Genomic DNA, 57,671 nt, shown 5'->3' with positions numbered 1-57,671 from the left:
TATGTTTTCAAAACGGGATCGGGCATACGGATATTTTGGCTCAATGCATACCTGAGAATCGGTTATGGCTGGCTGTAACAACAGAAGGGGCGCTCCGGCATCATTCCGTATGCGTAGAGCATACGGGGAGCGGGGAAACCTGGATCGGGCCGCTCATTAATGACGCAAGCCAGGACAGACATTTGGAAAAAAATCTGCAAAAGATGTTCCAGGATGCAGGATTCAGTGTATCTTTGTCGAACAAAATCACTAGTAAAGTTTGGAATAAACTGTTGATGAATTCCGTTATTAACCCGTTGACGGCTATTCTGCAGGTACCCAATGGGATGCTGTTACAGTTGCCTGCCGCCCAAGGACTGATGCGTGCTTTATATGAAGAGGGCCTTGAGCTGGCGGCCCGGCTCGAGATTGAGCTGGCGGAAGATTTGTGGGAGCAGCTGTTGAAGGTGTGTGAGCGTACAGCAGCCAATCAATCCTCGATGCTTCAGGATATTCGGGCCCGCAGGCTCACGGAGCTGGACTCCATTACAGGAGGCCTGCTTGCCCAAGCGAAGCAAGCAGGTCTCACGCTGCCAACCCATCATACGGTATACCAATTGGTGAGGTCGATAGAACAGCAATGGGGAAAAAATATAGGCAAAGCAGGTGATCCGCTATGAACGGATTCTTGGATTGGTTGCAGACTGTGTATACTTTTTTGGCATTGGTTCCGTTTGTTTCCTTTATAGCTTCATGGGGGATTGTTTATGCAATATCCCGCGATAAGAAGAAAGCGACCTATGCAGCTATCGATGTTACGACCTTATTTTTGATTGGTTCCGTGTCGGTAATGACGCGGAGCTTATTCCAGTCTGGGCTCGGCCTCTGGCTGGTTGTTTTGTTGTTCTTAATTGCCGGGGGTCTGCTTGGCAATATGCAAAATCGGCTGAAAGGCAAAATCAATCCTGTCAAAATTGCGCGTACCTTGTTAAGGCTTGGATTTGTTGTATTGTCGGCATGCTACGTACTGCTTTTATTTATTGGCATAGGCAAGTATATAGCGGCAAGCTAAGGCCTTGCGAGACTACGGGGTTTTGGCTGTCAGCAAACGCGATGGAAGCTTATAACCTGATAATGAAGGGGGTGTCCTGGGTAACTTATATTTATTTTTTCGCAGTTTCTTCCATTTCCCGCAAAACCCTGATAAAAGCAATGACATGCTTAATTTCCACAGAAGAAAGCGATTTCCCGTCAACGGTTAAAGTGACCTGATTCAGCTCCATCAACTCGATTGGTTCCTTCCTCTGCTTCTGGGGCTTGTCATTAGGGTCATCAACCCTGCCTAATAAATAATCCACTGAAGTTCCATAAAGATCTGCCAGCATCTTTGTAGCCTCGAGGGACGGTTCGCGATAACCGGACTCATAGCCTGCGTAGGTGCTCTTTGCAATTCCAAGCCGATCTGCAATATATTGCAACGACCACCGTTTACTTTTTCTCAGTTCGGTTAATCTATCTAAGAACATTGCCTTTATCCCCCTTATTCCAAATCCCATTATAACATCAGAAACTGGATACTCAAGACATAAGTTCGCGAATCGCGTAAATATCGCTTGATTTATCGTTTTTTGACGAATATAATAAGCAAGGAAAGTCGCAAAAAGCGTACGATTTGACTATCTGAGGTGCAACGATGAAAAAATTGCTTTTATTGGCAACCGGGGGAACTATTACCGCCGTCCAAGGCGAGGAAGGATTGGCCCCTGGGATGGATGCTGAAGAGCTGGTCAGCTTTTTACAGGCGAAGGACCAGAGTGTTCAGTTGGAAAGCAAGCTGTTAATGAATATTGACAGTACGAATATGCAGCCTGAATCTTGGGTGGAAATTGCCAAGGCTGTGTATGAAAACTATCCGCACTACGACGGTTTTGTAATCACGCATGGGACCGACACGATGGCATATACTTCTGCGGCTCTGTCTTATATGCTGCAAAATCTTAGCAAACCGGTAGTTATTACAGGCTCTCAGATCCCTATCAATTACAAGAAAACGGATGCGAAAAAAAACGTAATGGACGCTATTCGATTCGCTTGTGAGGACACGGGCGGAGTGTTTCTTGTATTTGACGGCCGGGTAATCCGGGGAACTCGGGCTGTGAAGATCAGAACGAAAAGCTACGATGCCTTTGAGAGCATCAACCATCCGTACGTGGCATACATTAACGAGTCCGAAATCAAGTACGTCAACGCCAAGCCGGCAAAGAGCAGCAGGAAGCTGAAGCTTGACGCATCGTTATGCCCGGATGTGTTTTTGTTAAAGCTTCTGCCGGGTACTAAGCCGGAATTGTTCAGTCAGTTGAAACCCCTTTATAAAGGCGTCATTATTGAGAGCTTTGGCAATGGGGGGATTCCTTTCCAAGGCAGGGACTTGCTGCCGAAGGTAAGAGAGTTAATCTCTTCGGGGATTGCCGTGGTTATATCCACTCAATGCTTGGAAGAGGGAGAAGACCTGAACTTGTATGAGGTCGGCCGTAAGGTCGCTCAAGATAAAATTATTTTATCCGGCGATATGAACACGGAAGCTATCGTTCCAAAATTGATGTGGGCATTAGGGAAAACCGACGATCTGGATGAGGTAAAGAACATTATGGAGAAGCCCATCAATCACGATACCTCGCTGTAGCGTTCGCGGATTGCGAATCCAATGGAGGATACCTATGGTATAAACGCAGCATTGGAGGAAATAATAATCGCGATGTTAACCCGATAGTAGACCCATCTATCAGGAACCTAGTACAAGGCTCCTGATCAGCGCATTTAACAAATAATACCAGTATTGGACATTACCAGTATATTCTGCTAGAGAAAATTGACCTTTGGTCGTATAATTTTATATTGGTAACGGTTTCATGAAGAGATTATTTTACTATTTAAACTATTTACTTTTCTCAATAATTCATTTATCATTCTTGTGTGTAAACTTAAGGTTAGGTTATCTGACATAACTTTGAGTTACCATATAATTACATATTAAACAAGGGAGGAACGATTATGAAGTTGAACAAACTTCTCGTGTTGGCGACGGTTACTGCCATGCTGGGTACAGCAGTAGGATGCTCGACGGACAATACGAAAAACCAAGCCGGGGGAACAGATACAAAAGCTCCGGCGCAAGAATTCAGAATTAACTTGTCTGCGGAACCGCCAGCATTGGATAGCTCTATTGCTACAACGAATCCGACATTTACGATTTTGAATGCCATTAACGAAGGATTGTATCGTCTGGACAAGGATGGAAAGCCTCAACCGGCTCTAGCTAAAGACATGCCGAACATTTCTCCTGATGGCTTGGTATACACAATTACTTTGCGTGATGGTTTGACTTGGGCGGATGGAACGCCTTTGAAAGCAAGCGACTTTGAGTATGCTTACAAACGTACGTTGGACCCTACAACTAAAGCGAAATATGCTTCTATGCTTTCATGGATCAAAGGCGGAGCGGCCTTGACAAAAGCTAAGCCTGAAGAGATTGAAGCGAAAAAGGCGGAAGTAGGCGTTCAAGCTAAAGATGATAAGACGCTGGTCATTACTTTGGAAAAACCGGTCGCTTTCTTTACAGACCAACTCTCGATGCCGTTATTCTTCCCTCAAAAGCCTGATTTTGTTAAAGCGCAAGGAGATAAGTACGGTGCAGATGCCGATAAAGTTATCGGTGCCGGACCGTTCAAGCTGGAAAAATGGGATCATGAACAGCAATTGACGCTGGTTAAGAACGACAAATATTGGGATGCAGCAAACGTGAAATTGAACAAGGTCACAGTTAACGTTGTAAAAGACGCCAATACGTCCCTGAACATGTTTGAAACAAACCAAGTTGACTTGACTGAATTAAAAGGCGATCAATTCAAAATGTACGAAGGTAAGCCGGAATTGACGCTCAAAAAAGAATTCGTTTCGTCCTATGTGATGTTCCAGGTGAAAAAAGTACCGGCATTTGCTAACGCAAAGGTGCGTCAAGCGCTTGGTATGGCTATTGACCGTAAAGCGCTGAACGAAACCGTTCTGGGCGGAGCATCCATTCCTTCCACTGGCCTGGTACCAGGAACCGTTAGTGACGGTAACAAGCAAGAGTTCCGTAAAGTAGCGGGCGATACGCAGCCGGCCTTTGACCCTGCAAAAGCTAAAGCCTTGCTGGCTGAAGGCTTGAAAGAACTGAATATGACCTCGCTGCCACCATTCAAGCTGACATCTGACGATACAGATAGCTCCAAGAAAACCATCGAGTTCATTCAAGCTCAATGGAAGCAAAATCTGGGAGTAGATGTTACTGGTGAGCCGTTGCCGTTCGCGCTTCGCGTGAAAAATATGCAGGAAGGCAACTTTGATACTTTGATCGGTCTGTGGGGCGCGGATTATAACGATCCAATGACGTTCCTCGACATGTGGGTATCAGATAACAAATCTTTCAACTATATGGGATATAGCAATCCGGTGTATGATGAATTAGTAAAAGGTGCAGATAAAGAAGTTGATTTGGCTAAACGTTCCAAAATGCTTATTGATGCAGAGAAAACCTTGATGAACGACATGCCGTTGAGCCCTCTTTATTTCCGTACAAGACCTTATGCTAAAAAGGTGAATGTCGACGGACTGATCCTTCCGGCTATGTCGAAAGAATGGGAATTGAAATGGGTATCCATTAAGTAAGAACGCGAGCAACCAAGTTATACGTTCGTCATAGGGCCGTTCTGCAGCCGTTTGGAACGGCCCTTTCTTATTGGCGAGCTGCCCGATTGAGCTGTCTAAAGTGGAAAGATGCGGAACTGTTTCGCAAACATAGTCTTGGCTTTACTACGTCTATGCTTGCGAAGCAGTTCGGCTCCATAGAAATACGGCCCAACTGTTTGGTGGACTACCATTAACCGCATCCTGCGGTTGCAAGTCTTTTATGGGGTGCGTGACCAGCGCATTTCTTTAACAAAGTACAGGAGGTGTAATATGCTTCGCTACACGTTACGTCGTTTAGTCTATATGGTGGTTACCCTGTGGCTGATCATTACGTTCACCTTTGTGCTGATGAAAAATTTGCCGGGTGATCCGTTCGGTGAAGACTCATTAAAACTTACTGCTGAGCAGAAGCAACTTTTATATGCACAATATGGGTTGGACAAACCGTTGTGGGAGCAGTATTTGAAGTATCTTAATAATGTTATTCATGGAGATTTGGGGGTTTCTTACGCCTTTCCAACCCGTAAAGTAACAGAAATCATCGCACAAGGCTTTCCTGCATCCCTCGAATTGGGTCTGTGGGCGTTATGTATCGCTATCGTAGTTGGACTTATCCTGGGTATTATTGCTTCCCTTAATCACAATAAAGGCTGGGACATCGGCGCGATGTTTACAGCTGTCGTAGGGATTTCGATTCCGTCCTTTGTTCTTGCACCGTTGCTTTCTTATTTTATCGGGGTTAAGCTGGGCTGGCTTCCTGCAGGGATGTGGACCGGAGCTTCCAGTCGCATACTGCCCGCCATCTCCTTGTCGTTCGGGACCATCGCCATTCTGGCTCGTTTGATGCGGACGTCCATGCTGGACGTATTAAGTCTCGATTATGTGAAAACGGCGAAGGCGAAAGGCTTGTCCCAAAGAGCCATTGTGGTTCGGCATACACTTCGAAATGCAATTTTGCCGGTTGTCACCGTACTGGGTCCGGTATTCGTTAACTTGATCACAGGTACGCTGGTTGTTGAGCAAATCTTCGTTGTACCTGGACTTGGTAAGCACTTTGTTCAGTCGATTTATTCTAATGACTATACGATGATTACCGGATTGACGATTTTTTATTCATTCCTCTTAGTGGTTGTTTTATTCCTGACCGATATTTTGTACGGTTTGGTTGACCCGCGTATTCGTCTGACCAAGGGAGGTTCCAAATGATGCAGCAAATTTCGAAAGACATGTTTGAGCCGGCACCTAAAGGAACAGCCCATGGCGATGTAATCGTACGGCCGTCCATGAGTTACTGGCAGGATGCCTGGAGAAGACTGAAGAAGAACAAGCTGGCCATGTTCGGCCTTATTACCCTTATAGTATTAGCCATTTTATCGATTTTTGGTCCTATTTTTTCGCACCACGATTATGCAACGCAAAACTATGATATCAAGAACCTGAAGCCATCCGCCGAGCACTGGTTCGGCACCGACGATTTCGGACGGGATCTATGGGTCCGCGTATGGTGGGGCACTAGAATTTCCTTGGCTATCGGACTTTGTGCCGCTTTGCTGGATTTGGTGTTCGGGGTGCTGTACGGCGGGATTTCCGCTTATTACGGCGGACGCGTCGATGATATTATGCAGCGTATCATTGAAATTGTATACTCCATTCCGTTTCTGTTGATCTCGATCCTGCTGATCGTTGTCATTGGTCCGGGATTTAAAACGATTATTATTGCTTACGCGATTACAGGCTGGGTTCCTATGGCCCGTCTGGTACGCGGACAGATCCTTACGCTTAAGGAGCAGGAATACGTTCTTGCGGCAAGAACATTGGGCGCCGGCGGCGCACGGATTATTTTGAAGCACTTGGTGCCTAACGCATTAGGCTTGATTATCGTACAAATTACGTTTATCGTTCCGTCGGCTATTTTTACCGAGGCATTCTTGAGCTTCATCGGTTTGGGTATCCGAGTTCCTCTGGCGTCGTTAGGAGCATTGCTGTCTGACGGTGCAGGCGCGATTCGTTTGTACCCGCATCGTATTGTTTTCCCGACTATCGTTTTTAGCTTGATCTTGATGAGCTTTAACCTGCTCGGCGACGGCTTGCGTGATGCGCTTGATCCGAAGATGAGAAAATAACGCCGATAAATGGGGAACAGGCTGTTCCCCAAAAAGCTTTATGCTTATATTAACGCAAGCAGGAGGTGCCAATAATGAGTCAAAATATATTAGAGGTCAAGGATCTCAAGGTATCCTTTCGCACTTACGCCGGGGAAGTTCAGGCGGTACGCGGTGTTTCATTCGAATTGAAAAAGGGCGAGGTGCTGGCGATCGTCGGAGAGTCCGGCTGCGGAAAATCCGTTACGGCGCAAACGATCATGAGACTGATTCCGTCGCCTCCAAGCGTCATTAAGGGCGGATCGATTTTGTTTGACGGCAAAACGGAAGTTACCCTATGTACAGATAAAGAAATGGAAAAAATTCGCGGTTCGGAGATGGGCATGATTTTCCAGGACCCTATGACTTCCTTGAACCCTACCATGACCATAGGCAAGCAGATTACGGAAGGCTTGATTAAGCATCATAATATATCGAAAGACGAAGCTAACAAAAAAGCGGTTGAAATATTAAAAATGGTAGGAATTTCCAATCCAGAAGGCCGCATTTATCAGTACCCGCATGAATTTTCCGGCGGTATGCGTCAGCGGGTTATGATTGCCATCGCTCTGGCATGCAGTCCGAAGCTGCTGATTGCGGATGAACCGACAACTGCATTGGACGTAACCATTCAAGCGCAAATCATCGATTTGATGAAAACCTTGTCTGAAAAGACAGAAGCTTCTATTATAGTAATAACACATGACTTGGGTGTTGTTGCGGAAATGGCTCAGCGCGTTATCGTAATGTACGCCGGCAAGGTCGTCGAGCAGGGAACGGTAGACGAGCTGTTCTACAATCCTCAGCATCCGTATACGTGGGGACTTCTGCGTTCGGTGCCTCGTCTGGATCAGGATGCCGACAGCGAGCTTATTCCTATTCCGGGAACGCCTCCCGATTTGTTCGCTCCACCCAAAGGATGTGCCTTTGCAGCTCGTTGTCCTTATGCTATGAAAGCTTGTCTGGAAATCGATCCGGAGCATACAAAGCTGACTGACACCCATTCGGCTGCCTGTTGGCTGCTTCACCCCGATGCTCCGAAGGTAGAGCGTCCTGTAGAAGTGGGAGGTGGAATGCGATGAGCAAGGATACTATATTGGAAGTGCGCAATCTGCAGAAGCATTTTCAAGTCGGCGGCGGCAAAATATTGAAGGCAGTCGACAATCTGAACTTTTCTGTGAAGCGCGGGGAAACGTTCGGTCTGGTAGGGGAGTCCGGCTGCGGGAAATCGACCGCGGGCCGTACGATCATTAATTTGTATGATGCTACCGGAGGAGAAGTTATTTTTAATGGCGAGAACGTTCATAAAATGCGCGGACGCAAGCTGAATGAATTTCGCCGCCAGATGCAAATGGTGTTCCAGGATCCTTATGCTTCCCTGAATCCGCGTATGACGGTCGGAAACATCATTGCTGAGGGCGTAGATATTCATGGGTTGTATTCCGGCGCCAAACGGAAAGAACGGGTGTTCGAGCTGCTTGACGCCGTAGGTTTGAACTCGGAGCATGCCAGCCGGTTCCCTCACGAATTTTCCGGCGGACAGCGCCAGCGTATCGGTATCGCGAGAGCCTTGGCAATCGAGCCTCAATTTATTATTGCGGACGAGCCGATCTCCGCGTTGGACGTATCGGTGCAGGCGCAGGTGGTCAACCTGTTCAAGAAGCTGCAAAAGGAGCACGGCCTTACCTATTTATTCATTGCCCACGATCTGGCGATGGTAAAGCATATATCCGACCGAATCGGCGTGATGTATCTGGGTAAGCTGGTCGAGGTCACTACCTCCGATGAGCTGTACGCCAAGCCGCTGCACCCTTATACGGAATCACTGCTTTCCGCCATCCCGATTCCGGATCCGGAAGTAGAGCGCACTCGGGAACGCATTATTCTCGAGGGAGAGATTCCAAGCCCATTGAACCCGCCGAGCGGATGCCCGTTCCGGACCCGCTGTCCGAAGGCGATGCCGGAATGCGCGGCTTCGATGCCGGAATTCAAGCAAGTAGAGCCTAATCATTACGTAGCCTGCCATTTGTATTAATGGAATATCATGAGAGCCGGGTTGTTCGGGACGTCGTCCTTGAACTGCCTGGCTTTCTGTTTGGCTGCTGTTTTTCTCTTTTGACGATTGTGCCAATCATGTGTACAATCAAAGAGGTACATATAAATCATTGTAAAGTGAGGCGGCTGCCTTGTTGAAAGTAGAATCAATTCATTGGAAATCCAGCCAGCCTATCACGGAGGATTATGTTCACCAATTTGACAAGGTAAGCACCTTGTTCGATTATAATCCATGGGATGGCTCATCATGGGCTGCAAGAGCGGAATGGCTGGATCACGGACGTCAATCCGCAGCTGATCGCGGACAAATCGCCGATGTGCTATCCGCCTTCAATGCCCGGCTGCATAACGCTCCTGAGGCAATGCATGCCATAGAGCAGCTTCGCGATGAACGAACGCTTTGCATCGCAGGAGGCCAACAGGCCGGCTTATTCACTGGCCCGGCGCTGGTGATCTACAAGGCGGTAACCTTGATTCGCTCCGCGCGGCTTGCTTCCGAACGGCTGGGACGCCCTGTAGTGCCCGTCTTCTGGATCGCAGGGGAAGATCACGATTTCGACGAGGTCAATCATATCTATGCTTTGTCGCAAGATCTGCAATTGAACAAAATCAAGGTTAGTTCTGCGAGCGAGAAGCGCAGCTCGGTCAGCCGGCTAGATATTTCCGCCGGGCAATGGGAGGAGGCACTGCAGCAGCTCGATGCGTCCTTGATCCCTACTGAATTTAAGGCTTCCTGGATGGACGCTCTTCAGACCATAGCGGCCAGCTCATCGACGCTGGTTGATTTCTTCGGTCAGCTGATGGCTAAGCTGTTCGGTTCCTACGGTCTTGTGCTGCTGGATTCAGACGATCCTGCGCTGCGCCGGGTCGAAGCGCCTATGTTCCGCCGGCTGCTGGAGCAGCAGGCGCCTTTGCATGCGGCGTACCTTCAAGGAAAGCAGCGTGTGAATGAGCTTGGCTACGCCTCTCAGGTGGAGATGCATGAGCGGGGGGCGAATTTGTTCATTTTCGATGAAGATGAACGCATTCTGCTGTATGCTTCGGAGGAAGATCCGCAGCTGTTTACAGACCGTAAACAGGAAAGACGGTATTCTCTGAGTCAGCTGCTGGACTGGACAGAGACGGCGCCGGAGCGGTTCAGTAACAACGTCCTGACCAGGCCTCTGATGCAGGACTATGTCCTGCCGGTGCTGGGGACGGTGCTCGGGCCGGGCGAAATTGCTTATTGGGGATTGACGCGCGATGCATTCCATTACGCGGGGATGAAGATGCCGATTGTCATTCCGCGCGTAGAAGTGACATTAATGGAAGGAATTGTCCAGAAAAACATGACGAAATACGGCTTGTCCCTGGATGATGTGCTGTACCGGCTTGAGGAGAAGCAGCAGCAATGGCTGAAGGAGCAGGACAGCCTGAAGCTCGAGGAGCGATTCGAGCAAGTGAGGGTTCAGTTCAAAGAAAGCTATCAGCCGCTAGTTGAGCTCATTTCCGGAGTGAATCCGGGCCTTGGGAAGCTGGGGGAGACGAATATGGCCAAGATTTTGGAGCAAATCGGATTTCTGGAGCATAAGGCTGCCGACGCGGTTCGTTCCCAATTCGACGCTTCGCTCCGTCAGTTTCAGCGGATCGGGCTATCCGTGCTTCCTCTGGGGAAACCACAGGAGAGGGTCTATAATATAATGTCTTATCTCAATAAATACGGAACCGAGTGGCTGTATGAGCTTGTAGACGGCGAGTTGGAGCTCGACGGACTGCATAAGGTATGCTATCTATAAAGCGAAGCGGGTCTGCACCGGCCTTAGCTTTGATTTATATAAAGACATCATGAGGGGCAATCGATCTATACCAATGGCTGAAGCCTATAAACAAGATTTGGAGGATGATATATGAATACGAAAGAACGCAGCATTATTAAGGACATTGCATTGGCCCCGGAAGGCCACTTGAAAATCGACTGGGTGAATGCCCACATGCCGGTATTGAACCGGATCCGCGAGCAATTTGAGAAAGAGCAGCCTTTTAAAGGCTTGAAGGTTGCGATCTCTTTGCACCTTGAAGCCAAAACCGCTTATCTGGCTAAAGTGGTTCAAGCCGGAGGCGCTGACGTTACCATTTGCGGAAGCAACCCGCTCTCGACACAGGATGACGTATGTGCGGCTCTTGTGGAAGACGGCATCACTGTATTCGCCAAGTACAATCCTGAGCCTCAGGAGTACAAGGAATTGTTGATCAAAACCCTGGAAACCGAACCGGACCTGATCATTGACGACGGCGGCGACCTTGTATCCATTCTGCACTCCGAGCGTAAGGATCTGCTCAAGAACGTTCGCGGCGGCGCCGAAGAAACGACGACGGGCATTCTGCGTTTGAAAGCTATGGAAAAAGACGGCCAATTGCAGTTCCCGATGGTTGCAGTTAATGATGCCTATTGCAAATATTTGTTCGACAACCGCTACGGAACCGGTCAATCCGTCTGGGATGGCATTAACCGTACAACTAACCTGGTTGTTGCAGGCAAGACGGTCGTCGTTGTAGGCTACGGCTGGTGCGGTAAAGGGGTGGCTATGCGGGCTAAAGGTCTTGGCGCCAATGTAGTCGTAACCGAAATCGATGCCATTAAAGCGGTTGAAGCCTATATGGACGGATTTGCTGTTATGTCCATGAAGGAAGCGGCCAAGATTGGTGATTTCTTCGTTACGGTTACGGGTAACCGCGATGTCATCCGCGGAGAGCACTACGAAGTGATGAAGGATGGAGCGATTCTATCGAACGCCGGCCACTTTGATGTAGAAGTGAACAAACCTGAGCTGGATGCGCTGTCTGTATCCAAGCGTACGGTTCGCCGCAACATTGAAGAGTATACGCTGAAGGATGGACGCAAGTTCTACCTGATCGCCGAAGGCCGTCTGGTGAACTTGGCTGCAGGAGACGGTCATCCGGCGGAAATTATGGATATGACCTTCGCGCTGCAAGCCATGTCTCTGAAATATGTGAATGACAATTACAAGCAAATCGGTCAAAAGGTCGTTAACGTGCCTTACGAGCTTGATGAGCAAGTAGCCCGTTTCAAACTGGAATCCATGGGCGTTTCCATCGATACGTTGTCTGAAGAGCAAAAATCTTATTTGGACAGCTGGACCGAGCATTAATGAAAGGTGAAGCCTTCCCTTATGGGAAGGCTTTTTTCACTCCCAAATTTATGCAACAAACTCACGATTCTCCTCGTTTATAAAGTATCGCCGGTTGCGGCGTATATAGGAAGATTCCATAGGGGGGATCGTGTATGGGGGTCAAAGGGGATAGAGTGCGGGTATTATCGAAGCACGGTTGGAAAAAATGGGCAATAGCCGCTTTGCTGGCTGTCGTCCTAACAGGCTGCGGAGCCGCAGATCAGAGCAAAAGCTCGGAATATTCTGCGGGGGCAAGTGATAGTGCCAAATCCATCAAAACGGATTCGAATCAAAGCTCAGCCTTAGCTGTGTCGGGCGCCGAGGGTAACAGGGCGGAACCACAGGCTGCCTCCGTGCCTGCCCAGGCACCTAACAGCTACAACGGAACCAGCCTCACGTCGGTTGATGCGCCGGACCGCAAAATCATTTACAGAGCCAGCATGACCATGCAGGTAGACAAGTACGAGGATGCCCAGCAATTAATCGAAGATGCCGTGAGGCAATCGGGAGGCTACGTGCTCCAGTTCAACCAGAGCGAGACGGCTTATGAGAAAAGCGGGAATTTCGTCATCAAGGTCCCAGTGAATGGCTTCAGCTCCTTGCTGAATCAACTGGAGAAGATTCACTCCACATCCCAAAAAAGCGTGCAGGGTCAGGACGTGTCGGAGGAATATGTGGATTTGACGGCCCGGTTAAATGCGAAGCAGGTTGTGGAGAAGCGTTTGGTCGCTTTTATGGAGAAAGCTTCGAAAACCGACGAGCTGCTTGCTTTCTCCAATGAGCTTGGTAAGGTGCAGGAGGAGATTGAGCGCATCAAAGGGAGAATGAGATACTTGGAGCAAAATGTTTCTTATTCCACTATTGAGCTTCGATTGGTTCAAAAGATGGGCTCTGCGGCGGTCATCAAAGGCCAGGAAGGCGGGCCGCTGGTTCAAAGGGCTGCCTCGGCATGGAGCGGCAGCACCGCCGTACTGTCCGTCATTCTTCAGTGGATCGTCATTGTGGCCGCGGCCGTATTGCCTGTAGCCATCGTGCTGGCTGTCATCCTGATCCCCACCCTGCTCGTTCGTAGGTCGAGAAAGAAGAAACAGCTCGAATTAAGAAAAAAACTGACGGAAGAAAACCGGGAATCCATTCAAATTTCGTCGAACGATGAAGAACGGCCGGAAGCCTAAGATGAAAATATTTTGTGAAATCCTGCTCTGTAGCAGGATTTTTTGTTTTTGTGGAGAAAACTAACTATACAAGTGGTGGAAAGTGGGGTAAAGTGGTGGAAAGGGGTGAGGGTTGACATGTTCATGGGCGAATACCAGCACAGCATCGATGATAAAGGACGGATGATCGTGCCGGCTAAATTTCGCGAAGCCCTTGGACCCTCATTCATCGTAACCCGCGGCTTGGACCAATGCTTGTTCGTTTACCCCAGGGAAGAGTGGAGTGTACTGGAGCAGAAGTTGAAGGCTCTGCCCTTAATGAAATCGGACGCGCGCGCATTTACGCGGTTTTTCTTTTCCGGAGCTACGGAATGTGAGCTCGATAAGCAGGGAAGGATGAATTTGCCTAACAATCTTATTGAGCACGCCAAATTGGAAAAGGACTGCGTCGTCATCGGTGTTTCTAATCGGGTCGAGATTTGGAGCAAGCAAATGTGGGAATCCTATGCCCAACAATCGGAAGAATCGTTCAACGAAATTGCCGAGAAGCTTGTGGATTTTAACTTTGATTTATAAATACCGAATGACCTATACAGGAGGATTATGCATCATGTTTCATCACATCACCGTTTTGAAGGAAGAAGCCGTTGAAGGTTTGGAAATAAGGCCGGACGGCGTATATGTTGACTGTACTTTGGGAGGAGCAGGGCACAGCTCAGCAATTGCTTCTCAATTGAATGATCAGGGTCTGCTCATTGCATTTGACCAGGACGATGCGGCGCTGGAGAATGCGAAGACCAAGCTGGCTCCCTATATGGATAAAGTTAAGCTGGTTAGAAGCAATTTTCGCGAGATCGAGAATCAGCTTCGTCATATTCCAAGGGCTGTGAAAGACGGGATTCCACAAGTGGACGGAATCTTGTTCGATCTGGGAGTGTCGTCGCCGCAGCTGGACGAAGCCGATAGAGGCTTCAGCTATAACCATGATGCGGAGCTTGATATGAGAATGGACCGGACGACGGACCTTACGGCCAAGGAAATCGTCAATGAATGGCCGGAGCAGGAAATTGCCCGTATTTTATTCGAATATGGGGAAGAGAAGTTTGCACGGCGCATAGCCGCTGTGATTGCAGCAGCAAGAAGCAAGGGTGTTATCGAAACGACGGGACAGCTGGTGGAGCTGATCAAGGAAGGCATTCCCGCCGCAGCCCGCCGCAGCGGACCGCATCCGGCCAAACGAAGCTTCCAGGCATTGCGCATTGCCGTTAATGATGAGCTGGGGGCATTCGAGGAGGCGCTGGAGCAATCCATTCGCTGTCTGGCACCGGGTGGACGCGTAGCGGTTATTACGTTCCACTCGCTGGAGGATCGGATTTGTAAGCAAACCTTTGCCAAGTATGTTGAACGCTGCACATGCCCGCCGGATTTTCCGCTATGTGTTTGCGGCAGCAAAGGAATCGTCAAGCTGGTTAACCGTAAGCCTATTGAAGCCGGCAAGGTAGAGCTGGAAGCCAATCCAAGAGCCCGTTCGGCTAAGCTGCGGATCGCTGAGAAACTATAAATTAGTTCAAGTCTATTATTTTGCAAGCGGCGAAGGAGGAGAACCTATATGCCTGCATACATTCATGGGAATTTGGCTGTCGAGCAGAAGTCGGGTCAAAAGGTGAATGTCAAGGAAACGAAAAAAATCGTTTACCGGAGTAAATCGCTTCCAGTCCAAGAGAAGCTGTTGTATCTTTTTACCGTTCTTGTATGCGTAGCCGTCGCCAGCCTAATTATTTGGCGTTATGCGCAAATTTATGAGATGAACACAAGAATCATGAAGCTCGAGAGCGATATTCAAATGCTGCAGGCGGAAAATAACGTGCTCAAGCGTACGATAGACAAGCTTTCCAGTCCGGACCGTTTAAGAGAAGAAGCGAAAAAATGGGGGATGGTGCCGACGGATGAAAAGCAAATCAGTAAGGTAGCTCGGCAAAACACCGAAAGCACCTCTGGCGCAACGGCTGCCAACCAGAAAAAAACGGAAACCCCGTAATCATCTGACTGGGAGAGATGAATGATGAACAAAAAAACGAAGCTGAGATCATTGTTAATCGGGGGGGTATTTACCCTCCTTTTTGTTGCTATTGTAGGCCGATTATATTGGGTCCAAATCGTTGACGGCAAGGTGCTGCTTGCTGAAGCGCAGAAAAAGTGGGCGGCGGAGGAAGACATCCGTCCGGTTCGCGGCATGATCTTTGACCGCAACGGCAATGTACTGGCGGAGGATGCCCCTGCCTATACCGTTGCCTTGAATCCGAAGATCATACAAACCAAAGGCATTCAAACGGCAGTAACCAAAGGGCTGGCAGCCATATTGAAAACATCGGATGATCCCGCGGCTGTGGCTGAATTAGAAGACAAGATAAGGAAGATCGTGACCAAAGAATATCCGACTGCACAATATCCCCAAGTGGAGCTTCGCAATGAAGGCTGGAAGATAGACGCAGAGGTCGCTGAACAAATCAAACAATTGTCGGAGGAGCTGAAGAAGCAGGGGGGAAAGCCTTACTCAAGCGGTATTACGCTCATAGAAGAACAGAAACGCTTCTATCCTGGAGGGAAGCTGGCCGCTCACCTGCTGGGCTACGACAATAAAGAAGGAAAGCCTGTTATGGGTCTGGAGCTCTCGTTAGATAAGGAATTGAAGGGGATTCCGGGACACCGTTCCTATGAAAAGGACCTGCACGGGGTCGAGCTGCCGGACGCGAAAGTCAATTATGTGCCTGCGGTCGACGGCAATAACGTAAAGCTGACTATAGACAAAAATATTCAGTATTATGTAGAAAGTGCATTGGAGAAGGTGTATAACCAATACCATCCAAATAGCATAACGGCCATCGCGGCCGATCCGAAAACGATGGAAATACTTGGAATGGCAAGTTTTCCGAACTTTAACCCGAACAAATATTGGGAATCCAAGCAGCAGGATTTCTTCAACAATGCGGTAGCTTCACAATATGAGCCGGGTTCTACCTTTAAGATCGTTACATTAGCTGCATCGGTTGAGGAAGGGAAGTTCAACCCGAACGATACGTTTCAGTCCGGCTCCATTGCGGTTCCGGGAAATAGGCTTCATGACCATAATATCGTCGGTTGGGGTCCGATTACCTATTTAGAGGGCTTGAAACGATCCAGTAACGTTGCTTTTGTTAAACTGGGGTATGAGAAGCTTGGAACAGATCTTCTGAGACAGTACATATTAAAGTTCGGTTTTGGGGCTAAAACGGGTATCGACATAGCCGGTGAGGTCAAAGGTGTCGTGAATATGAAAAACCCGGTAGAGTTCGCTACGGCTACTTACGGTCAGGGTCCCATCACCACCACGTCTATCCAGCAAACTGCTGCCTACGGGGCAATCGCCAATGGTGGCAAGCTGATGTGGCCTCATGTTGTTAAAGAGATCTATAATCCTCGTACCAAAGAGGTCGTTCAATCGTTTGAGCCGAAATTCGTGAGGCAGGTAGTTTCCGAATCGACGGCCAAGCAGGTAAGTGAGCTGCTGGAGCAGGTCGTAAGCGACCAAAAAATCGGAACGGGGAAAAAAGCGGCAATCGAAGGATATCGTGTCGCAGGCAAGACGGGAACGGCCAACGTGGTTGAGCCGGGCGGCAAAGGGTATTCTCCTAATAAATGGGTTATTTCTTTTATCGGCTTTGCTCCGGTGGAGGACCCGAAAATTTTGGTCAGCATTATTGCAGACCAGCCTGATTTGGGCGGTAACTACCATCTGGGTAGTGATGTAGCTCCTCCGGCCTTTAAGGAGATTGTAGCGCAAACGCTGCGTTACATGGGTGTTCCTTCTTCTTCGCAGCAGCAAAAAGCCGCGGAAAAAGAAGTGAAGACAACGACGCTGCCGGACTTGGTCGGCATGACGCTGGAGCAGGCCAGAACCGCACTCAATAAATATGACGTTGTTGTGGAGGCTATCGGCAAAGGAGCTAAAATTACGTCCCAATCTCCGGCGCCTGGTACAGAAATCGGCTCCACCCAACGAATTTATGTAACGATGCAGGAGAATGGCGATTCTGCCGTACCTGATTTAACGGGCAAATCGTTGAGGGATGCGCTCGAAGTGTGTACGTTTATCAAGGCCAAATGTCAATCCTCTGGCGAAGGGTATGTCGCTTCGCAAACCGTGTCGACGGAAGGGGATACCAAAGTCGTTACTTTGCAGCTCAAGCCATATAACGAATTGCTGCAAACGCCGATTAACGACTCCGGCGGGACCAAGTCCGATAAGAAGGATACAGGCAAAGCAGCCGATCCTTCGAAAGGAAACGAAGCCTCAGGCAAAAAAGTTGCCCAGTCGGGCCGGTAAGCTTGTTCTATCCTCAGGTTGTCCCGAATAGTCTGGATATGAAACAATCTAGACAACCTTTCGGGAGGGGATAGATCGGTCATGAGGGCATCGAACGTAACGGTACGTCGTCGGCTGTTTGCCGCTTTAATTGTAGGAACTATACTGTTTGCCGCATTGATTGTAAGGCTGGGATACGTCCAGTTATGGATGGGGCCGGAATTATCCGAGATGGCTGAGAAGCTGTGGCGCCGGGAAATCCCGTTCGAAGCCAAACGGGGGGAGATATGGGATCGCAATGGAGTACAGCTGGCTTATAATATCAGCTCTCCTACGATTTATGCCATCCCTGCCCAAATCAAAGACGCGAAGGCTGCGGCTGCGCAGCTGGCGTCCCAGCTGCAGGTAACCGAGGATTCCATCTATAAACTGATTACGAAGAAGCAATCCAGTGTCCGGATACAGCCTGCCGGCCGTAAAATTACGCTGGAAAAGGCCAACGAGATTAGCCAACTGCAAATCCCGGGCATTGTGGTCGCCGAGGACAATAAACGGTATTATCCGTTCGGCGGCCTTGCGGCCCATATTCTTGGGTTCACGGATATTTATAATAAAGGATTGACGGGCATAGAATTAAAGTATGACAAATTGCTCACAGGTCTTAAAGGGAGCATTGCTTATTTATCGGACGCAGCAGGACGTCTCATGCCCAATTCCTCCGAGGAATATGTAAAGCCGCGGGACGGCTTGAATTTGCAGCTCACTATCGACAATCATTTGCAGTCCGTTCTTGAACGCGAGCTGGATCAGGCGATGGTGAGGTATCAGGCTAACGACGCAATCGCTATCATGATGGATCCGAATAACGGCGAAATTTTGGCTATGGGAGCGAGGCCGGGCTTTAATCCGGGAAGCTTCAGAGATTTCCCGAAGGAAAGCTATGATCGCAATCTTCCGATCTGGATGACGTATGAGCCCGGCTCCACCTTCAAAATCATTACTTTGGCTGCCGCCCTGGAAGAGAAGAAGGTCAATTTGAGCGAACCTTTCTTCGATCCAGGCTCCATTAAAGTGGCGGGTGCAAATCTGCGCTGCTGGAAGCGGGGAGGACACGGAAGCGAGACGTTTCTGCAGGTGGTCGAGAACTCCTGCAACCCCGGCTTTGTCACCATGGGGCAGCGCTTGGGCAAGGAGACGCTGTTTAACTATATTACGAATTTCGGCTTCGGAAAAAAAACAGGAATCGATCTGAACGGGGAAGAGAACGGAATCTTGTTCAAACCCTCGAAGGTGGGACCGGTTGAGCTTGCAACGACCTCGTTCGGTCAAGGGGTGTCGGTTACGCCGATTCAGCAGATTACGGCCGTGTCGGCAGCCATTAACGGAGGGAAGCTTTTTAAGCCCCACGTAGCGAAGGCTTGGTACAGTCCGGAGACCGGAGAATTGGTAGCGAAGGAGCAGCCGGAGCTTGTTCGTCAGGTGATCTCGGAAGCAACCTCCAAGCAGGTTAGGGAAACGTTAGAGAGCGTCGTAGCGAATGGTACAGGTCGTAACGCCTTCATAGAAGGGTATCGTGTCGGCGGCAAGACAGGTACGGCCCAGAAGGTAGTGAACGGCAGGTATTCCGCTACAGAGCATATTGTCTCCTTTATCGGCTTTGCTCCTGCGGATGATCCGAAGGTTGTCGTCTATGCAGCCGTCGATAACCCGCAGGGTGTGCAATTCGGCGGACTTATAGCCGCGCCGCTTGTTAAAAACATCATGGAGGACGCGCTCCATTATATGAATGTGTCTCCGCGCAAGGATCAGCTTAACCGCAAATATGTTTATGGGGATACGAAGACAGTGGAGGTTCCCAGTTTGATAGGGATGAGTATTACGGATATTTACGAGGATATGAACTCGGATTTCCTGCTGGCCAAATCCGGCACAGGAAGCTATGTTGTCAATCAGGTTCCCAAAGCGGGGGCCAAGGTGGAGCAAGGCTCAACCATTCGCATCTATTTGTCGGACACCGCGCCCAGCCCGGATTCTCCAAAATAACATTTTCTATGAAAATGAAAATTTGGGCTTTTCATCGGAGCGTTTTTTGTCCATAATAGATACCATGTGTAAAAAACGGAGGGGGACTCATGCAGCTAAAGGAACTGGCTTCTCAGTTAGCAGTAAGCCATATTTTGGGTGACGGCGAGACGGTGTTTACCGGGATTCAGACCGATTCTCGCAAGGTGCAGCCCGGTGATTTGTTCCTGTGCATTTCCGGCTTGGTAACAGACGGTCATGAATATGCAGCAAAAGCCGTAGAAATGGGAGCTGCGGCTCTGGTTGTAGAGCATGATGTCGATGTGGATGTACCGAAGCTTGTTGTTAAGGACAGCCGGTTTGCAATGGCAGTCATAGCCAATCATTTCTATCAATATCCCAGCCGTCAGATGAAAGTGATTGGAGTCACCGGCACTAACGGTAAGACGACCAGCACGTATCTGATCGAAGCGATACTTAGCGATCAGGGGTTCCGCACCGGACTGATGGGAACGATCAAGATGAAAATCGGTTCTACGGTGACCGGGATGGAGCGTACGACGCTGGAAGCCGTTGATCTGCAAAAAAACCTGCGGCTTATGGCCGACGCCGGCACCGATTACTGCATTATGGAAGTATCCAGCCATGCGCTTGACTTGGGCCGGGTCAAAGGCTGCAGCTTTCGCACCGGCATTTTTACGAACCTGACCCAGGATCATTTGGACTATCACGAAACAATGGAGCAGTATAAAGCGGCCAAAGGACTCCTGTTCTCCCGGCTCGGCAACGACTTTTCGGATGATCCCGACGAGCACCGCTTCGCCGTCCTGAACGTGGATGACGCCGCTTCGGAGTATTATTCCAAGCTGACCTCCGCACAGGTCATAACGTATGGGATCGATCATGACGCCGACGTGCGCGCCGAGCAAATCGAGATCACGTCCAAAGGCACACGCTTCCGCTGCGTAACCTTCCGCGGCACGGCGGATATCCAAATGAAGCTGGTCGGTAAATTCAATGTGTATAATGCGCTGGCTGCCATAACAGCCGCTTTATTGGAAGGAATTCCTCTTGAGGCCGTGAAAAAAAGCCTGGAGGCGATCGAATCCGTGGATGGGCGTATGGAAATCGTCAACGCAGGACAGCCATTTCTTGTGCTGGTCGATTATGCGCATACACCAGATGGTCTGGAGAATGCACTCTCCACGATCAAGCAGTTTGCCAAAGGCCAGGTTTACTGCGTGTTTGGCTGCGGCGGGGACCGGGACCGGACAAAACGCCCGTTAATGGGCAAAGTAACGGCGGCGTACAGCGATTATGTGTATGTAACCTCCGATAACCCGCGTACCGAGGATCCGGAACGAATACTGCAGGATATCGTACCGGGTATTGTAGAGGCGGGTCTGCATGAGGATCGATACGAATTGGTCACCGATCGGCGGGAAGCTATTCAAAAAGCCGTTGCTCGGGCAACCCCTGACGATGTAGTATTGATTGCGGGGAAAGGGCATGAAACCTATCAGGAAATCATGGGAGTCAAGCATGATTTTGATGACCGTGAGGTCGCCAAAGAAGCAATAAGGGGACGATACCATGATTAAACGTACATTAAAGCAGATAGCCGACATGGCGGGAGGCACTCTCGCATATGGTGACGATAATCTGGTGATAAAGGGCGTGTCCAAGGATACGCGCACGCTGCAGGAAGGCAACTTGTATGTGCCTTTAATCGGAGAATCGTTCGACGGGCATGAATTCGCTCTTGATGCTGTGTCCAAAGGAGCGGCGGCAACGCTGTGGCAGAACGATCACGATAATCGTCCGGAAGGTGTTCCGTTAATCCTGGTGGATGATACGCTAAAGGCACTTCAGCAGCTCGCAAAAGCGTACCGCTTGCAGCTGCCTGTCCGCATAGTAGGGATCACCGGCAGCAACGGGAAAACAACGACGAAGGACATGACCGCTTCCGTATTGTCCGCTTCTTATAAGGTGCATAAGACATTGGGCAACTACAATAACCATATCGGTCTTCCTTTGACGCTGCTGCAGCTTGAAGAGGACACGGAGGTCGCCGTTCTCGAAATGGGAATGAGCGGCCGGGGGGAAATCCGTTTCTTGTCGGAAATGGCCGAACCGGAGATTGTAGTGATTACAAATATCGGCGAGGCGCATCTGCTCCAGCTCGGAAGCCGGGAAGAGATCGCAAGGGCGAAGACGGAAATTTTGGCCGGTTTGCAGCAGGACGGGACGCTCGTCTACAATGGCGACGAGCCATTGATAGAGAAGGTGCTTCCTGAGCTGAAAGCGGAAGGTGGAATGAAAGCGACAAGGGTTCATCACGTTCGTTTTGGCGCCAACAAGGACAATGACTTGTATCCTTCCGATACCCGGATGGATGCAGCCGGAACGCATTTTCGCATTGAACGGTTCGATGGCGTGTCCTTCTATATACCACTCCTGGGCTTCCATAACGTAGTAAACGCTCTGGCAGCTATCGCCGTGGGGATTCATTTTGCCATACCTGCCGCCAAGATCGCGGAAGGCCTGAGAGCCTCCGTTATGACCGGCATGCGAATTGAAATGCTTAAGGCACCTTCGGGGCTTACCATCTTAAACGATGCTTATAATGCAAGTCCTACTTCTATGAAAGCGGCGCTCTCCCTTCTGGAGGAGCTTCAGGGCTATCGGCGGAAGATTGTAGTTCTTGGCGATATGCTGGAGCTCGGGGAACGGGAAGAGGAATTTCACAGAGAGATCGGCCGCCTATTGAATCCGGTAACCATCGATAGAGTATACGTATTCGGCAAGCTGGCACAATTGATATCGGAAGAGGCCGCCACACGATATTCGGCAGGACGCGTTCATACATTCGAGGATAAGAGTCAGATGGCGCAAGCTGTCGCTGCATACGCGGCACCGGAAGACGTCGTATTGGTCAAGGGCTCACGCGGCATGAAGCTGGAGCAGGTCGTAACGCTGCTTCAACAAGTCAAGTAGAATCATAGGCAACAACAGGGCATTTTTCCGTCATATAGGTTTGATGATGCTTACGATGTAACTTTCCTACGGAAAGTTTTAGGGGGACTTAATTGTGGATTTTAACGTGGTCATGATCACTTTGGGGGCAGCGTTCCTGCTTGCCGTCATTATGGGACCATTGGGCATACCTCTGCTCAGGAGGTTGAAATTTGGACAGCAAATCCGTACGGACGGACCGCAGGGTCATTTGAAAAAAGCGGGAACGCCCACCATGGGAGGCACGATCATCCTGTTCGCTCTGGCGCTGGCGGTGCTGCGTTTTGCCGATAAGAGCATGGAAATGATCATTCTGCTGGTCGCTTCCCTCGGTTACGGATTAGTTGGATTTATGGATGATTATATTAAAATCTTGCTGAAGCGTTCACTAGGCTTAACAGCCAAACAAAAGCTGCTCGGTCAGCTGATCGTATCGGTGATCGTCTGTATCCTGCTTGCCAAAATCGGTCACAGCACAGATGTTCGCATTCCCTTTATCGATTATACGATCCCGATGGGCTGGCTTTATTACCCATTTGTCGTCGTTATGATGCTGGGGACGTCCAATGCGGTGAATTTTACCGATGGATTGGACGGCTTGCTGGCGGGGACAAGTGCAGTAGCATTTGGGGCGTATGCTATTATTGCATTAAATAATACGATGCCTGATGTAGCGGTGTTCTCTGCTGCCATGGTAGGAGCTGTGCTGGGCTTTCTCGTTTTCAATGCCCATCCGGCCAAGGTGTTCATGGGGGATACGGGGTCGCTTGGTATCGGCGGAGGTCTTGCCGTAGTAGCCATATTGACCAAAGCGGAAATTCTTCTTGTACTGATTGGCGGGGTTTTCGTAGTCGAAGTGCTTTCGGTCATCATTCAGGTCGTCTCCTTCAAAACAAGGGGCAAACGCGTATTTAAAATGAGCCCGATTCATCATCATTTTGAGCTGGTTGGCTGGTCCGAATGGCGTGTTGTCATCACCTTCTGGGCAACAGGCATCGTTTTGGCGGGAATCGGACTATTCGTAAACGAGGTGTTGTAGCATATGAAGCATCCACAAGCATATCAGAACGAACAAGTGGTCATTATAGGTTTGGCTCGCAGCGGCGTCGCTGTAGCCAAGCTGTTCCATGAGCTGGGAGCCGACGTCACGGTTAACGATAAAAAGGAACGCGACTTATGCCCTGAGGCCGATGAACTTACGGCTCTGGGTATTTCTGTTATTTGCGGGGGCCATCCGTCCGGGCTGATTCACGAAGGCGTGAAGCTTGTCGTGAAAAACCCGGGGATCCCCTATACGATCGAGCCGATTCAAAAAGCGCTGGAGCTGGGCATAGAAATCGTTACCGAGGTCGAGGTTGCCTACCATGTATGCAAAGCGCCGATGGTTTGTATAACCGGCTCCAACGGAAAGACGACAACCACCACATGGATTGGGCTCATGCTGGATAAAGCAGGGTTAAAGCCTATTGTGGCAGGCAATATAGGTCGTGCCTTAACCGAAGCGGCTTTGGAGGCCGGCCCCGACAACCATATGGTAGTCGAGCTGAGCAGCTTTCAGCTGAAGGGCACTACGGACTTCAGGCCTCAAGTGGCTTGCCTGTTAAATGTGTATGAAACCCATCTGGACTACCATGGAACAATGGAGGACTACATAGCTTCAAAAGTCAAGCTGTTCGCTAACCAGACCGCTGAAGATACAGCTGTGCTGAACTGGGACAATCCTGTATGCCGTCGAGTGGCCCAGGAAGTCAAAGCTTCCGTCTTTCCTTTTTCGACCAAGGAGGAGCTGTCCTATGGCGTTTTCGTTCTGCCGTCCTTCTCAGATGACGTGCCTGATGCTGAGCGCAGTATTGTCTACCGTGACGCTCAAGGAAAGACCCATCGTATCGTAGGGGTGAAAGAGCTGGGGATTTTCGGGAGCTTTAACGTAGAGAACGCGGCTGCAGCGGCTTGTGCCGCATTGACGTTCGGCGTGTCTATCGAAATCATCGCTGAGGTTTTGAAGGAGTTCAAGGGAGTGGAGCATCGGTTAGAGCACGTAGCAACGCTCAACGGGGTTCTGTATTTTAACAATTCCAAAGCTACGAATCCTACGGCAACGATAAAAACGATAGAATCCTTCGAGCAGGACGTTATCCTTATCGCCGGAGGTCTGGAGCGGGGCATGGATTATATGGACCTGCTGCCTGTATTCCAAACCAGGGTCAAGGGATTGGTCGCCATTGGTCAAACCAAAGAGAAAATAAGTCATGTCGCCAAGCTTGCAGGCATGAGTCAAATCAAATTGGTCGATACTGCTAACAGTGTGCAGGACACGGTGACCGAAGCGGTTCGACAGGCTGCGGCGATGGCTAAGGCGGGAGATGTGGTCCTATTATCTCCGGCGTGCGCCAGCTGGGACATGTTTCCTTCCTACGAGGAAAGGGGAAGAATGTTTAGGCAGTCCGTGCATACCCTTTAAAGAGGGGGGTATACAAGCCTACCCTACCATTTTATAAGGTAAGAGGTGGCATGCATGGCAAAAGCGCGGTCTGCACCGGATGTAACAATGTTGGTATGTACGATGATGCTCTTGGCTATCGGCGTGGTAATGGTGTACAGCGCCAGCGCCGTACTGGCGTTTCATGAGTTTGGAGACTGGTACTATTATTTGAAAAGACAGCTACTATTTGCCGTTCTCGGGATAGCAGCCATGATATTTACAATGAATGTAGATTATCTGGTTTGGAAAAAGTATGCCAAAATCGGCCTTATCATCTGCTTTGCCCTTCTGGTGATTGTGCTAATTCCAGGCATAGGCGTTATTCGCGGGGGAGCCCGCAGCTGGCTCGGGATCGGATCTTTCGGTATTCAGCCGTCCGAATTTATGAAAATGGGCATGATCTTATTTCTATCGAAAATGCTGTCCGAGCAGCAGAGTAAAATTACGCTGTTTACGAAGGGACTTATGCCTCCTCTGGGGTTGGTAGGCTTGGCCTTCGGCCTCATCATGCTTCAGCCCGATCTGGGGACGGGTGCGGTGCTCGTAGGGGCATCTCTTCTCATTATTTATGCGGCAGGCGCTAGATTGCTCCATTTATCGTATTTAGGCATGGTAGGTGTCGCCGGGTTTGTCGGGCTTGTCATCGCCGCTCCGTACCGCTTAAAGCGGATAACGGCATTCCTCGATCCCTGGCAGGACCCGCTGGGCGCCGGATACCAAGCCATACAATCGCTGTATGCCATCGGTCCGGGAGGACTCGTCGGATTAGGGCTTGGGATGAGCCGGCAAAAGTACAGCTATCTTCCCGAGCCGCAGACGGATTTTATTTTCTCTATTATTGCGGAGGAGCTTGGCTTCATTGGGGGCTCTTTTGTTCTTATTTTGTTTATGCTGTTGGTTTGGCGCGGTATGCGGACTGCGATTACTGCTCCCGATACGTTCGGCAGCCTGCTGGCAACGGGCATTGTCGGCATGATTGCCGTTCAGGTTGTGATTAACATCGGGGTCGTCATCGGCATGTTCCCAGTTACGGGCATTACGCTGCCGCTAATTAGTGCAGGCGGTTCATCACTGACTCTGATGCTAACCTCTATCGGCATCCTATTAAATATTTCCCGCTATGCGAGGTGAACGGCTTGAAAACTATCGTCTTTACAGGAGGCGGTTCGGCAGGACATGTCACTCCTAACCTCGCGCTCATTTCAAGATTGAAAAAGCAGGGTTGGGACATTCAATATATCGGTTCCAAGCAGGGAATCGAAAAAGACATCATTCAGCATGCCGGAATTCCCTATCATTCTATCTCATCAGGCAAGCTGCGGCGATACTTTGATTTGAAAAATATAAAGGACCCTTTCAGGGTTATTAAGGGCGTCGGAGACGCCTATAGGCTGCTTCGCAAGCTTAAGCCGTCCATTGTGTTCTCCAAGGGCGGATTCGTCTCCGTTCCAGTCATTGTGGCAAGCTGGTTGAACCGGATCCCGGTTATCTGCCACGAGTCAGATATTACTCCAGGGCTGGCCAACAAAATTTCGGTTCCTTTCGCCAATCAAATCTGCGTTAACTTTCCCGAAGCGCTTAAATATATCAAAAGCGGTAAAGGCATATGCACAGGCTTGCCGATACGCGAGCAGATCCTGCAAGGAAAAGCCCATCGGGGCCTGGATCTGTGTGATTTTCACAAGCAAAAGCCCGTCCTTCTTGTCATGGGCGGAAGCCTTGGCGCACAAAAGATCAACAGCGCGGTTCGCAGTTCACTCGATACGTTATTGGAGCATTATCAGATCGTCCATCTTTGCGGCAAAGGCCAGACGGATGAAGCCTACGCCAAACGCAGGGGTTACAAGCAGTTTGAATATATCAATGAGGAATTGGCCGATATATTAGCTATGACGGATCTTGTGGTATCCCGTGCGGGCGCTACGTCGATCTTCGAGTTTCTGTCATTAGGCAAGCCGATGCTGTTGATTCCGCTGACCAAGCAGGCAAGCCGGGGCGACCAGCTGTTGAATGCGGCTTCGTTTCAAAAGAAAGGCTATGCGGAAGTGCTGTACGAAGAGAATTTGACTCCGGAATCCTTAATTGAAGGGATTCATGGCGTGTACGCTAACCGGGAACGGATGGCGGCCAACATTAGATCCACCGAACAAAACAGCGCCACGGATACCATTATCCGGCTGATAGAAGAAACATGTCTAAAATAATGCGGCTCCTGCAGTTTGAAGAAACTGTCTGGGCGATTGTCACACTATTACCGATTTTACATAAACTACACTATAACCGTGACAGACACCCGAGCTTTTACGATGATAGGGCCGGCGTTCAAGCGAGATGATCCAATAGTGTTTAATCTGTTGTTCATCGTTACGATAGCGCTGTGCCCCAAAACGGATGCCCTGGAGTTCTGTGAAGGAGGTTTTCCCATGCAACAGGTCATATCACAATTGCTGAGCGGAGCATACGGAGAATGCTTGCTGAATGAACCGCTCGCGCCTCATACCACTTGGAAGATCGGCGGGCCGGCCGATGTGCTGCTTATCCCTGAGACGAAGGAGCAGCTGGTCGAAGCCGTCAAGCTGCTGCATCGGCACCAGACGTCCTGGACCGTTCTCGGACGCGGCTCCAACATGCTGGTTGCGGATAAAGGAATACGCGGCATCGTCCTCAAGCTTGGCCCGTCTATGGAGACACTGCGGTTTGAAGGCGATATTGCCTATGCCGGAGGAGCTTATTCCTTGATTAAGCTGTCCGTCATGGCCAGCAAGGAAGGTTTGACCGGATTCGAGTTTGCCGGAGGCATTCCGGGAACGGTGGGAGGCGCCGTCTATATGAACGCCGGGGCTCACGGGTCCGATGTGTCACGCATATTGTTAAGAGCTGAAGTGCTGCTCCCGACAGGAGAATTGGTAACGATGCAGCAGGCCGATTTCGAGTATGATTATCGTCATTCTTTATTGCAGAAGGAACCGGGGATCGTCACCGAGGCTGTATTCCAGCTGCAGTACGGCAACAAAAAAGAAATTACAGAGACTACGGCAGCCTACAAAGAAAGACGTTTACGGACTCAACCACTGCAATTGGCTACTTGTGGAAGTGTGTTCCGGAATCCGGAAGGACATTATGCCGCAAAGCTGATTGAGGAAGCGGGATTGAAGGGGTATAAAGTCGGAGGGGCCGAAGTTTCACCGCTGCATGCCAATTTCATCGTCAACACCGGGAAAGCGACAGCTCAGGACGTGCTCACTCTCATCGAACAGGTACAGCGTATCGTTTTTGAAAAGAACGGCATTAAGCTTGTGCCCGAGGTATTGGTGGTGGGTGAGCGGTAAATCGGAGGTGGGACTTTGGAAAAGTTGGTTATCGAAGGCGGGAGACCTCTATCGGGAGCCATCAAGATTCATGGTGCAAAGAATGCGGCGCTGCCCATATTGGCGGCGGGCATGATGGCGGAGGGGACGATTGAAATCAGCAACGTGCCTGACCTGTCGGATATTCAAGTGATGCTGGGCATTTTACAAGCATTAGGCTGCCGAACCGATCATCATGAAGATACGGTAACCGTCGATACATCCACTGCGAACTCGCATCACATTCCCGAAAGCCTGATGAGTCAAATGAGATCCTCCATTTTCTTGATGGGGCCGTTGTTGGCGCGCTTTGGCCGGGTTCAAGTCTATCAGCCGGGCGGATGTGCCATAGGAGAAAGGAAAATAGATTTACATTTGAACGGTCTTACGGCGCTCGGAGCTGAAATTGAAGAAACCGCTAATACGATTGTCTGTACGGCCAAAGAGCTGCGAGGAGCCGAGATCGTGCTGGACTTCCCCAGCGTCGGAGCAACAGAGAATATTATGATGGCCGCAGCAATGGCCAAAGGCATGACTACGATTTCGAATGCCGCCAGGGAGCCGGAAATACAAGATTTGCAAAATTTCTTGAATGCCATGGGCGCCAAAATTATAGGAGCGGGTACGGATACCATCACAATAGAAGGGGTATCGAATTTAACGCCATGCGCATATCGCATTATTCCGGACCGTATTGTTGCAGGCACGATGATGATCGCCGCAGCGGTAACGAGAGGGAATGTAACATTGGAAAATGTATGTCCCGCTCACTTGACGTCTGCGATTCACGTGCTCAAGCGCGCAGGTGTTCAAATAGGCATTCACGGTGATATAATAAACGTAAGCTGCTTAGCGAGACCTAAATCGGTGGAACGTATTGTCACATCGCCTCATCCGTCATTCCCTACGGATTTGCAATCCCAGATTATGGTATTGTTATCTTTGGCGGATGGACTCAGCATTGTGAAAGAAACGGTTTTTGAAGGAAGATTCAAGCATGTTGATGAGCTTTCCCGCATGGGTGCGGATATACGATTGGACTTGAACTCGGCATTCATCAAAGGTGTGCCCAGGTTGTACGGTGCCACGGTTGAAGCAACGGATTTGCGGGCGGGCGCAGCCCTTGTCATTGCCGGCCTTGCCGCTCAAGGAACTACGGTGATTGAGCAGATTCATCATATTGACCGGGGTTACGATAGGATTGAGCTCATGCTGTCGCGTCTTGGAGCCAATATTCATCGCGTATCGCCGGTACCTTCCGAATAAGCTCTTATCTTACTTATCTATATATGATTCCTATGACCATTACCGCTGATTTATCCCCTCTTTTTCTAGACGGGGATATCGGCGGTTTACATAGTTCGTTCGATAGTTTGCTTACGAAGTAAGTTTTGCATCCTGCAAAACTCAAAGCATATGCTTACGAAGTAAGGCTTTCCTTCAGAAAGCCGAGTAACGCTTACGAAGTAAGTTTTGCACCTTGCAAAACTCAAGCATATGCTTACGAAGTAAGGCTTTCCTTCGGAAAGCCCTTAGGAGGGACAACCTTGCAACAAGAACAAAGATTGCCCGTCATCCAAAAGCCCAAAACCAAAAAACGTTCCAGAAGCAGCAAAAGGCTACTCCTGTTCTTATTCCTCTTCTTCATCACACTGCTGTGCATCCTATTCTTTCAATCGTCCTTAAGCAAAATTTCGGCCATCGAGGTAGAAGGGCAGGAGCTCCTTACAGCGGATGCCATTGAGCAAGCCTCCGGGGTGAAGGCGGGAGATCATTTTTTTGCCGTCTCCTCCTCTAACGTAGAGCAGCAGGTCAAGGCTTTGAAAATGGTAGAATCCGCCACAGTGACCAAGCATTTTCCCGGTGTGATACATATTGAAGTCAAGGAATATCCCCGCGTCGCCTATCAGTTCGGCAATGCGAATCAGCCTGAGGCCATATTGGCCGACGGAAGCGTGATTCCTATGTCCGGAGATTTCAAATTCATTATGGACAAGCCTATACTGACCGGCTGGGGGAACAGCCTGGAACTGAAGCTTCAGCTGTGCAAAGCGTTGGCTTCGGCACCCGAATCTACTTTAACGGATATTTCCGAGATTAAGCCGGATCCATCCAGTTCCTATCCGGATCGAATCAAAATGTATACCCGTTCACAGTTTGAAGTGGTGACTACCATCGGCTATTTGCCGGAGAAGCTGCAATATCTGGATTCTTATATTTCCAATTTGAAGGAAAATAAGGTCAATACGGGTGTCTTAACCTTGCTCGAGGTGGATACCCACGCCCCGTTTGAAGTGGATGGAAATAAAGGCCAAAACCAGAACCAGAACCAGAACCCGAAAGACAACAAATCTGACAAGAAAACAACCTCCAACGCCCAGAGCGGTTCGACCGATTCCAAAAAGGATCCTGTCAAGCCTGCTTCCGGCAAAGAAACGACCCGGAATTGATAGAAAGCTCTACTCAATCTAGGGATTTAATGGTAGAATTAACGTTATGGTATATTTAGCTACAAGTTTGTGTGAAAAAAGTTTGTGAAAAAAGAGGGAAAACCCTAACCGTGTGGAATAAGTACAGAAGCTTTCTTTTCATCAAAGCTTATATCTATTAAGACATAGGAGGTGCCACGGGTTGAGCAGCAATGACATCATTGTTAGTTTGGACATCGGTACATCCAAAGTTCGTGCTATTATTGGGGAAGTCGTTAACGGCGCCATTAATATAATAGGGGTTGGATCTGCCGACTCGGAAGGTATTCGCAAGGGAGCCATTGTCGATATCGATCAGACGGTACAATCGATTCGCAACGCGATCGATCATGCTGAACGTATGGTTGGTATTCAAATAACAGAGGTATACGTTGGGATTTCCGGGAATCATGTAGCTTTGCAATCTAGCCATGGCGTAGTAGCGGTTTCGAATGAGGACCGCGAAATCGGTGACGAGGACATCGAGCGTGTCATTCAGGCAGCTAAGGTCATTCCTCTTGCGCCGGAGCGCGAAATTATCGGTGTAGTGCCAAACCAATACTTGGTTGACGGATTGGATGAAATTCACGATCCGCGCAGTATGATAGGCGTTCGTCTTGAAGTGGAAGCCACCATCATCACAGGGGCGAAGACAGCCATACATAATCTGCTCCGCGTAGTGGAAAAAGCAGGAGTTAAGGTTAGCGGGTTAATCCTGATGTCGCTGGCGGCGGGGCATCTGTGCCTGTCCAAGGACGAGAAGGCAATAGGAACCGTCCTGGTGGATATCGGTGCCGGACAGACAACTATCGCGGTGTTTGAACAAAACAATCTAGTAGCAACATCTACGTTGCCAATAGGCGGAGAATATATCACGAATGATATTTCGATCGGCTTGCGAACCCAGGTCGATATCGCTGAGAAAATCAAGCTGAAATTCGGCTGCGCGGTTATCGAGCATGCGGCGCCTGATCAAGTATTTAAAGTAAATCGAATTGGCAGTAACGTTGACAAGGAATTCTCGCAGGTAGATTTGGCGAATATCGTCGAACCGCGCGTGCAGGAAATTTTTCATTTGGTTCATTTGGAAGTGCAGCGATTGGGCTTCTCCGAACTGCCGGGAGGCTACGTGCTGACAGGCGGTACGGTTTCTATGCCGGGAATGCTGGCGGTCGCACAGGCTGAATTAGCGACTTCAGTACGAATCGCCGTGCCGGATTTCATCGGCGTACGCGACCCGTCCTATACCAGTGGTGTTGGAATTATTCAATACGCTTTCAAGTATTTACGAATTGCCAAACAAACGAGTGCAGTAAAAAAATCCGTCTCGAATCCAAAAAAATCTACCGCTACCAGCGAACAAAGGCCTTCGGTCATGGAACGTTTTAAAAATTGGTTGAGTGAGTTTATTTAAGGTACACATGACTTTTTAGGCTTAATGAGGGGGAAAATGAAGGCTATGTTTGAATTTGATATGGACATGGAAGGTCTTGCCAAGATAAAGGTTATCGGTGCTGGCGGCGGCGGAAGCAACGCGGTCAACCGAATGATTGACAACGGTGTGAAAGGTGTAGAGTTTATCACCGTTAATACGGATGCCCAGGCGCTTCAGCTATCCAAATCGGATCAGAAGATGCAGATCGGCGACAAGCTGACTCGCGGTCTTGGTGCCGGCGCAAATCCGGAAGTGGGTAAGAAAGCGGCTGAAGAATCGAGAGAGCTGATCTTCAACACGCTGAAAGGCGCTGACATGGTATTCGTCACTGCGGGTATGGGAGGCGGTACAGGAACCGGTGCGGCTCCAGTAATCGCAGAGATTGCTAAAGAATGCGGAGCTTTAACGGTTGGCGTTGTGACCAGGCCGTTCACTTTTGAAGGACGTAAGCGTGCTATGCAGGCGGAGCAAGGAATTGCAGCTCTGAAGGAAAAGGTAGATACGCTGATCGTCATTCCGAATGACCGGTTGCTGGAAATTGTCGACAAGAAAACTCCGATGCTCGAAGCTTTCCGTGTTGCGGATAACGTGCTTCGTCAGGGGGTTCAAGGGATTTCCGACTTGATCGCCGTTCCGGGACTAATCAACCTGGACTTTGCGGACGTGAAAACAATCATGACGGAGCGCGGCTCCGCTCTGATGGGAATCGGTGTTGCTACAGGTGAGAATAGAGCAGCCGAAGCCGCCAAAAAGGCTATTCAATCCCCGCTTCTTGAAACCTCGATCGATGGAGCGAGAGGCGTTCTGATGAACATTACGGGTGGAATCAACCTTTCCTTGTATGAAGTGAACGAAGCAGCCGATATCGTAGCTTCAGCTTCCGATTTGGAAGTAAACATGATCTTCGGTGCTGTTATCGACGAGAAATTTAAAGATGAAATTCAAGTTACGGTCATTGCAACAGGATTCGAGCATAAGACTGAGACTCAGCAAGTGCGCAAGCCTGCAAGCAGCAGTTCGCCTTCGAGTGATGCAGCGGCCAATGATAACCGCGGGGGGTTAAACAATCTCCGTCCGTTCGGTGGACAAACCTCCAACGATCAGCTGGATATTCCGACTTTCCTTCGCAATCGCGGCAGAAGTAACTTTGATAAGTAATCTGTTCCGAGGCAATAACTAAATTTCGAATGTAAGAGCCCCTTAACCATTTTGGATGGTTTGAGGGGCTTTTGTTGTTTCTTAAATGGTGCACAGATGGATAGAAAGGAAAGTGTTGACAAGACCGTTGATAATCATTATCATTTACAACGGCACTAATTTATTGATAATAATAATCATTATCAATAAGATGTCTTTTAAAAATATTATCGTGGAGGGAATACCATGTCAAAGATCGTCATGATTTTCGCAAGCATGACAGGCAACACCGAGGCTATAGCGGATGAAATAGCAGAAGGGATACGTGAAGCCGGCGGCGATGTAACGCAAAAATACGTTATGGATTCCAGCGGTAGCGAGCTGCTGCAATACGACGGCATTTTGCTGGGCGCCTATACCTGGGGAGACGGCGAACTGCCAGATGAGTTTCTCGATTTCTATGAGGAGCTTGATGAGCTGGATCTGTGCGGCAAGAAGGCGGCTGTGTTCGGCTCTTGCGATTCCTCCTACGCCGAGTACGGCGCTGCTGTAGACACTCTTACAGCCAAGCTGCAGGAGCTCGGAGCCGAGATTGCGCTGGATGGACTCAAGATTGAGCTATCCCCTTCACAGGCCGAGAAAGAGCTGTGCAGGCAATATGGAGTGAGGTTTGTAGAGAAGCTGAAGGAATAGAACCCGATTCCACCAATTGACAAAAAAAGTACTCCCGGCTCGGCAAGTTTAGACAGACTTTGGAATAAGCTTACTATATACTTGTCTCATCGCATGAATGCTCAACCGATGCAGAGGGTACCGGGAGGTAGGGAAAATGGTTGTATATGTAGATCTCATTTTCCTGGTCAACATGCTGATTGATGCGGTTCTGCTAATGGCTACGACCAAAGTGAGAAGGCTGCAGTTCCGCTGGTGGAGACTGCTCTGTTCCGCTGCTATTGGGGGAGCTTACGTAGTGCTTTTGTTTTTTCCTCCATTGTCGTTTATGTTCACGTTTGCCGTCAAATTTATATTGTCTCTCATTATGATATTGACCGCATACGGCTTTGGCGGGCTTCAGCATTTTTGGAGAAACGTAGGCGCTTTTTACGTTATTAACTTTGTTGCCGCCGGAGCTATCATAGGAGTGCATTATTTCTGGATGTCGTCCGGCGAGGTCATAAACGGTATTTTGTTTACGCAATCCGGAGGTGTGGAGCACAGGCTGCAAATAGGGCTGCTGTTCATCATTGTAGTGCTGTTTCTCTCGATTTGGCTGTTTCGGCATGTCCAGCAAGCCTCCAAACGAAAGGAAGAAATGGCCTCCTATATGGCCAAAGTGGACGTGCATATCGACCAGTTTGAATCCAGCTGCACCGGATTGATCGATACGGGGAATCAGCTGTACGATCCGCTGACGAAAACGCCGGTCATGGTCATGGAGCTGTCCCAATGGGGGGAGAAAATCCCTGAATCTTGGAAAAAACGGATCGAGCGGTCCGAGGTCGATCAGATTGTGAGCGCCATTGGAACTGACGAATTTGAATGGCAGGATCGCTTGCGGCTGGTTCCTTACCGTGGTGTCAACCGAAGTACACAGTTCATGCTCGCGATTAAACCGGATCGCGTTGTCATTACTCATAATGACAAGCAATTTGAAGCTCTTAAGGTTCTGATCGGACTAGATGGAGGCAAATTAAGCGCAGATAATGCGTACCAGGCCATTATTCATCCGAATTTGCTGCACAACGAATAGCTCATGCTTGCCCCGTTCTAGGCTTACAGCTTAGAGAAACCAAACCGCAAACGCTAAGGAGGAACACGATTATGCTCTTGAAGTTGAAGCTCATTCTGCAAATCTATTATTTCCGTCTTTTGCTGTTTCTTGGATTAAAAGGGGAGGAAATCTATTACATAGGCGGAAGTGAAGCGCTGCCGCCTCCACTGACACGCGAAGAGGAAGAATATTTGCTGGAAAAGCTTCCTTCCGGAGATGCGGCCATCCGTGCGATGCTCATAGAAAGAAATTTGCGGCTGGTTGTCTACATAGCCAGGAAGTTTGAGAACACGGGGATCAACATAGAAGATCTTGTGTCCATTGGCGCGATCGGTTTAATCAAAGCGGTCAATACGTTTGATCCGGAGAAAAAAATCAAGCTGGCCACTTACGCATCGCGATGCATTGAAAATGAAATTTTGATGTACTTGCGCCGTAACAGTAAAATTCGTACCGAGGTATCCTTCGATGAGCCGCTAAATATCGATTGGGACGGCAATGAGCTGCTGCTATCCGATGTACTGGGCACCGAGAATGATACGATTTATCGGAACATTGAGGAGCAGGTGGACCGCAAGCTGCTGCATAAGGCGCTGGATAAGCTGACGGAACGCGAGCGCACTATCATGGAGCTTCGATTCGGTCTGCAGGACGGGGAAGAGAAGACGCAGAAGGATGTGGCCGATATGCTGGGCATATCTCAATCCTATATATCACGCCTGGAGAAACGCATCATTAAAAGGCTGCGCAAAGAGTTCAATAAAATGGTGTAAACTGGAAAAAAGTTTTTTTGAATCGTTTGTAAGCGAATCCGTGCTTGATTTGATTGGTTTTTGAAATGCATCGGTCCTTCCCGCAAGGGTACAGGGCAGGGGGAGACAGCGCATAAAAAAGCATCTCGAGGAGATAATTAACAGTAATGTTTCTCCTTGGGAGGTAATCACGGTGACCCGAAACAAAGTCGAGATTTGCGGTGTCGATACTGCAAAGCTACCTGTTCTGACCAACGCGGAAATGCGTGAATTATTCGTTCAGCTTCAAACTAATAATGAACGAACGGCAAGAGAGAAATTGGTAAACGGCAATCTGCGGTTGGTGCTCAGCGTTATCCAGCGGTTTAACAATCGTGGTGAATATGTGGATGATCTGTTTCAAGTAGGCTGTATCGGACTGATGAAAGCAATTGATAACTTTGATTTGAGTCAAAATGTTAAATTTTCTACGTATGCCGTACCGATGATTATCGGTGAAATCCGCCGCTATTTACGCGATAACAATCCGATTCGGGTATCGCGCTCCCTGCGTGATATTGCGTACAAGGCGCTGCAGGTCCGCGATAGCCTGACGAATCAGAACTCACGTGAGCCAACGATTTATGAAATTTCCGAAGCGCTTAACGTGCCTAAGGAAGACGTGGTATTTGCGCTGGATGCCATCCAGGACCCTGTGTCGTTATTTGAACCGATCTACCACGACGGAGGAGATCCGATCTACGTGATGGATCAGATCAGCGACGACCGCAACAAGGATGTATCGTGGATTGAAGGCATTGCCCTGCGGGAAGCGATGCGGAAGCTCAATGACCGGGAAAAAATGATCTTGTCCATGCGATTTTTCGACGGTAAAACCCAAATGGAGGTCGCAGATGAGATTGGCATCTCACAAGCACAAGTATCCCGGTTGGAAAAATCAGCTATTTCACAAATGCAAAAGCATGTGAAAAATTAATTCGCGCTTAGAGCGCCTGACCTTAAAACCAAACTGGACCGACTCATAAAGCAACAAGGAGTGGGTCTTTTTTTCATGAAGAAGGACATTTTGCCCAACTCTCACATATAGTATCTATAAGAGGCAGGAAAAGCGAGGTTATGCGGCAGGTCAAGAATCCATGAGAATACGTGGTGGTTGCAGCGTGAAAATATCGGATTTTCAAACCAAGGACGTTATCAATATTGTGGACGGTAAAAAGCTCGGGCAAATCAGCGACTTGGAGCTGGATCTCCGGCAGGGAAGAATCGAGTCCATCGTTGTGCCGAGCAGCGGCCGATTGTTCGGCTGGTTCGGCGGCTCTACGGATGTCGTGATCCCGTGGAAAAACATTGTAAAAATCGGAATGGATGTCGTGCTGGTGAAGCTCGATGATGTTCGCAGTTACCGGCAGCAGGAGGAAACGGATACGACTGTGTATGAATATAACCGGCAGTATCGGGGATAAATGAACTTCATGGAAAGGCACACGAACGAGAGCATGCCGTTAATCAAGCGGGGCTTATCGGGTAGTGTGCTGTTTTTTCGTTATAGATTTTTTGAGGTTTTGCCTTATTTTCGTGTATACTGATAGGGAGTGTTTGGTAAACGGATACCGAGAGACGAAGGGAGTCGCAAGGATGGAACCATTTGTGCTGCAAAAAGTGGAGAACGGATGCGAGCTGTTTTTTATCAAGCAATGGATGGATCAGGCAATAGGTTTAACGGCCGGCTTTACTTCCCGTCACGGTGGCGTAAGCAAGAAGGAGTTCAGCAGCCTGAACTGCGGACTTCATGTCATGGATCAGCCCGAGGATGTCATTGTCAATCGGGAACGGCTGGCCGAAGCCTTGAACATAGAGCTGCAAGACAGCACGTACGCTGAGCAGGTTCACGGTAATGAGGTTCAGGTTGTGACGAGCGAGCACGCAGGTGCGGGAACATTGTCTAGGGAAGAGGCGATACAATCCAAGGACGCCTTTATTACGAATGAGCCGGGAATTTTTTTACATGCCTTATTTGCGGATTGTGTTCCGCTGTTTTTTTTCGATCCGGTCCATCGGGCTGTCGGTTTGGCTCACGCAGGCTGGAAAGGCACCGTTCTGCAGATCGCCCGTAAGACGGTGGAAGCTATGGAACGTCAATATGGGACTAAGGCGGAGAGGGTACTTGCTGCAATCGGACCTTCCATCCAAGCCTGCTGCTATGAGGTTGACGATAAAGTGATTTCCCAGATTCAACATACGATGGACGAACTGAATATTGTCAATCAGCAGGGGGATCAAGCGGCACCTATCTATGAAATCAAGGAAAACGGGAAATATAACTTAAGCTTGCAACAAATGAACCGACAAATTATGATAAAAGCAGGAATTTTGCCGTCACATATCGAAATAAGTAGTTTATGCACGAGCTGCCGCACCGATTTGTTTTTTTCGCACCGCAAGGAAGGCGGGAAGACAGGCAGAATGGCTGCGTGGATCGGCCTGCATGAATAGGTGGATAGGAATTGAGGTGACTTCACGTTTTGCAATTGACGCAAACTATACCATATGTAGAAGACAGAATAGCCCAAGCATGCGCCCGTGCCGGACGTGATCGTAACGAGGTTCAGATTATTGCGGTAACCAAATATGTTTCGCTGGAAACCACGGGAAGGGTGCTTGAGCAGGGACTCCATCATATCGGGGAAAATCGGTGGCAGGACGCACAGGCCAAATGGGAAGCGTTCGGCCATCAAGGGACCTGGCACTTTATCGGTCATCTGCAGACGAATAAGGTCAAGGATGTCGTGGGGAAATTCGCTTATATCCATTCTCTGGACAGGCTTTCCCTTGCCAAGGAAGTGGATAAAAAGGCAGCTGCTATGGGGATAACGGCCCAATGCTTTATCCAGCTGAATGTTTCCGGGGAGGAGACGAAGTACGGACTGCCTCCGGAAGAGCTGAATGCATTTATCGGGGCGGTCCGGGAACTGCAGAACATCCGCATCGTCGGTCTCATGACAATGGCTCCTTATGAGGCTGAGCCGGAAGCGACCCGTCCGGTATTCCGCCGGCTTAGGGAATTGAGGGATGAAATGAATCTCGAGAAAGCACTCGGTTACGAGGTGCCTCATTTATCGATGGGAATGTCCAACGATTTCGAGATTGCGATTGAAGAAGGAGCAACCTGGGTCCGTTTGGGATCCGTTCTTGTGGGTAAGGAATAACAAGCGAATGCTTACGAAGTAAGTTTCACCTACAGTGAAACTCAGCAAATGCTTACGATGCAAGTTTCACCTACGATGAAACTCAGCAAATGCTTACGATGCAAGTTTCACCTTCGGTGAAACTCTTAGGAGGAGAGGACATGAGCGTCATGAACAAATTCATGAACTTCTTGGGATTACAAGATGAAGAAGAAGTGGTAGAGCGCGAGCGGGTTGTCGAGCAGCAGCCGGAAGAACCTGAAACCAATCCGACCGAAATGCGTAGAAATAAGAATAACGTCGTGAGTATCCATTCGCAAAAAAATGTGAGAGTGATGCTGACCGAGCCCAAATCCTATGATGACACTCAGGAGATTGCCGATTATCTGCGCTCCCGCCGTCCAGTTGTCGTCAATCTGCATTTGGTCCGGCCGGATCAAGCAACACGGATCGTAGACTTTCTTAGCGGTACGGTGTATGCGCTCAACGGCTCGATTTCGAAGATTGGACCTAACATTTTTTTGTGTACGCCGGATACGGTTGAAATTCATGGCTCCATCTCGGAAATACTGGGTCATGACGGGTATTAACATTAACTGAAAACGGGGTGAACAGCTTGTATTCCACGATTGACGGATACATTTACACGCTCATAGAAATTTATACATATATGCTGATCGCCTATGTGCTGCTTTCCTGGCTTCCAAGCGCAAGAGATAGCTTTATTGGTGAGATTTTAGGCAAGCTGTGCGAGCCCTACTTGTCCATCTTCAGACGGTTTATTCCACCTATCGGCGGCATGATCGATATCTCCCCGATTATCGCATTAATCGCTCTTCGTTTCATTGGCGAAGGCATTCGTGCCATTGTAAACTTTTTCGTATAGGTGATGGCATTGAATGTAGATCAAATTTACACGCATTTTCATCCAGACGAGCACCGGTTTGTAGACAAAGCGGCGGAATGGGTCGAACGGGCTCAACAGCATTCGGTCAAGCTGACCGATTTCCTGGATCCCCGGCAAGCTTTCATTCTCTCCACCCTGGTGAATCGGACTATGGATGTACAGGTACGCTTCGATGGGGGGCATGAGCATGCGGAGCGCCGGCGGGCACTGGTGGCTCCAGACTATCGTGTCCTTGAGGATGAGGATATGGGGATCAGCCTCATCTCTGTCACATCGCTGGATGATAAGCTGAAGGAGCTCGATCACAGCGATTACATGGGCTCGATTCTGGCTCTTGGCATCAAACGGGACAAAATCGGCGATATCCACGTATCGGATCAGGGCTGCCACTTTTTGGTAGCTGATGAGGTTGCGGATTACATGCGGCTTAACCTGCAGCAGGTTCATCGGGTGCATGTCCAGACGGAGCTGCTGCCGATGGAGAAGCTCATGGTAGCCGATACCAAGCTTGAGGAGATAGGCTTGTCGGTTGCATCCTTGCGATTGGATGGCATTGTAAGCGATGTATACCATTTGAGCCGCGCCAAAATCCTAATTCCGATCAAGGCCGGGAGATGTAAGGTGAATTGGAAGCAGGAAGAGGATCCGAGCAAGCCTTTAAGGGCCGGAGACGTCGTTTCCTTGCAAGGCTTCGGACGATTTAAAGTGCTCGAAATTGAAGGATTGACCAAAAAAGGCAGATTCCGCGTTAAAATCGGCAAATATGTATAGATTGCCGATTTTTTTTATGGAGATTGAAGGAAAATGCAGCCTGCTGTCGAATATAGCAATACGTGTCTGACATAGAACAATTTCGGAATGTTGCAAATATTCAGGAGGTGCAGCAATGGCGTTAACACCGTTGGATATACATAATAAAGAATTTGGCCGTTCTTTCCGCGGTTACGATGAAGATCAGGTCAATGAATTTTTGGATCAAGTGATTAAGGATTACGAGGCGCTGATCCGTGAGAATAAGGATTTGCAGAATCAGTTGGCCGCCATACAAGAACGGCTCGATCATTTCTCCAATATTGAGGAGACGTTGAGCAAAACGATCATCATAGCACAGGAAGCGGCGGACGAAGTCAAAGCCAATTCTAAGAAGGAAGCGCAGTTGATTATAAAAGAAGCGGAAAAGAACGCGGATCGTATTATCAATGAGTCGTTGGCAAAATCGCGGAAAATTGCAGTTGAAATCGAGGAGTTGAAAAAGCAGGCTTCCATCTACCGCACCCGCTTCCGCACTTTGCTTGAAGCGCAGCTGGAGCTGCTCGGCAAAGAAGACTGGAGTTCACTGGAACGAATGGAGATTGAGCACACCTAGGCCGGGTCCGTCTCCTTAAGAAGCTTGGTTGACTCTGTCTTGTATTTTCGTTATACTCCGTAATGAGTAAAACTAAATGACAACCAAAACGATGATTGGGACGAGTACTTTACGTAAGCGTGATCAGCGAGTCGGGATAATGGTGGGAGCCCGGCCTCCGCAGTAATAGGAAAATCACCCATGAGCGTCTCTTGAACCCTTAGTAAAGCAGATCGGGTGATTCCGTTACAGATCATAAGAGTGGAGACTAATAGCAGCATATGGTTTGTTCTAATGCCAGACTGCATAATGTCTTAATCAGGGTGGTACCGCGAGACTTCTCGTCCCTAGGGGATGAGGGTCTTTTTTTGTTCCCTCGTATCGATCGATTGCGGTCCTGCTGAGCCAAGGGCATCTGCAGAGGGCTGCAAACGCCTTTAATCAGCTCTTCTTTATGGGGAGACAGAGAGGGTCCTGTTACGAGGCTATATGATTTTATTGAAGGGATGGAAGCAACAAATGGATTATGGAAAAACATTAAACCTGCTGCAGACGGATTTTCCGATGCGCGGCAACCTGCCTCAGGCGGAGCCGAAAATGCTGGAACGCTGGAACGAAATGGACATTTACCGCAAGGTTCAGGAGAGCCGTAAAGGAAAGCCAAAATTTATTTTGCACGACGGACCTCCTTATGCCAATGGGGACATTCATATCGGACATGCCATGAACAAAATTTTGAAGGACATCATTGTCCGCTTCAAAACGATGCAGGGCTATGACGCACCGTATGTTCCTGGATGGGATACCCATGGGCTGCCTATCGAGCAGGCAATTGCAAACGGCGGCAAAGTAGACCGCAAAAAAATGAGCGTTCATGAATTTCGTGAATATTGTAAGGAATACGCACTGCAATGGGTGGAGAAGCAAAAAAGCCAATTCCAGCGCCTTATGGTTCGCGGCGACTGGGATAATCCGTATATTACCTTGCAGCCGAAATACGAAGCTCAACAAATTCGTGTGTTCGGAGAAATGGTGAATAAAGGGTATATTTATAAAGGCCTGAAGCCGGTTTACTGGTCTCCATCCTCCGAAAGCGCACTGGCAGAGGCGGAGATCGAGTATCAGGACAAGACGTCCACTTCCATTTATGTAGCCTTCCAGGTGCAGGATGGTAAAGGCAAGCTTCATGAGGATGCTTCCATTGTCATCTGGACAACAACGCCATGGACGCTTCCTGCTAACTTGGGCATCAGTGTTCATCCTGACTTCGATTATGCGGTTGTGTTGGCTGACGGCAAGAAATATGTCCTTGCAGCAGGTCTTCTGGAGGCTGCCTCCAAAGAAATCGGCTGGACGGATGTACAGGTGCTTTCCCAGCTAAAAGGCAGTGAGCTGGAGTTTGTGCTTTGCAAGCATCCTTTCTATGACCGTACATCGCTTGTGATGGTGGGCGAGCATGTAACGCTGGATGCCGGTACGGGCTGCGTACATACAGCTCCGGGACACGGGGAAGACGACTTTATCATCGGCCAGCGTTACAACCTGGGTGTGCTTTGTCCCGTAGACGATCAAGGTCATTTTACCGCCGAGGCTCCAGGCTTTGAAGGCATGTTCTATGAAAAAGGCGGCAAGCTGGTCACCGAGATGATCCAGGAGTCCGGACATTTGCTGCACATGACGACGATTCAGCATCAGTATCCGCATGACTGGCGGACGAAGAAGCCGGTTATTTTCCGCGCCACGGAGCAATGGTTTGCTTCCGTTGACAAGTTCCGTCAAGAGATGCTCGACGAAATTAAACGGATTCAATGGACACCGAATTGGGGCGAGGTTCGTCTTCATAATATGATTGCGGACCGCGGAGACTGGTGTATTTCCCGCCAGCGTGTATGGGGCGTTCCGATTCCGATTTTCTACTGCCGCAGCTGTAATGAACCTGTTGTTAACAACGATACCATCGAGCACGTTGCTCAAATTTTTGAAAAGGACGGATCCAATGCATGGTTCCAGCTGGATGAGCAAGAGCTGCTGCCGACTGGTACGGTATGTCCGAAATGCGGCCACGACCATTTCCGCAAAGAAACCGATATTATGGACGTGTGGTTCGATTCCGGTTCCAGCCATGTAGCGGTTCTAGAGACGCGTGAAGAGCTGCAATGGCCTGCAGACCTCTATCTGGAGGGCTCTGACCAATACCGCGGATGGTACAATTCTTCCCTTATTACCGGGGTAGCTGTGAAAGGGCAAGCGCCTTACAAAGGCATCCTGAGCCACGGATTTACGCTGGACGGCGAAGGCCGCAAAATGTCCAAATCCCTCGGAAATACGGTGGATCCTAACAAAGTATGCGAGAAGCTGGGCGCCGATATTTTGCGTCTGTGGGTTTCTTCCGTGGATTATCAATCGGATGTTCGTATCTCCGATAATATTCTGAACCAAATTACGGAGGTTTACCGCAAAATCCGTAACACGCTGCGCTTCCTGCTGGGCAACCTGTACGACTTTAATCCGGGCACGGACCGGGTTGCTGCAGAAAACATGAACGAGCTCGACCGGTTTGCCTCTGCACAGCTTAACCGGATGATCGATCGGGTTATCAAAGCTTATGACTCCTATGAGTTCCATATTGTTTATCAAACCGTTCATCATTTCTGTGCGGTAGAGCTGAGCGCATTCTATCTGGACATCATCAAGGATCGTCTGTATGCCAGCGCTCCGGCCGATGCAGGACGCAAAGCGGCACAAACCGTATTATATGACGCTTTAACGGCAATAACTAAATTGATTGCGCCTATTCTGCCTCATACGTCCGAGGAAGTATGGATGCACATTCCTGGGGCAGAGCTGGATAGCGTTCAGTTAAGCGAATTCCCGGAAGTGAACAAGGCATTGTTCGACGCGGCTCTGGAGAGCAAATGGGAGCAATTTATCGGTATTCGCGACGATGTATTGAAGGCTCTCGAGGAAGCGCGCAAGGAGAAAATCATCGGCAACTCGCTTAGTGCCGCCTTACATTTGTACCCGGATGCAGATACCTTCAAGCTGCTTCAAAGCTTCAAGCAGCTGGATCAGCTGTTCATTGTCTCTGCAATAGCTCTTCATGAGCCTGGTGCGCAAGTGCCGGAAGGAGCTCATTCCTTTAAAGGGCTGTCGGTTCAAGTAGTTGTAGCCGAAGGCGAGAAATGTGAGCGCTGCTGGATTGTTACGCCAGAGGTAGGTCTTGACGAGGAGCATTCCACTCTATGTAAAAGATGTGCCAGTGTGATGAAGCAAACGGCTGGAGTTTAATCTTGGGGAAGGCTTCCGGCAGAAGAAATCTTTTGCCGGAAGCACCTGTTTTCCTAGGGTTAATAGTAGCCTTCGTCCGATACTTCCAGATCGGGCTCCAGGAGTCCTTCGCCTTCACCGTTGTGAAGGTATTCTTGATAAGCGCGGTTTCGTACTACGGTGACATGCTGGCCGTACATATCCGTTGCCAAGAAGCTTTCGAATGATTCTACGTACCCGTCATGCTCGTCTGCCTCGATTTCCATGTCATTGTAGTCGTCGGAGACATTGGGATTTTCGGCCATGGCCGGAGTGTTGGATGTTCCCCAGCTTTCAACGATTTGCCATGCGTCTTCGCCGTCAAACTGATTTTGATCGGCCTGAGCGTCCAAGCTGGTCCTGCCGAACGGCGGAGCCAGAAATTCTTCTTCAACTGGTCGTCTTTCCGATGCATGAGGATCAGGGACATGCTCAACGCAATAAAGTGTAGTTGGAATGGCCTGCAGCCGCTCGAAAGAAATAGGAGCGCCGCAGGTGTTACAATAGCCATATCGGCCATTATCGATTCGTTCTAATGCTTCCTTCACATCTATAAGATGGCGCTCCCGGTTTTCATGCAAAGCGATATCCTTGCTTCGTTCGAATAACTCTGAGCCCAGGTCAGCGGGATGGTTATCGTTGGTGGACAGCTCACCGGTTTGATTTCGAAGCGATTCGCTCAGACCGAAGTGCTCGTTAGTCTCCCAATGATCCTCGAGCCATTGCTTTTCTTCCTGCAGTGTTCGCTTTAGTTCTTGCAGCTGTCGGGAATTGATTGCGTTCGGTTGATCCGGCATGGGGCCGCCTCCTTTTTTAGAATCACGTTGCCTCTATTTTTTACGAATAGTGACCTTTTTACATAGGAAAATCATTGTAGTAAAGGAAGCGAACTAAGGAGATGAAACATTGATCTATTACATCTACGCATTGATTGTGCTTCTTTTGGACCAGGCGACGAAATGGCTTATCGTTAACAAATTGCTGATAGGCGAGTCCAGATCGGTCATCGGCGAATTTTTTCAAATTACGTCTCACCGTAACCGCGGCGCTGCGTTCGGCATCTTGCAAAACCAGAGATGGTTTTTTATCGTAATTACGTTAGTGGTCGCTGCCGCTGTGATCTGGTATCTGCAAAAAACGCGCAAGGAAGGCCGCAGGCTGCTGCCGTTTGCGTTAAGCCTCTTGCTGGGCGGAGCTCTAGGCAATTTTATCGACCGCGCTTTGTTCGGTGAAGTGGTTGATTTTCTGCAGTTCCGTTTTCAGTTTAACTGGTTCGGAACGCCTGTGGACTATACGTACCCGATCTTTAATATTGCAGACTCCGCCATTGTTGTAGGTGTTGCACTTATTTTCATTGATTCGCTCATTAGCTGGAGCAAGGAAAGGAGAGGCGCATAATCGACATGTCAGTTTCGGATCAAGAGCAGCTGGAGTCAACGTTGGAATGGATCGCCGGAGCTGAAGACCGGGGAGAGCGGATCGATAAATTCATAACCGAGTCGTTGGAAGAGGATGTGTCTCGCACGCAAGTGCAGCAGTGGATTAAAGACGGGCATCTTACCGTCAATGGAGCCACCGTCAAAGCGAATTATAAAATAGCGGAAGGTGACCGGCTGCTCCTTACTATTCCCGAGCCGGAGGAGCTTAATCTGGAGCCGGAGCCGATTCCGTTGGAGGTCGTCTACGAAGATTCCGATGTCATTGTTGTCAATAAGCCGCGGGGGCTTGTCGTTCATCCTGCACCGGGACATTATTCCGGCACCTTGGTTAATGCGCTGCTGTATCATTGCAAGGATTTATCCGGCATTAATGGAGTCATGAGACCCGGTATCGTGCACCGCATCGATAAGGATACGTCCGGGCTTTTGATGGCGGCCAAAAACGATTTGGCGCATGTTTCTCTAGCCGCCCAGCTGAAGGAGCATTCCGTCAACCGCAAATATTTGGCCGTTGTCCACGGCAACGTGGCGCACGATAACGGCACCATCGATGCACCTATCGGAAGAGACCCTCATGACCGTAAGCTTTACACGGTGACGGATAAAAACAGCAAGCATGCGGTAACCCATTTTGTCGTGCTGGAAAGATTCGGCGACTTCACCTTGCTGGAGTTAAAGCTGGAGACGGGACGCACCCATCAAATCCGGGTTCACATGAAGTTTATCGGGCATCCGCTGGCAGGAGATCCGGCATATGGGCCGGTCAAAAGCAAGCATGTAGGCATGGACGGACAAGCGCTGCATGCGGCTGTTCTTGGGTTTGTGCATCCGCGGACGGGAGAGCATCTGCAATTCGAGGCAGAGCTCCCGGAAGATATGCAGCATCTGCTGCATGTGCTAAAAAATCGATAAGGACGGATGTAAGATATGGAACATTTGATTAATGCCAAAGTGAAGGACATCCAAATCTCAGGTATCCGTAAAATATCCAATCTGGTGAGTACGTATAAGGATGCGGTCACCTTGACGATCGGCCAGCCGGATTTTCCAACACCCGACCATATTATGCGGGCGGCGAAGGCGGCTATCGATGCGCATAAAACGACGTATACACCGAATCCCGGAATGATTGAGCTGCGTCAGGCGGCCGCGCAATTCGTAGACCGGAAGTATGGGCTTAAGTACCGTCCGGAAACCGAGGTCATCGTGACGACGGGAGCGAGTCAGGCGCTGGATATTACGCTGCGCACGATTCTTGATGCGGGCAGCGAAGTGATCCTGCCAGGACCTATCTATCCGGGCTATGAGCCCCTCGTTCGCTTATGCGGAGGAGAGCCGGTCTATGTGGATACCCGGGCCAATGGCTTCAAATTAACCGCTGAGCTGCTTGAGCCTCATATTACGGATAAAACAAGATGCATCATATTGTGTTATCCTTCCAATCCTACGGGACGGGTGTTGAGTCAGCAGGAGCTGGCGGATATTGCGCGGCTGCTTGAGGACAAATCCATCTTTGTTATCTCGGATGAAATCTACAGTGAGCTCATTTATGATCAGCCTCACTTTTCTCTGGCTGCCTTCCCGGCAATGCGGGAGAAGACGATCGTGATTAACGGCTTGTCGAAATCCCATTCCATGACCGGATGGCGGATCGGCTTCACGTTTGCGCCTGAGTATTTATCGCAGCATATGGTAAAAGTCCATCAGTACAACGTTACCTGCGCAAGCTCCATCAGCCAGTATGCCGCGCTGGAAGCTTTGACCAACGGGATAGATGATGCGCTGCCGATGAAGGAAGAATATATGGCGCGGCGGGATTTCGTATATAACCGGCTCCTCCAAATGGGCTTTGAGCTGGATAAACCGGAAGGAGCATTCTATTTGTTCCCTTCCATTGAACGGTTCAAGCTTACCTCGATGGATTTCACGATGAGGCTCCTTGAGGAACAGCGCGTTGCCGTCGTTCCCGGCGATGCTTTTTCTATCTATGGGGAAGGGTATATCCGAATTTCCTATGCTTATAGCAGGGAAGTGCTTGAGAAAGCGATGGATCGCTTGGAGACTTTTGTCAAGAAGCTATAATATTTAATTATCACCGCGGAAAATGGATTTCCGCGGTTTTTTGCTGTAGAGATAAGTGAATAAGATCAAGAGGCTTATGGGTAAAATAAGGAGGTTGACGTGAAACCAAATGGTTTCGTATAATCATAAGTGAAACCTTTTGGTTTCATAAAATGACCTTGGAGGAATTATAAGATGAGCCAAAATACATTGCCCGATATTCGTCAAACCTTAACCTTGAATGCCCCTATACAGAAGGTATGGGATGCTGTGGCTACTTCCGATGGTATCGCGGCCTGGTTTATGCCGAATAATTTTCAGCCAATCGAAGGATATGAATTTCAATTAAACGCAGGTCCCTTTGGAGATTCACCCTGCAAGGTAACTGTGATTGATCCCCCGAACCGTCTTTCCTTCCGATGGGGAAAAGACTGGACGCTTTCCTTCGAATTGGTTGAGAAGGGTGATCAAACGGAGTTTACCCTAATTCATTCCGGGTGGGATGCGGATAAGGTGACGGAGTTCGGTCAATCGCATACGGCAGTGAGAGAAAATATGGCAGGCGGCTGGAACGGAATCCAGAAGAAGCTGGCAGCCTATGTTGAAGGAGCGCAATGAGCTCTTCATCGCCAAAACACGATGTGTTTCAAGCGATAGCAGATCCTACCCGACGCAAGCTGCTGCAGCTGCTGGTTCAAGAGGAGGAAATGCCGGTTACGGTTATAAGCGGGCATTTTCCTATGAGTAGAACGGCTGTTTCCAAGCATCTGCGGATATTATCGGATGCCGGGCTGGTGAAGGAAAGAAAGGTTGGCCGCGAGACCCGGTACCGTCTGGATACAGAACCGCTTCAGGAGCTCAAGCGATGGCTCAGCTTCTATGAACGCTATTGGGAGAATAAAATGGCGGCATTAAAGCGTTATGTCGAAGCGGATGAATCCGGGGAAAGCGGGGGCTCCCTCGAGTTGGTGGAGGCCAAGAAAGCATTGGAAGACGAATCATCCCTATAAATAAAGGAAGCTCCTTCGCCCGGTTGGGCTGAAGGAGCTTCTTTCATTTAAGAGAGATATTTTTAGCTGGACTGGCTGGATTTCCATGTCACATAGCTCGTAATTGTCTGAATGGCAAGATCTATCGCCTGCTCGTTCGGCTCGATTTTGGCATGATGAAGCCCGTACGGCGTATCTACGCCGAGCCAGAACATGAAGCCGGGGATGGCCTCCAGCAAATATCCGAAATCTTCGCCTGTCATCGCCTCTGTACATTCAATCAGCTGCATCTTGCTCTGTTCTTGTACCCAAGTCATGAACTCGGTCGTAAGCTCTGCATGATTGAAGACTTGACGGTAATTGGCGCCATAATCGATATCCACCTTACAGTTATAAGCCGTTTCCATACCTGCGGTCAGCGATTCGATCCGTGACTTAATCAAGGTCATGGTCTCGGCAGACAAAGTACGGATGGTCCCTTCCAGACGAGCCTTCTCGGCGATGATGTTCTGCTTCGTTCCGCCGTCGATCTTGCCGATGGTAATGACCGCCGAATCCAGCGGATTTACATTGCGGGAGATGATCGTCTGCAGCTGGGATACCAGCTGGCAGGCTGCGATAACCATATCGTTAGCCTGATGCGGATAGGCAGCATGTCCGCCTTTGCCGGTCAAATCAATGAACAGCTCGGACGTATTGGCGAATAAAATTCCTGGTCTGGTCGCAATCGTGCCGACAGGATATTCCGGAGCAACATGCAGGGCTATGATTTGATCCGGCATCCACTCCTTGAGCTCCTCGCTCTCGAGCATCGGCTTGGCCCCGCCGGGCCCTTCCTCAGCAGGCTGAAAAATAAACGTGATGTCGTCACGAATCGGATGGTGAACGAAGTGTGTCAATACGCCCAATCCAATGGACATGTGGACATCATGACCGCAGGCATGCATAAAGCCTTCATGAACGGACCGGAATTCATACGTTGTGTCTTCTAGTATAGGCAGCCCGTCCATATCGGCGCGATAGCCGAAGCGGCGGACAGGCGCTGTACCTTTTACATTCACCAGAATGCCGGTACGCCATGTACGCAGCTCATAGCGTTCCTCAGGAAGGGACTTGATATAGTTCAGCAAGTACTGCTGGGTTTTGAACTCCGCGAAGCCCGGCTCGGGAATTTGATGCAGCTCCCTGCGAATAGCTACAAATGGGCTTGGATTGTCGACAATGCTTCTGCCGGATGCAGACATGGGGCAGCCTCCTTGATCAAGTGTTCGTTATACAAAAAGCCCGGCGAGAATCGCCGAGCCCTTGTCAGGCACATTGGTTTACAGCGTGCGCAGGTCTTGCAAAATTTCGGTTTTGGATTTGGTTTTAGCATCAACGGTTTTGATGACGCGGGCAGGGGCACCGGCAACAACCGTATTTTCCGGAACGTCTACCGTCACGACAGCACCGGCAGCAACGACAGAGCCTTTGCCGATACGAACGCCTTCAAGAACAACAGCGTTGGCGCCGATAAGCACGTCATCCTCGATAACAACCGGTTGAGCTGAAGGAGGCTCGATAACGCCCGCAATGACAGAGCCTGCACCAATGTGGCACATAGCGCCGATTTTGGCACGTCCGCCAACGACAACGTTCATATCGATCATGGTTCCTGCGCCGATGGAAGCACCGATATTGATGGAAGCGCCCATCATGATGATTGCATTGTCGCCGATTGCCACTTTATCGCGGATAATCGCGCCCGGCTCGATACGAGCGTTGATGTTCTTCAGATCCAGCATAGGAATCGCGGAGTTGCGGCGGTCATTTTCCACCACGTAATCTTCGATTTTACCTTGGTTTTCGTCAAGGACGCGTTTTACTTCCGTCCATTCACCGAATAGAACGCCGCTCTTACCGGAGATGAAGGATTTGATTTCTGCTCCGAAATCGATGGATTCCAGATCACCCTTTACATATACTTTCACTGGGGTTTTTTTCGTGCTGGTTTTAATAAAATTAATTACTTCTTCTGTGTTCATTTCTACCATGAGAACTCCAACTCCTTATGTAAAATACCGTGTGCCGGACCAGTGTCGGGCGCAACGAAATCATTCCTTTCCTTTATAGCATACATGAGGGGGTTCTAGCAATGTATCTGTCGACATACATCGACACTCGCTATTGACAACGGCTAATGATCATGAGATAATGCTCGTAACTGAATAGCACCTTTAAGTATCAGTCCCGTGAGGCTGGCAAGGTGAACGAATGGAATGAACGGTAATGGAGACATCTCCGTAGTCTGCGCGTACAGACTTCGTGTGTCCACGGCCGCTTCTATCTCTGTGCACGCAAACCTTGCCTAATAAGCAAGGTTTTTTGTTTTGCCAATCACATCCTGAGCAGGAGGTCGAAGACCTTGGCGGAAGAAAAAGAGCATGTGTTAATGGACGAAACGGGCATGCGCCGCGCGTTAACCCGGATCGCCCACGAAATATTGGAGAGAAATAAAGGCTTCGAAAACTGTATGTTGATCGGAGTCCGCACACGAGGCATTTACCTGGCGAGAAGAATTGCCGAGCGCATCATGGAAATTGAGAACGTACCGGTTCCCATCGGTGAAATCGACGTAACCCGGTACCGGGATGACCGTTCGGGCCGAATGGAACGCGCGGTTCAGAAGAGTGACGGCGCTGCATCGGGAATGGATATTCAGAATAAAAAAATTATTTTGTTCGATGATGTTCTCTTCACAGGACGAACGGTCAGAGCGGCCATGGACGCCTTGATGGATCTGGGCAGACCGCAAATGATTCAGCTCGCCGTGCTTGTCGACAGAGGTCATCGCGAGCTGCCGATCCGGCCCGATTATGTCGGAAAGAACATCCCTACCTCGAGGCTTGAATCCATCGAGGTGCTGCTGAAAGAAGTGGATGGCTCGGATCAGGTAGTCATAACGCAATATAGGAGGCAAAACGGATGACACAGTTGAAGGTTGCAGCAGAGAGACATTTGTTAGGCACCAAGGGCATGAGCGCTGAAGATATCACATCCATACTGGATCGAGCCGCATATTGGGAGCAATATCCGGTGAAGCTGGCGAATCACCTGCAAGGCCGTTTTGTAGCCAACATGTTTTTTGAGAACAGTACAAGAACCCGATTCTCATTTGAAGTAGCGGAGAAGAGATTAGGCGCTGAAGTTCTGAACTTCGCGGCGGCCGTTTCAAGCGTACAAAAGGGAGAATCGATTTACGATACCGTTAAAACGCTGGAATCCATGGGCATTGACGCAGGAGTCATCAGGATGAAGCCGAACGGCCTGCTCGCCGAGCTGGCGGAGAAGATTAAAGTGCCGCTGATCAACGCGGGCGACGGCAGCAACGAGCATCCGACCCAGGCTCTGCTGGATCTCTATACGATGCGCAAGCACTTCGGACATCTCAAAGGATTGAATGTATCGATCATCGGAGACATTCAGCACAGCCGCGTAGCGCGCTCGAATCTGTGGGCGCTGCAAACGATGGGTGCCAAAGTAAGCTTGTGCGCACCAGTAAGTATGCAGGCACCTGAACTGGCTGTCTATGCACCTTACGTATCGATGGAACAAGCCATCCAGGCCGATGTAGTGATGATGCTGCGGGTTCAGCTGGAGCGTCACGAAGAGAACACCTTCAAGTCCACAGAGGACTATCGTGAAGCGTACGGATTGACAGTGAAGAGAGAGGCCATGATGCAAAAGCATGCGATCATCATGCATCCGGCCCCGGTAAACCGGAATGTGGAAATCGACGATGAGCTTGTGGAATGTGAGCGTTCCAAAATTTTCGCGCAGATGGGTCACGGTGTACCGATCCGGATGGCGGTCATCGAGAGGGCGTTAAGCTAACATACGATTCATGAAATGCTGCTTGACAGCGAACGGAATCAGCTTGAATCCAATTACTGGACACACTATAGGTACTTACGAAATACAGGGAGGGCATTATGGGAATCTGGATCTTGAACGCTCAAGTCGTTGCTTCCGGTAACGAGCTGGCAAAACAACATATTTTAGTGGAAGGCAATATCATAGAGAAGATCGTTGACGCCGCTGGCGATCAACCCGATACAGCAGGACACACAGTGATCGATGCGGCTGGTAAGCTGGTTACTCCAGGCTTGATCGATATGCACGTTCACCTTCGTGAGCCTGGCTTCGAACATAAGGAAACTATAGCTACAGGTACCCGTTCTGCAGCTCGCGGCGGCTATACGACGATTGCCTGCATGCCGAATACTCGTCCGGTAATCGATACGGTGGACACTGTCAAGTATGTGCTGGACAAGGCTGCAACAGAAGGCATCGTCCGCGTCCTGCCCTACGGCTGTATTACCAAAAACGAGCTCGGCCGCGAGCTGACGGATTTCGAGGCGCTTAAAGAAGCGGGAGTTATCGGTTATACAGACGACGGTGTGGGCGTACAAAGCGCTCAAATGATGAAGGATGCGATGGCCAAGGCCGCTTCTATCGGAATGCCGGTTATCGCTCACTGCGAGGATAATACTCTGGTAGAAGGCGCTTGGGTAAGCGAAGGAGCGTTCTCCAAAAAGCAAGGCCTCAAAGGCATCCCTAATGAGTCGGAAGCCATCCACGTCGGCCGCGATGTACTCTTGGCGGAAGCGACAGGCGTACACTACCATGTGTGCCACGTAAGTACGGAGCAATCGGTTCGCTTGATCCGCCATGCAAAGCAGTTCGGCATCAAGGTGACTGCGGAAGTATGCCCTCACCATCTGCTGCTGTCGGATGAAGATATCCCGGGCATGGACGCCAACTGGAAGATGAATCCGCCGCTGCGTACACCGAGAGATGTTCAAGCGTGTATCGAAGGCTTGCTGGACGGCACGATTGACATTATCGTTACCGACCATGCACCTCACAGCGAAGAGGAAAAAGCTCGCGGCGTCGATCTGGCACCGTTCGGCATCGTAGGCTTCGAGACAGCCTTCCCGCTTCTGTACACCAAATTCGTAGCGACAGGCCAATGGACCTTGCAGTTCCTCGTGGAGAAAATGACGTCCCTTCCGGCACAAGTATTCGGATTGCCTTACGGAACGCTTGAGGTTGGCAAAGAAGCGGATATCGCGATCATTGACCTGGAGACGGAAAAAGAGGTTAACCCCGAGGAGTTCGCTTCCAAAGGCCGCAACACACCGTTTACCGGTTGGAAGCTGAAAGGCTGGCCGACCTTGACCATGTTCGGAGGCAAGGTAGTTTATACCGAGGCGTAAGCTGAACGGCTGTTGAAAAGATGTTGGAATGGAGGCTTGCCGCCTCTGCTACTTAAAGATTCATATCGTTCACTTTTAACATATAAGGTTCTTTACACTGAGAAGGAGTTGAAGACGATGCAGGCAAGATTGATATTGGAAGACGGTACGATTTTTACCGGGAAAGCATTTGGCAGTGAAGGCGAATCGACAGGTGAGGTCGTTTTTAATACAGGGATTACAGGCTACCAAGAGGTTCTTTCGGACCCTTCGTATTGCGGACAAATCGTTACGATGACCTACCCGCTGATCGGCAACTACGGAATTACACGCGATGATTTCGAATCCATCCGCCCATTCGTTCACGGCTTCGTCGTACGCGAGCATGAAACGGTTCCTAGTAACTGGAGAGCGGAATATTCCGTCGATAGTCTATTGAAGGAATATGGCATTATCGGAATCAGCGGCGTGGACACACGGATGCTGACCCGCCTTATCCGCCACCATGGGGTTATGAAAGGCTTGCTTACTACTTCCAATAAATCGGCTGCCGAGCTGCTTGAGCAGCTGAAATCAACTCCGCTGATGACGGACCAAGTGGCTCGCGTTTCTACGAAGAGCGTATTCAGCTGCCCGGGTTCTAAAGAACGCGTAGTGGTTGTCGACTTCGGTGCAAAAAGCGGCATCATTCGTGATCTGACCAGCCGCGGCTGCGACGTCGTTGTTGTGCCGCAAGATACTACAGCGGATCAAATCCGCCGGCTGGCACCGGACGGCATCATGCTGTCCAACGGCCCTGGGGACCCGAAAGACGTTCCTCATGCGGCGAAAATGATTTCCGAAATTCTCGGCGAGTTCCCTATCTTCGGCATCTGCCTTGGACACCAATTGCTTGCATTGGCATGCGGCGCGGACACGGAAAAGCTGAAATTCGGTCATCGCGGCGGCAACCATCCGGTTAAGGATCTCATTACAAATCGCTGCTACATTACATCGCAGAACCATGGTTATACGGTTAAAGAAGAATCCATTGCCAACACGGAACTGGAAGTAACACATATCAACAACAACGACCATACTATCGAGGGCTTGAAGCATAAGAAGCATCCTGCCTTCTCGGTACAGTACCATCCGGAAGCAGCACCTGGTCCATATGACTCCAGCTACTTGTTCGATGATTTCGTAGCTATGATTCGTGACTTTAAGGAAGCGAAGCCTAAAGTGCCGAGACAAGCGCAAATTTCGGCTGCTTCCAAGCTAGGCGCTCAACCTGCGGGCTCTGCTGCCCCTGCATCGAAAGGAGAACTGCACTATGCCAAAAAATAATAGCTTGAAAAAAATACTCGTTATCGGTTCCGGTCCTATCGTTATCGGTCAAGCGGCAGAGTTCGACTATGCCGGCACACAAGCCTGCCAAGCCTTGAAGGAAGAGGGAATGGAAGTCGTTCTGATCAACAGCAACCCGGCTACGATCATGACCGATACCAACATGGCGGACAAAGTCTACATCGAGCCTATTACACTGGACTTCGTAACTCAAATCATTCGTCAAGAGCGTCCTGACGGTTTGCTGCCTACGCTTGGCGGCCAAACCGGCTTGAATATGGCGGTAGAATTGGCGCGTGCAGGTGTGCTTGAGCGTGAGAACGTGAAGCTGCTCGGTACTCAGCTGACAGCTATCGAAAAAGCGGAAGACCGCGACTTGTTCCGCGATTTAATGAGAGAGCTGGAACAACCGGTTCCGGATAGCACGATCGTAACGACCGTACAAGAGGCAGTTGATTTCGCCAATCAAATCGGGTACCCGATTATCGTCCGTCCGGCTTATACATTGGGCGGTACAGGCGGCGGTATTTGCGCCAACGAAGAGGAGCTGCTGGAGACGGTAGCATCCGGTATTCGCTACAGCCCGATCGGACAATGCTTGATCGAGAAGAGCATCGCCGGCATGAAGGAAGTCGAGTACGAGGTTATGCGCGACGCCAACGATAACTGTATCGTGGTATGTAACATGGAAAACTTCGATCCGGTGGGCGTGCATACGGGCGACAGTATCGTTGTGGCACCAAGCCAAACGCTGTCCGACCGTGAGTATCAAATGCTCCGCTCCGCTTCACTCAAAATTATTCGCGCCTTGAACATCGAAGGCGGATGTAACGTGCAATTCGCGCTGGATCCATTCAGCTATCAATATTATGTTATCGAGGTGAATCCTCGTGTAAGCCGCTCCTCGGCGCTTGCATCCAAAGCAACCGGCTATCCGATTGCCAAGATGGCTGCCAAAATCGCTATCGGCTACACCTTGGATGAGATCATGAACCCGGTAACGGGTCAAACTTACGCTTGCTTCGAGCCGACTCTTGACTACATCGTATCGAAAATTCCTCGCTGGCCGTTCGATAAATTTACAGCGGCAAACCGCAAGCTGGGTACGCAAATGAAAGCGACCGGGGAGGTTATGGCTATCGGCCGTACCTTCGAGGAATCGATTCACAAAGCGATCCGTTCCCTTGAAATCGGCGTTCACCGTCTGTATTTGAAAGAAACGGATCTGCTGGATAAGGAAACACTGGAAGCGCGTCTGGTTAAACCGGATGACGAGCGCATGTTCCTGATTGCGGAGGCGTTCCGCCGCGGTTACACGCTTCAGCAAGTTCAAGACTTGACCAAGATCGACTGGTGGTTCTTGAGCAAGCTGGAAGGGCTCATTCAATTCGAAGAGCAGCTGGCTCAGCCTGAATTGACGCAGGAGCTGCTCTATGAAGCCAAGCGCAAAGGCTTTACTGACCGTGCAATTGCCGAAATTCGCAGCAATGCGGATAAAGGGCTGAACTTCACTCAAGAAGCCGACATTCGCGCCTATCGTCTGAGCTTCAATCTGAAGCCGGTTTACAAAATGGTAGATACTTGCGCGGCTGAATTTGAGGCTACAACACCTTACTACTACTCGACTTACGAGACAGAGGATGAAGTGAAGGAAACCTCGAAGCCTAAGGTTGTCGTTCTGGGCTCCGGTCCTATCCGTATCGGACAGGGGATTGAGTTTGACTACTCCACCGTACATGCTGTATGGGCAATTCAAGCGGCAGGGTATGAAGCGGTCATTATTAACAACAACCCGGAGACCGTATCGACAGACTTTAACACTTCCGACCGTCTCTACTTCGAACCGCTGTTCTTCGAAGATGTAATGAACGTTATCGA

At 49.6% G+C, this 57,671-nt stretch carries 53 protein-coding genes and 1 other annotated feature (2 of these 54 cut by a window edge); of the genes, 49 read left to right on the top strand and 4 right to left on the bottom strand.

The genetic code is table 11. From position 1 onward, the window contains the following. Together GGC63_RS13010 and GGC63_RS13005 are read left to right on the top strand one after the other, a co-directional pair. On the top strand, nucleotides 1–659 hold the 3' portion of the coding sequence (locus GGC63_RS13010) for a ketopantoate reductase family protein (RefSeq protein ID WP_192702702.1). 334 nt of this gene lie to the left of the window's left edge; only the last 659 of its 993 coding nucleotides appear in the window; its start codon lies beyond the left edge, outside the window; the stop codon is at nucleotides 657–659. Further along, nucleotides 656–1,051, top strand: a complete 396-nt coding sequence (locus tag GGC63_RS13005; RefSeq protein ID WP_079910504.1) for a DUF3397 domain-containing protein — start codon at nucleotides 656–658, stop codon at nucleotides 1,049–1,051. Before GGC63_RS13010 ends, GGC63_RS13005 begins: the two co-directional genes overlap by 4 nt. Before the next feature lie 91 nt (nucleotides 1,052–1,142). Here GGC63_RS13005 and GGC63_RS13000 read toward each other — a convergent pair whose 3' ends face one another. Next, entirely contained in the window at nucleotides 1,143–1,505 is a 363-nt protein-coding gene (locus tag GGC63_RS13000) for a helix-turn-helix domain-containing protein (RefSeq protein ID WP_192702701.1), read from the bottom strand. A 167-nt stretch (nucleotides 1,506–1,672) separates the two neighbouring features. Between GGC63_RS13000 and GGC63_RS12995 the strand changes: the two genes are divergently transcribed. The 37 genes from GGC63_RS12995 to ileS all read left to right on the top strand — a co-directional run bounded on the left by GGC63_RS12995 (nucleotide 1,673) and on the right by ileS (nucleotide 44,723). Next, complete coding sequence (locus GGC63_RS12995; RefSeq protein WP_079910502.1) at nucleotides 1,673–2,662, top strand: asparaginase; 990 nt, start codon at nucleotides 1,673–1,675, stop codon at nucleotides 2,660–2,662. 368 nt (nucleotides 2,663–3,030) lie between these two features. Beyond that, nucleotides 3,031–4,686 (top strand): peptide ABC transporter substrate-binding protein, encoded by a 1,656-nt coding sequence (locus GGC63_RS12990; RefSeq protein WP_079910501.1) that lies wholly within the window; start codon nucleotides 3,031–3,033, stop codon nucleotides 4,684–4,686. A gap of 291 nt (nucleotides 4,687–4,977) precedes the next feature. Next, on the top strand, nucleotides 4,978–5,913 hold the full coding sequence (locus GGC63_RS12985; RefSeq protein ID WP_079910500.1) for an ABC transporter permease: 936 nt from the start codon (nucleotides 4,978–4,980) through the stop codon (nucleotides 5,911–5,913). Continuing rightward, on the top strand, nucleotides 5,913–6,830 hold the full coding sequence (locus GGC63_RS12980) for an ABC transporter permease (RefSeq protein WP_192702902.1): 918 nt from the start codon (nucleotides 5,913–5,915) through the stop codon (nucleotides 6,828–6,830). The genes GGC63_RS12985 and GGC63_RS12980 overlap by 1 nt, the downstream gene beginning before the upstream one ends. Nucleotides 6,831–6,904: 74 nt before the next feature. Beyond that, nucleotides 6,905–7,930: an ABC transporter ATP-binding protein gene (locus GGC63_RS12975; RefSeq protein ID WP_079910499.1), complete on the top strand. Its 1,026-nt coding sequence runs from the start codon at nucleotides 6,905–6,907 to the stop codon at nucleotides 7,928–7,930. After that, a complete protein-coding gene (locus GGC63_RS12970) occupies nucleotides 7,927–8,883 on the top strand; it encodes an ABC transporter ATP-binding protein (RefSeq protein WP_192702700.1) in 957 nt (318 codons plus the stop codon). Before GGC63_RS12975 ends, GGC63_RS12970 begins: the two co-directional genes overlap by 4 nt. 154 nt (nucleotides 8,884–9,037) lie before the next feature. After that, on the top strand, nucleotides 9,038–10,678 hold the full coding sequence (bshC, locus tag GGC63_RS12965; protein WP_192702699.1) for a bacillithiol biosynthesis cysteine-adding enzyme BshC: 1,641 nt from the start codon (nucleotides 9,038–9,040) through the stop codon (nucleotides 10,676–10,678). A 111-nt stretch (nucleotides 10,679–10,789) separates the two neighbouring features. Continuing rightward, complete coding sequence (locus GGC63_RS12960) at nucleotides 10,790–12,052, top strand: adenosylhomocysteinase (protein WP_079910496.1); 1,263 nt, start codon at nucleotides 10,790–10,792, stop codon at nucleotides 12,050–12,052. A gap of 134 nt (nucleotides 12,053–12,186) precedes the next feature. Next, a complete protein-coding gene (locus tag GGC63_RS12955; RefSeq protein WP_192702698.1) occupies nucleotides 12,187–13,248 on the top strand; it encodes a DUF4349 domain-containing protein in 1,062 nt (353 codons plus the stop codon). 117 nt (nucleotides 13,249–13,365) lie between these two features. Further along, the gene (mraZ, locus tag GGC63_RS12950) at nucleotides 13,366–13,803 is read left to right on the top strand and encodes a division/cell wall cluster transcriptional repressor MraZ (protein WP_079910494.1); all 438 of its coding nucleotides are present in this window, start codon (nucleotides 13,366–13,368) and stop codon (nucleotides 13,801–13,803) included. Between the two features lie 34 nt (nucleotides 13,804–13,837). Beyond that, on the top strand, nucleotides 13,838–14,788 hold the full coding sequence (gene rsmH / locus GGC63_RS12945; RefSeq protein ID WP_192702697.1) for a 16S rRNA (cytosine(1402)-N(4))-methyltransferase RsmH: 951 nt from the start codon (nucleotides 13,838–13,840) through the stop codon (nucleotides 14,786–14,788). Nucleotides 14,789–14,836: 48 nt separating this feature from the next. Beyond that, nucleotides 14,837–15,265, top strand: a complete 429-nt coding sequence (ftsL, locus tag GGC63_RS12940; protein ID WP_079910493.1) for a cell division protein FtsL — start codon at nucleotides 14,837–14,839, stop codon at nucleotides 15,263–15,265. 21 nt (nucleotides 15,266–15,286) lie between these two features. Next, nucleotides 15,287–17,590, top strand: a complete 2,304-nt coding sequence (locus GGC63_RS12935) for a penicillin-binding transpeptidase domain-containing protein (protein ID WP_225948173.1) — start codon at nucleotides 15,287–15,289, stop codon at nucleotides 17,588–17,590. An 81-nt stretch (nucleotides 17,591–17,671) separates the two neighbouring features. Beyond that, nucleotides 17,672–19,612, top strand: coding sequence for a stage V sporulation protein D (locus GGC63_RS12930; protein ID WP_192702696.1), 1,941 nt, complete (start codon nucleotides 17,672–17,674; stop codon nucleotides 19,610–19,612). Nucleotides 19,613–19,701: 89 nt separating this feature from the next. Further along, on the top strand, nucleotides 19,702–21,192 hold the full coding sequence (locus tag GGC63_RS12925) for a UDP-N-acetylmuramoyl-L-alanyl-D-glutamate--2,6-diaminopimelate ligase (RefSeq protein ID WP_192702695.1): 1,491 nt from the start codon (nucleotides 19,702–19,704) through the stop codon (nucleotides 21,190–21,192). Further along, nucleotides 21,185–22,588, top strand: coding sequence for a UDP-N-acetylmuramoyl-tripeptide--D-alanyl-D-alanine ligase (locus GGC63_RS12920; RefSeq protein ID WP_192702694.1), 1,404 nt, complete (start codon nucleotides 21,185–21,187; stop codon nucleotides 22,586–22,588). Before GGC63_RS12925 ends, GGC63_RS12920 begins: the two co-directional genes overlap by 8 nt. Before the next feature lie 94 nt (nucleotides 22,589–22,682). Continuing rightward, on the top strand, nucleotides 22,683–23,645 hold the full coding sequence (gene mraY / locus GGC63_RS12915) for a phospho-N-acetylmuramoyl-pentapeptide-transferase (RefSeq protein ID WP_318781044.1): 963 nt from the start codon (nucleotides 22,683–22,685) through the stop codon (nucleotides 23,643–23,645). A 3-nt stretch (nucleotides 23,646–23,648) separates the two neighbouring features. Further along, on the top strand, nucleotides 23,649–25,067 hold the full coding sequence (murD, locus tag GGC63_RS12910; protein WP_192702693.1) for a UDP-N-acetylmuramoyl-L-alanine--D-glutamate ligase: 1,419 nt from the start codon (nucleotides 23,649–23,651) through the stop codon (nucleotides 25,065–25,067). A gap of 54 nt (nucleotides 25,068–25,121) precedes the next feature. After that, nucleotides 25,122–26,219, top strand: coding sequence for a stage V sporulation protein E (gene spoVE, locus GGC63_RS12905; RefSeq protein ID WP_079910486.1), 1,098 nt, complete (start codon nucleotides 25,122–25,124; stop codon nucleotides 26,217–26,219). Nucleotides 26,220–26,224: 5 nt separating this feature from the next. After that, the gene (locus GGC63_RS12900) at nucleotides 26,225–27,292 is read left to right on the top strand and encodes an undecaprenyldiphospho-muramoylpentapeptide beta-N-acetylglucosaminyltransferase (RefSeq protein ID WP_192702692.1); all 1,068 of its coding nucleotides are present in this window, start codon (nucleotides 26,225–26,227) and stop codon (nucleotides 27,290–27,292) included. Nucleotides 27,293–27,511: 219 nt separating this feature from the next. Then, nucleotides 27,512–28,417, top strand: a complete 906-nt coding sequence (gene murB, locus GGC63_RS12895) for a UDP-N-acetylmuramate dehydrogenase (protein ID WP_079910484.1) — start codon at nucleotides 27,512–27,514, stop codon at nucleotides 28,415–28,417. A 15-nt stretch (nucleotides 28,418–28,432) separates the two neighbouring features. Beyond that, nucleotides 28,433–29,701 carry a UDP-N-acetylglucosamine 1-carboxyvinyltransferase gene (gene murA, locus GGC63_RS12890; protein ID WP_192702691.1) on the top strand — a complete coding sequence of 423 codons (1,269 nt, stop codon included), beginning with the start codon at nucleotides 28,433–28,435 and terminating at the stop codon, nucleotides 29,699–29,701. A 281-nt stretch (nucleotides 29,702–29,982) separates the two neighbouring features. Continuing rightward, nucleotides 29,983–30,885, top strand: coding sequence for a cell division protein FtsQ/DivIB (locus GGC63_RS12885; protein WP_192702690.1), 903 nt, complete (start codon nucleotides 29,983–29,985; stop codon nucleotides 30,883–30,885). Nucleotides 30,886–31,066: 181 nt separating this feature from the next. Further along, nucleotides 31,067–32,317 carry a cell division protein FtsA gene (ftsA, locus tag GGC63_RS12880; protein WP_079910481.1) on the top strand — a complete coding sequence of 417 codons (1,251 nt, stop codon included), beginning with the start codon at nucleotides 31,067–31,069 and terminating at the stop codon, nucleotides 32,315–32,317. A 45-nt stretch (nucleotides 32,318–32,362) separates the two neighbouring features. After that, nucleotides 32,363–33,496: a cell division protein FtsZ gene (ftsZ, locus tag GGC63_RS12875; protein ID WP_079910480.1), complete on the top strand. Its 1,134-nt coding sequence runs from the start codon at nucleotides 32,363–32,365 to the stop codon at nucleotides 33,494–33,496. A 225-nt stretch (nucleotides 33,497–33,721) separates the two neighbouring features. Further along, entirely contained in the window at nucleotides 33,722–34,168 is a 447-nt protein-coding gene (locus GGC63_RS12870; protein WP_192702689.1) for a flavodoxin, read from the top strand. 136 nt (nucleotides 34,169–34,304) lie between these two features. Further along, the gene (spoIIGA, locus tag GGC63_RS12865) at nucleotides 34,305–35,225 is read left to right on the top strand and encodes a sigma-E processing peptidase SpoIIGA (protein WP_192702688.1); all 921 of its coding nucleotides are present in this window, start codon (nucleotides 34,305–34,307) and stop codon (nucleotides 35,223–35,225) included. Nucleotides 35,226–35,296: 71 nt separating this feature from the next. Continuing rightward, nucleotides 35,297–36,019: an RNA polymerase sporulation sigma factor SigE gene (gene sigE / locus GGC63_RS12860; protein ID WP_028549292.1), complete on the top strand. Its 723-nt coding sequence runs from the start codon at nucleotides 35,297–35,299 to the stop codon at nucleotides 36,017–36,019. A gap of 172 nt (nucleotides 36,020–36,191) precedes the next feature. Continuing rightward, nucleotides 36,192–36,974 carry an RNA polymerase sporulation sigma factor SigG gene (sigG, locus tag GGC63_RS12855; protein WP_079910477.1) on the top strand — a complete coding sequence of 261 codons (783 nt, stop codon included), beginning with the start codon at nucleotides 36,192–36,194 and terminating at the stop codon, nucleotides 36,972–36,974. A 184-nt stretch (nucleotides 36,975–37,158) separates the two neighbouring features. Beyond that, a complete protein-coding gene (locus tag GGC63_RS12850; protein ID WP_079910476.1) occupies nucleotides 37,159–37,461 on the top strand; it encodes a YlmC/YmxH family sporulation protein in 303 nt (100 codons plus the stop codon). Between the two features lie 172 nt (nucleotides 37,462–37,633). Beyond that, nucleotides 37,634–38,491: a peptidoglycan editing factor PgeF gene (gene pgeF, locus GGC63_RS12845; RefSeq protein ID WP_192702687.1), complete on the top strand. Its 858-nt coding sequence runs from the start codon at nucleotides 37,634–37,636 to the stop codon at nucleotides 38,489–38,491. 29 nt (nucleotides 38,492–38,520) lie between these two features. After that, nucleotides 38,521–39,204 (top strand): YggS family pyridoxal phosphate-dependent enzyme, encoded by a 684-nt coding sequence (locus GGC63_RS12840; protein ID WP_192702686.1) that lies wholly within the window; start codon nucleotides 38,521–38,523, stop codon nucleotides 39,202–39,204. 140 nt (nucleotides 39,205–39,344) lie between these two features. Beyond that, complete coding sequence (locus GGC63_RS12835) at nucleotides 39,345–39,773, top strand: cell division protein SepF (RefSeq protein ID WP_079910473.1); 429 nt, start codon at nucleotides 39,345–39,347, stop codon at nucleotides 39,771–39,773. A gap of 26 nt (nucleotides 39,774–39,799) precedes the next feature. Continuing rightward, nucleotides 39,800–40,069, top strand: a complete 270-nt coding sequence (locus tag GGC63_RS12830; RefSeq protein ID WP_079910472.1) for a YggT family protein — start codon at nucleotides 39,800–39,802, stop codon at nucleotides 40,067–40,069. A 9-nt stretch (nucleotides 40,070–40,078) separates the two neighbouring features. Beyond that, a complete protein-coding gene (locus tag GGC63_RS12825) occupies nucleotides 40,079–40,861 on the top strand; it encodes an RNA-binding protein (RefSeq protein ID WP_192702685.1) in 783 nt (260 codons plus the stop codon). A 115-nt stretch (nucleotides 40,862–40,976) separates the two neighbouring features. After that, a complete protein-coding gene (locus tag GGC63_RS12820) occupies nucleotides 40,977–41,456 on the top strand; it encodes a DivIVA domain-containing protein (RefSeq protein WP_079910470.1) in 480 nt (159 codons plus the stop codon). A gap of 82 nt (nucleotides 41,457–41,538) precedes the next feature. Then, nucleotides 41,539–41,787, top strand: a binding site (T-box leader). Nucleotides 41,788–41,954: 167 nt separating this feature from the next. Beyond that, entirely contained in the window at nucleotides 41,955–44,723 is a 2,769-nt protein-coding gene (gene ileS / locus GGC63_RS12815; RefSeq protein WP_192702684.1) for an isoleucine--tRNA ligase, read from the top strand. A 59-nt stretch (nucleotides 44,724–44,782) separates the two neighbouring features. On the opposite strand, the gene GGC63_RS12810 is transcribed toward ileS, so the two are convergent. Further along, complete coding sequence (locus tag GGC63_RS12810; RefSeq protein ID WP_079910469.1) at nucleotides 44,783–45,538, bottom strand: TraR/DksA C4-type zinc finger protein; 756 nt, start codon at nucleotides 45,536–45,538, stop codon at nucleotides 44,783–44,785. A 109-nt stretch (nucleotides 45,539–45,647) separates the two neighbouring features. Here GGC63_RS12810 and lspA point away from each other — a divergent pair, with 109 nt between their 5' ends. From lspA to GGC63_RS12785, 5 genes are all read left to right on the top strand, one after another. Next, nucleotides 45,648–46,139, top strand: coding sequence for a signal peptidase II (gene lspA, locus GGC63_RS12805; protein WP_192702683.1), 492 nt, complete (start codon nucleotides 45,648–45,650; stop codon nucleotides 46,137–46,139). A 5-nt stretch (nucleotides 46,140–46,144) separates the two neighbouring features. Next, on the top strand, nucleotides 46,145–47,092 hold the full coding sequence (locus tag GGC63_RS12800; protein ID WP_192702682.1) for an RluA family pseudouridine synthase: 948 nt from the start codon (nucleotides 46,145–46,147) through the stop codon (nucleotides 47,090–47,092). Between the two features lie 15 nt (nucleotides 47,093–47,107). Next, entirely contained in the window at nucleotides 47,108–48,262 is a 1,155-nt protein-coding gene (locus GGC63_RS12795; RefSeq protein WP_192702681.1) for an aminotransferase A, read from the top strand. A 174-nt stretch (nucleotides 48,263–48,436) separates the two neighbouring features. Then, nucleotides 48,437–48,859: an SRPBCC family protein gene (locus GGC63_RS12790; RefSeq protein WP_192702680.1), complete on the top strand. Its 423-nt coding sequence runs from the start codon at nucleotides 48,437–48,439 to the stop codon at nucleotides 48,857–48,859. Further along, nucleotides 48,856–49,251, top strand: a complete 396-nt coding sequence (locus tag GGC63_RS12785; protein WP_079910464.1) for an ArsR/SmtB family transcription factor — start codon at nucleotides 48,856–48,858, stop codon at nucleotides 49,249–49,251. The genes GGC63_RS12790 and GGC63_RS12785 overlap by 4 nt, the downstream gene beginning before the upstream one ends. Before the next feature lie 62 nt (nucleotides 49,252–49,313). Here GGC63_RS12785 and GGC63_RS12780 read toward each other — a convergent pair whose 3' ends face one another. Both GGC63_RS12780 and dapD read right to left on the bottom strand, forming a co-directional pair. Then, a complete protein-coding gene (locus GGC63_RS12780) occupies nucleotides 49,314–50,474 on the bottom strand; it encodes an N-acetyldiaminopimelate deacetylase (RefSeq protein WP_192702679.1) in 1,161 nt (386 codons plus the stop codon). A gap of 78 nt (nucleotides 50,475–50,552) precedes the next feature. Further along, complete coding sequence (gene dapD, locus GGC63_RS12775; protein ID WP_192702678.1) at nucleotides 50,553–51,263, bottom strand: 2,3,4,5-tetrahydropyridine-2,6-dicarboxylate N-acetyltransferase; 711 nt, start codon at nucleotides 51,261–51,263, stop codon at nucleotides 50,553–50,555. A gap of 398 nt (nucleotides 51,264–51,661) precedes the next feature. On the opposite strand from dapD, the gene pyrR reads away from it, so the two are divergent. The 5 genes from pyrR to carB all read left to right on the top strand — a co-directional run. After that, nucleotides 51,662–52,198, top strand: coding sequence for a bifunctional pyr operon transcriptional regulator/uracil phosphoribosyltransferase PyrR (gene pyrR, locus GGC63_RS12770; protein WP_079910642.1), 537 nt, complete (start codon nucleotides 51,662–51,664; stop codon nucleotides 52,196–52,198). Beyond that, a complete protein-coding gene (locus GGC63_RS12765) occupies nucleotides 52,195–53,103 on the top strand; it encodes an aspartate carbamoyltransferase catalytic subunit (protein ID WP_192702677.1) in 909 nt (302 codons plus the stop codon). The genes pyrR and GGC63_RS12765 overlap by 4 nt, the downstream gene beginning before the upstream one ends. Nucleotides 53,104–53,201: 98 nt before the next feature. Continuing rightward, nucleotides 53,202–54,488 carry a dihydroorotase gene (locus GGC63_RS12760; RefSeq protein WP_192702676.1) on the top strand — a complete coding sequence of 429 codons (1,287 nt, stop codon included), beginning with the start codon at nucleotides 53,202–53,204 and terminating at the stop codon, nucleotides 54,486–54,488. 117 nt (nucleotides 54,489–54,605) lie between these two features. Then, complete coding sequence (locus tag GGC63_RS12755; protein ID WP_192702675.1) at nucleotides 54,606–55,793, top strand: carbamoyl phosphate synthase small subunit; 1,188 nt, start codon at nucleotides 54,606–54,608, stop codon at nucleotides 55,791–55,793. Then, nucleotides 55,780–57,671 carry the 5' portion of a carbamoyl-phosphate synthase large subunit gene (carB, locus tag GGC63_RS12750; protein ID WP_192702674.1) on the top strand. The gene runs 1,324 nt beyond the window's last position, so 1,892 of the gene's 3,216 nt are visible here — the first part of the coding sequence; the start codon lies at nucleotides 55,780–55,782; its stop codon lies beyond the right edge, outside the window. The genes GGC63_RS12755 and carB overlap by 14 nt, the downstream gene beginning before the upstream one ends.

This window comes from Paenibacillus sp. OAS669, from assembly GCF_014873645.1.
Taxonomy (GTDB): domain Bacteria; phylum Bacillota; class Bacilli; order Paenibacillales; family NBRC-103111; genus Paenibacillus_S; species Paenibacillus_S vulneris.
Note: the sequence above shows the minus strand (reverse complement) of the source record. Positions and strands in the feature narration are given on the sequence as shown.

Excerpts from the sequence above, each read along its gene's own strand:
- GGC63_RS12930 (WP_192702696.1), top strand. The coding sequence starts at position 17,672 with ATGAGGGCATCGAACGTAACGGTACGTCGTCGGCTGTTTGCCGCTTTA.
- spoIIGA (WP_192702688.1), top strand. The coding sequence starts at position 34,305 with ATGGTTGTATATGTAGATCTCATTTTCCTGGTCAACATGCTGATTGAT.
- GGC63_RS12810 (WP_079910469.1), bottom strand. The coding sequence starts at position 45,538 with ATGCCGGATCAACCGAACGCAATCAATTCCCGACAGCTGCAAGAACTA.
- GGC63_RS12980 (WP_192702902.1), top strand. The coding sequence starts at position 5,913 with ATGCAGCAAATTTCGAAAGACATGTTTGAGCCGGCACCTAAAGGAACA.
- sigE (WP_028549292.1), top strand. The coding sequence starts at position 35,297 with ATGCTCTTGAAGTTGAAGCTCATTCTGCAAATCTATTATTTCCGTCTT.
- GGC63_RS12935 (WP_225948173.1), top strand. The coding sequence starts at position 15,287 with ATGATGAACAAAAAAACGAAGCTGAGATCATTGTTAATCGGGGGGGTA.
- murD (WP_192702693.1), top strand. The coding sequence starts at position 23,649 with ATGAAGCATCCACAAGCATATCAGAACGAACAAGTGGTCATTATAGGT.
- GGC63_RS12995 (WP_079910502.1), top strand. The coding sequence starts at position 1,673 with ATGAAAAAATTGCTTTTATTGGCAACCGGGGGAACTATTACCGCCGTC.
- GGC63_RS12985 (WP_079910500.1), top strand. The coding sequence starts at position 4,978 with ATGCTTCGCTACACGTTACGTCGTTTAGTCTATATGGTGGTTACCCTG.
- GGC63_RS12790 (WP_192702680.1), top strand. The coding sequence starts at position 48,437 with ATGAGCCAAAATACATTGCCCGATATTCGTCAAACCTTAACCTTGAAT.
- GGC63_RS12970 (WP_192702700.1), top strand. The coding sequence starts at position 7,927 with ATGAGCAAGGATACTATATTGGAAGTGCGCAATCTGCAGAAGCATTTT.
- GGC63_RS12755 (WP_192702675.1), top strand. The coding sequence starts at position 54,606 with ATGCAGGCAAGATTGATATTGGAAGACGGTACGATTTTTACCGGGAAA.
- rsmH (WP_192702697.1), top strand. The coding sequence starts at position 13,838 with ATGTTTCATCACATCACCGTTTTGAAGGAAGAAGCCGTTGAAGGTTTG.
- GGC63_RS12785 (WP_079910464.1), top strand. The coding sequence starts at position 48,856 with ATGAGCTCTTCATCGCCAAAACACGATGTGTTTCAAGCGATAGCAGAT.
- spoVE (WP_079910486.1), top strand. The coding sequence starts at position 25,122 with ATGGCAAAAGCGCGGTCTGCACCGGATGTAACAATGTTGGTATGTACG.
- GGC63_RS12990 (WP_079910501.1), top strand. The coding sequence starts at position 3,031 with ATGAAGTTGAACAAACTTCTCGTGTTGGCGACGGTTACTGCCATGCTG.
- pgeF (WP_192702687.1), top strand. The coding sequence starts at position 37,634 with ATGGAACCATTTGTGCTGCAAAAAGTGGAGAACGGATGCGAGCTGTTT.
- pyrR (WP_079910642.1), top strand. The coding sequence starts at position 51,662 with ATGGACGAAACGGGCATGCGCCGCGCGTTAACCCGGATCGCCCACGAA.
- dapD (WP_192702678.1), bottom strand. The coding sequence starts at position 51,263 with ATGGTAGAAATGAACACAGAAGAAGTAATTAATTTTATTAAAACCAGC.
- ftsZ (WP_079910480.1), top strand. The coding sequence starts at position 32,363 with ATGTTTGAATTTGATATGGACATGGAAGGTCTTGCCAAGATAAAGGTT.
- GGC63_RS12960 (WP_079910496.1), top strand. The coding sequence starts at position 10,790 with ATGAATACGAAAGAACGCAGCATTATTAAGGACATTGCATTGGCCCCG.
- GGC63_RS13005 (WP_079910504.1), top strand. The coding sequence starts at position 656 with ATGAACGGATTCTTGGATTGGTTGCAGACTGTGTATACTTTTTTGGCA.
- ileS (WP_192702684.1), top strand. The coding sequence starts at position 41,955 with ATGGATTATGGAAAAACATTAAACCTGCTGCAGACGGATTTTCCGATG.
- GGC63_RS12920 (WP_192702694.1), top strand. The coding sequence starts at position 21,185 with ATGATTAAACGTACATTAAAGCAGATAGCCGACATGGCGGGAGGCACT.
- GGC63_RS12975 (WP_079910499.1), top strand. The coding sequence starts at position 6,905 with ATGAGTCAAAATATATTAGAGGTCAAGGATCTCAAGGTATCCTTTCGC.
- GGC63_RS13000 (WP_192702701.1), bottom strand. The coding sequence starts at position 1,505 with ATGTTCTTAGATAGATTAACCGAACTGAGAAAAAGTAAACGGTGGTCG.
- mraZ (WP_079910494.1), top strand. The coding sequence starts at position 13,366 with ATGTTCATGGGCGAATACCAGCACAGCATCGATGATAAAGGACGGATG.
- GGC63_RS12835 (WP_079910473.1), top strand. The coding sequence starts at position 39,345 with ATGAGCGTCATGAACAAATTCATGAACTTCTTGGGATTACAAGATGAA.
- GGC63_RS12795 (WP_192702681.1), top strand. The coding sequence starts at position 47,108 with ATGGAACATTTGATTAATGCCAAAGTGAAGGACATCCAAATCTCAGGT.
- GGC63_RS12760 (WP_192702676.1), top strand. The coding sequence starts at position 53,202 with ATGGGAATCTGGATCTTGAACGCTCAAGTCGTTGCTTCCGGTAACGAG.
- GGC63_RS12765 (WP_192702677.1), top strand. The coding sequence starts at position 52,195 with ATGACACAGTTGAAGGTTGCAGCAGAGAGACATTTGTTAGGCACCAAG.
- murB (WP_079910484.1), top strand. The coding sequence starts at position 27,512 with ATGCAACAGGTCATATCACAATTGCTGAGCGGAGCATACGGAGAATGC.
- GGC63_RS12870 (WP_192702689.1), top strand. The coding sequence starts at position 33,722 with ATGTCAAAGATCGTCATGATTTTCGCAAGCATGACAGGCAACACCGAG.
- GGC63_RS12780 (WP_192702679.1), bottom strand. The coding sequence starts at position 50,474 with ATGTCTGCATCCGGCAGAAGCATTGTCGACAATCCAAGCCCATTTGTA.
- GGC63_RS12925 (WP_192702695.1), top strand. The coding sequence starts at position 19,702 with ATGCAGCTAAAGGAACTGGCTTCTCAGTTAGCAGTAAGCCATATTTTG.
- GGC63_RS12800 (WP_192702682.1), top strand. The coding sequence starts at position 46,145 with ATGTCAGTTTCGGATCAAGAGCAGCTGGAGTCAACGTTGGAATGGATC.
- GGC63_RS12955 (WP_192702698.1), top strand. The coding sequence starts at position 12,187 with ATGGGGGTCAAAGGGGATAGAGTGCGGGTATTATCGAAGCACGGTTGG.
- ftsL (WP_079910493.1), top strand. The coding sequence starts at position 14,837 with ATGCCTGCATACATTCATGGGAATTTGGCTGTCGAGCAGAAGTCGGGT.
- GGC63_RS12820 (WP_079910470.1), top strand. The coding sequence starts at position 40,977 with ATGGCGTTAACACCGTTGGATATACATAATAAAGAATTTGGCCGTTCT.